This window comes from Agrobacterium vitis (assembly GCF_013337045.2).
Taxonomy (GTDB): Bacteria; Pseudomonadota; Alphaproteobacteria; order Rhizobiales; family Rhizobiaceae; genus Allorhizobium; species Allorhizobium vitis_B.
Map to the genome: position 1 here is coordinate 112,216 of NZ_CP118262.1, position 56,655 is coordinate 168,870.

At 57.4% G+C, this 56,655-nt stretch carries 51 protein-coding genes and 4 pseudogenes (2 of these 55 cut by a window edge); 34 read left to right on the forward strand and 21 right to left on the reverse strand.

Annotation, left to right across the window (positions count from 1 at the left end; all coding sequences use genetic code 11):
• On the forward strand, positions 1–5 hold the 3' end of the coding sequence (locus G6L01_RS26350; RefSeq protein ID WP_345799437.1) for a hypothetical protein. Its footprint begins 1,075 nt before the window's first position; only the last 5 of its 1,080 coding nucleotides appear in the window; its start codon lies off the left edge, out of view; the stop codon is at positions 3–5.
• Positions 6–117: 112 nt separating this feature from the next.
• On the opposite strand, the gene G6L01_RS26355 is transcribed toward G6L01_RS26350, so the two are convergent.
• The 4 genes from G6L01_RS26355 to G6L01_RS26370 all read right to left on the reverse strand — a co-directional run bounded on the left by G6L01_RS26355 (position 118) and on the right by G6L01_RS26370 (position 5,258).
• Positions 118–1,200: a Shedu immune nuclease family protein gene (locus tag G6L01_RS26355; RefSeq protein WP_174096422.1), complete on the reverse strand. Its 1,083-nt coding sequence runs from the start codon at positions 1,198–1,200 to the stop codon at positions 118–120.
• Between the two features lie 77 nt (positions 1,201–1,277).
• A complete protein-coding gene (locus tag G6L01_RS26360) occupies positions 1,278–1,514 on the reverse strand; it encodes a hypothetical protein (protein ID WP_174000592.1) in 237 nt (78 codons plus the stop codon).
• A gap of 47 nt (positions 1,515–1,561) precedes the next feature.
• A complete protein-coding gene (locus tag G6L01_RS26365) occupies positions 1,562–4,063 on the reverse strand; it encodes a S8 family peptidase (RefSeq protein WP_174096423.1) in 2,502 nt (833 codons plus the stop codon).
• Positions 4,056–5,258, reverse strand: coding sequence for an AAA family ATPase (locus G6L01_RS26370; RefSeq protein ID WP_174096424.1), 1,203 nt, complete (start codon positions 5,256–5,258; stop codon positions 4,056–4,058). Before G6L01_RS26370 ends, G6L01_RS26365 begins: the two co-directional genes overlap by 8 nt.
• 175 nt (positions 5,259–5,433) lie before the next feature.
• Here G6L01_RS26370 and G6L01_RS26375 point away from each other — a divergent pair, with 175 nt between their 5' ends.
• The 4 genes from G6L01_RS26375 to G6L01_RS26390 all read left to right on the forward strand — a co-directional run bounded on the left by G6L01_RS26375 (position 5,434) and on the right by G6L01_RS26390 (position 12,526).
• Positions 5,434–7,419 (forward strand): ATP-dependent nuclease, encoded by a 1,986-nt coding sequence (locus tag G6L01_RS26375; RefSeq protein WP_174096425.1) that lies wholly within the window; start codon positions 5,434–5,436, stop codon positions 7,417–7,419.
• A gap of 2 nt (positions 7,420–7,421) precedes the next feature.
• The gene (locus G6L01_RS26380) at positions 7,422–9,341 is read left to right on the forward strand and encodes a UvrD-helicase domain-containing protein (protein ID WP_174096426.1); all 1,920 of its coding nucleotides are present in this window, start codon (positions 7,422–7,424) and stop codon (positions 9,339–9,341) included.
• A gap of 155 nt (positions 9,342–9,496) precedes the next feature.
• The gene (locus G6L01_RS26385; protein WP_174096427.1) at positions 9,497–10,852 is read left to right on the forward strand and encodes an anti-phage deoxyguanosine triphosphatase; all 1,356 of its coding nucleotides are present in this window, start codon (positions 9,497–9,499) and stop codon (positions 10,850–10,852) included.
• Positions 10,853–10,915: 63 nt separating this feature from the next.
• Positions 10,916–12,526 carry a GIY-YIG nuclease family protein gene (locus G6L01_RS26390; protein WP_174000604.1) on the forward strand — a complete coding sequence of 537 codons (1,611 nt, stop codon included), beginning with the start codon at positions 10,916–10,918 and terminating at the stop codon, positions 12,524–12,526.
• A 123-nt stretch (positions 12,527–12,649) separates the two neighbouring features.
• Here G6L01_RS26390 and G6L01_RS26395 read toward each other — a convergent pair whose 3' ends face one another.
• Positions 12,650–12,793, reverse strand: coding sequence for a hypothetical protein (locus G6L01_RS26395; RefSeq protein ID WP_174096428.1), 144 nt, complete (start codon positions 12,791–12,793; stop codon positions 12,650–12,652).
• Positions 12,794–13,035: 242 nt separating this feature from the next.
• Here G6L01_RS26395 and G6L01_RS26400 point away from each other — a divergent pair, with 242 nt between their 5' ends.
• The 9 genes and pseudogenes from G6L01_RS26400 to G6L01_RS26440 all read left to right on the forward strand — a co-directional run bounded on the left by G6L01_RS26400 (position 13,036) and on the right by G6L01_RS26440 (position 21,709).
• Positions 13,036–14,169 (forward strand): radical SAM family protein, encoded by a 1,134-nt coding sequence (locus tag G6L01_RS26400; protein WP_174096429.1) that lies wholly within the window; start codon positions 13,036–13,038, stop codon positions 14,167–14,169.
• On the forward strand, positions 14,160–14,750 hold the full coding sequence (locus tag G6L01_RS26405) for a 3'-5' exonuclease (RefSeq protein ID WP_234902233.1): 591 nt from the start codon (positions 14,160–14,162) through the stop codon (positions 14,748–14,750). Before G6L01_RS26400 ends, G6L01_RS26405 begins: the two co-directional genes overlap by 10 nt.
• On the forward strand, positions 14,747–15,331 hold the full coding sequence (locus tag G6L01_RS26410) for an AAA family ATPase (protein ID WP_174000608.1): 585 nt from the start codon (positions 14,747–14,749) through the stop codon (positions 15,329–15,331). The genes G6L01_RS26405 and G6L01_RS26410 overlap by 4 nt, the downstream gene beginning before the upstream one ends.
• A gap of 118 nt (positions 15,332–15,449) precedes the next feature.
• Positions 15,450–16,433, forward strand: coding sequence for a helix-turn-helix transcriptional regulator (locus tag G6L01_RS26415; protein ID WP_174096430.1), 984 nt, complete (start codon positions 15,450–15,452; stop codon positions 16,431–16,433).
• A 383-nt stretch (positions 16,434–16,816) separates the two neighbouring features.
• On the forward strand, positions 16,817–17,524 hold the full coding sequence (locus G6L01_RS26420) for a toll/interleukin-1 receptor domain-containing protein (protein ID WP_035252886.1): 708 nt from the start codon (positions 16,817–16,819) through the stop codon (positions 17,522–17,524).
• 20 nt (positions 17,525–17,544) lie between these two features.
• Positions 17,545–17,808 carry a hypothetical protein gene (locus tag G6L01_RS26425; RefSeq protein ID WP_174096431.1) on the forward strand — a complete coding sequence of 88 codons (264 nt, stop codon included), beginning with the start codon at positions 17,545–17,547 and terminating at the stop codon, positions 17,806–17,808.
• 217 nt (positions 17,809–18,025) lie between these two features.
• A pseudogene (locus G6L01_RS26430) lies at positions 18,026–19,515 on the forward strand (phospholipase D-like domain-containing protein).
• A 268-nt stretch (positions 19,516–19,783) separates the two neighbouring features.
• Positions 19,784–20,572, forward strand: coding sequence for an alpha/beta fold hydrolase (locus G6L01_RS26435; protein WP_174096432.1), 789 nt, complete (start codon positions 19,784–19,786; stop codon positions 20,570–20,572).
• A 6-nt stretch (positions 20,573–20,578) separates the two neighbouring features.
• Complete coding sequence (locus G6L01_RS26440) at positions 20,579–21,709, forward strand: PAS domain-containing sensor histidine kinase (RefSeq protein WP_174096433.1); 1,131 nt, start codon at positions 20,579–20,581, stop codon at positions 21,707–21,709.
• A 116-nt stretch (positions 21,710–21,825) separates the two neighbouring features.
• On the opposite strand, the gene G6L01_RS26445 is transcribed toward G6L01_RS26440, so the two are convergent.
• From G6L01_RS26445 to G6L01_RS26455, 3 genes are read right to left on the reverse strand one after another with little or no spacing between them, the layout of a single operon-like run.
• Positions 21,826–23,346, reverse strand: a complete 1,521-nt coding sequence (locus G6L01_RS26445) for a sensor histidine kinase (protein WP_174096434.1) — start codon at positions 23,344–23,346, stop codon at positions 21,826–21,828.
• A gap of 9 nt (positions 23,347–23,355) precedes the next feature.
• Entirely contained in the window at positions 23,356–23,994 is a 639-nt protein-coding gene (locus tag G6L01_RS26450) for a chemotaxis protein CheX (RefSeq protein WP_174096435.1), read from the reverse strand.
• Complete coding sequence (locus G6L01_RS26455; protein WP_174096436.1) at positions 23,991–24,374, reverse strand: response regulator transcription factor; 384 nt, start codon at positions 24,372–24,374, stop codon at positions 23,991–23,993. The genes G6L01_RS26450 and G6L01_RS26455 overlap by 4 nt, the downstream gene beginning before the upstream one ends.
• Before the next feature lie 177 nt (positions 24,375–24,551).
• Here G6L01_RS26455 and G6L01_RS26460 point away from each other — a divergent pair, with 177 nt between their 5' ends.
• A complete protein-coding gene (locus G6L01_RS26460; protein ID WP_174096437.1) occupies positions 24,552–24,788 on the forward strand; it encodes a hypothetical protein in 237 nt (78 codons plus the stop codon).
• 46 nt (positions 24,789–24,834) lie between these two features.
• Here G6L01_RS26460 and G6L01_RS26465 read toward each other — a convergent pair whose 3' ends face one another.
• The 4 genes from G6L01_RS26465 to G6L01_RS26480 all read right to left on the reverse strand — a co-directional run bounded on the left by G6L01_RS26465 (position 24,835) and on the right by G6L01_RS26480 (position 29,928).
• A complete protein-coding gene (locus tag G6L01_RS26465; RefSeq protein WP_174096438.1) occupies positions 24,835–26,781 on the reverse strand; it encodes an AI-2E family transporter in 1,947 nt (648 codons plus the stop codon).
• 67 nt (positions 26,782–26,848) lie between these two features.
• Positions 26,849–27,205, reverse strand: a complete 357-nt coding sequence (locus G6L01_RS26470; protein WP_174096439.1) for a hypothetical protein — start codon at positions 27,203–27,205, stop codon at positions 26,849–26,851.
• A 57-nt stretch (positions 27,206–27,262) separates the two neighbouring features.
• Complete coding sequence (gene glgX / locus G6L01_RS26475; protein ID WP_174096440.1) at positions 27,263–29,344, reverse strand: glycogen debranching protein GlgX; 2,082 nt, start codon at positions 29,342–29,344, stop codon at positions 27,263–27,265.
• A gap of 80 nt (positions 29,345–29,424) precedes the next feature.
• A complete protein-coding gene (locus G6L01_RS26480) occupies positions 29,425–29,928 on the reverse strand; it encodes a YciE/YciF ferroxidase family protein (protein ID WP_174096441.1) in 504 nt (167 codons plus the stop codon).
• 260 nt (positions 29,929–30,188) lie between these two features.
• On the opposite strand from G6L01_RS26480, the gene G6L01_RS26485 reads away from it, so the two are divergent.
• A complete protein-coding gene (locus tag G6L01_RS26485) occupies positions 30,189–30,581 on the forward strand; it encodes a response regulator (RefSeq protein ID WP_174096442.1) in 393 nt (130 codons plus the stop codon).
• An 832-nt stretch (positions 30,582–31,413) separates the two neighbouring features.
• Here the strand turns inward: G6L01_RS26485 and G6L01_RS26490 are convergent.
• Both G6L01_RS26490 and G6L01_RS26495 read right to left on the reverse strand, forming a co-directional pair.
• Entirely contained in the window at positions 31,414–31,707 is a 294-nt protein-coding gene (locus G6L01_RS26490) for a hypothetical protein (RefSeq protein ID WP_174096443.1), read from the reverse strand.
• A 227-nt stretch (positions 31,708–31,934) separates the two neighbouring features.
• A complete protein-coding gene (locus tag G6L01_RS26495; RefSeq protein ID WP_174096444.1) occupies positions 31,935–32,798 on the reverse strand; it encodes an SDR family oxidoreductase in 864 nt (287 codons plus the stop codon).
• 170 nt (positions 32,799–32,968) lie between these two features.
• Between G6L01_RS26495 and G6L01_RS26500 the strand changes: the two genes are divergently transcribed.
• The 3 genes from G6L01_RS26500 (at position 32,969) to G6L01_RS26510 (ending at position 36,342) form a co-directional block, all read left to right on the forward strand.
• A complete protein-coding gene (locus tag G6L01_RS26500; RefSeq protein ID WP_174096625.1) occupies positions 32,969–34,756 on the forward strand; it encodes a glycoside hydrolase family 15 protein in 1,788 nt (595 codons plus the stop codon).
• Positions 34,753–35,598 (forward strand): SMP-30/gluconolactonase/LRE family protein, encoded by an 846-nt coding sequence (locus G6L01_RS26505; RefSeq protein WP_174096445.1) that lies wholly within the window; start codon positions 34,753–34,755, stop codon positions 35,596–35,598. Before G6L01_RS26500 ends, G6L01_RS26505 begins: the two co-directional genes overlap by 4 nt.
• Before the next feature lie 87 nt (positions 35,599–35,685).
• Entirely contained in the window at positions 35,686–36,342 is a 657-nt protein-coding gene (locus tag G6L01_RS26510) for a DUF6766 family protein (protein WP_174096446.1), read from the forward strand.
• Positions 36,343–36,514: 172 nt separating this feature from the next.
• On the opposite strand, the gene katE is transcribed toward G6L01_RS26510, so the two are convergent.
• Both katE and G6L01_RS26520 read right to left on the reverse strand, forming a co-directional pair.
• Positions 36,515–38,662, reverse strand: coding sequence for a catalase (gene katE, locus G6L01_RS26515; RefSeq protein WP_174096447.1), 2,148 nt, complete (start codon positions 38,660–38,662; stop codon positions 36,515–36,517).
• Between the two features lie 90 nt (positions 38,663–38,752).
• The gene (locus tag G6L01_RS26520; protein WP_174096448.1) at positions 38,753–39,259 is read right to left on the reverse strand and encodes a YciE/YciF ferroxidase family protein; all 507 of its coding nucleotides are present in this window, start codon (positions 39,257–39,259) and stop codon (positions 38,753–38,755) included.
• A 455-nt stretch (positions 39,260–39,714) separates the two neighbouring features.
• Here G6L01_RS26520 and G6L01_RS26525 point away from each other — a divergent pair, with 455 nt between their 5' ends.
• The 6 genes from G6L01_RS26525 to G6L01_RS26550 all read left to right on the forward strand — a co-directional run bounded on the left by G6L01_RS26525 (position 39,715) and on the right by G6L01_RS26550 (position 46,004).
• Positions 39,715–40,332, forward strand: a complete 618-nt coding sequence (locus G6L01_RS26525) for a flavodoxin family protein (RefSeq protein ID WP_174096449.1) — start codon at positions 39,715–39,717, stop codon at positions 40,330–40,332.
• A 136-nt stretch (positions 40,333–40,468) separates the two neighbouring features.
• A complete protein-coding gene (locus tag G6L01_RS26530) occupies positions 40,469–42,262 on the forward strand; it encodes a YbhB/YbcL family Raf kinase inhibitor-like protein (protein ID WP_174096450.1) in 1,794 nt (597 codons plus the stop codon).
• 38 nt (positions 42,263–42,300) lie between these two features.
• Positions 42,301–43,350, forward strand: a complete 1,050-nt coding sequence (locus G6L01_RS26535) for an alpha/beta hydrolase (RefSeq protein WP_202032383.1) — start codon at positions 42,301–42,303, stop codon at positions 43,348–43,350.
• A gap of 22 nt (positions 43,351–43,372) precedes the next feature.
• Positions 43,373–43,921, forward strand: a complete 549-nt coding sequence (locus tag G6L01_RS26540; protein ID WP_174096451.1) for a DUF4142 domain-containing protein — start codon at positions 43,373–43,375, stop codon at positions 43,919–43,921.
• 104 nt (positions 43,922–44,025) lie between these two features.
• Positions 44,026–45,195 carry a zinc-dependent alcohol dehydrogenase gene (locus G6L01_RS26545; RefSeq protein WP_174096452.1) on the forward strand — a complete coding sequence of 390 codons (1,170 nt, stop codon included), beginning with the start codon at positions 44,026–44,028 and terminating at the stop codon, positions 45,193–45,195.
• A gap of 14 nt (positions 45,196–45,209) precedes the next feature.
• A complete protein-coding gene (locus G6L01_RS26550) occupies positions 45,210–46,004 on the forward strand; it encodes an SDR family NAD(P)-dependent oxidoreductase (RefSeq protein WP_174096453.1) in 795 nt (264 codons plus the stop codon).
• 50 nt (positions 46,005–46,054) lie between these two features.
• Here the strand turns inward: G6L01_RS26550 and ku (G6L01_RS26555) are convergent, their stop codons facing one another.
• Positions 46,055–46,876, reverse strand: coding sequence for a non-homologous end joining protein Ku (gene ku / locus G6L01_RS26555; protein ID WP_174096454.1), 822 nt, complete (start codon positions 46,874–46,876; stop codon positions 46,055–46,057).
• 3 nt (positions 46,877–46,879) lie between these two features.
• Positions 46,880–47,767, reverse strand: coding sequence for a non-homologous end joining protein Ku (gene ku, locus G6L01_RS26560; RefSeq protein WP_174096455.1), 888 nt, complete (start codon positions 47,765–47,767; stop codon positions 46,880–46,882).
• Between the two features lie 212 nt (positions 47,768–47,979).
• On the opposite strand from ku (G6L01_RS26560), the gene G6L01_RS26565 reads away from it, so the two are divergent.
• The 4 genes and pseudogenes from G6L01_RS26565 to G6L01_RS26580 all read left to right on the forward strand — a co-directional run.
• On the forward strand, positions 47,980–48,288 hold the full coding sequence (locus G6L01_RS26565) for a hypothetical protein (protein WP_174096456.1): 309 nt from the start codon (positions 47,980–47,982) through the stop codon (positions 48,286–48,288).
• 57 nt (positions 48,289–48,345) lie between these two features.
• The gene (ligD, locus tag G6L01_RS26570; protein WP_174096457.1) at positions 48,346–51,009 is read left to right on the forward strand and encodes a DNA ligase D; all 2,664 of its coding nucleotides are present in this window, start codon (positions 48,346–48,348) and stop codon (positions 51,007–51,009) included.
• Entirely contained in the window at positions 50,942–51,745 is an 804-nt protein-coding gene (locus tag G6L01_RS26575; protein ID WP_420360666.1) for a hypothetical protein, read from the forward strand. The genes ligD and G6L01_RS26575 overlap by 68 nt, the downstream gene beginning before the upstream one ends.
• Positions 51,746–51,774: 29 nt before the next feature.
• A pseudogene (locus G6L01_RS26580) lies at positions 51,775–52,263 on the forward strand (DUF4334 domain-containing protein); the annotation flags it as partial.
• Here G6L01_RS26580 and G6L01_RS26585 read toward each other — a convergent pair.
• From G6L01_RS26585 to G6L01_RS26595, 3 genes and pseudogenes are all read right to left on the reverse strand, one after another.
• Positions 52,199–52,537, reverse strand: a complete 339-nt coding sequence (locus G6L01_RS26585; protein ID WP_234902236.1) for a DUF982 domain-containing protein — start codon at positions 52,535–52,537, stop codon at positions 52,199–52,201. The pseudogene G6L01_RS26580 and the gene G6L01_RS26585 overlap by 65 nt on opposite strands.
• 226 nt (positions 52,538–52,763) lie before the next feature.
• Positions 52,764–53,234, reverse strand: a complete 471-nt coding sequence (locus G6L01_RS26590) for an Hsp20 family protein (protein WP_174096459.1) — start codon at positions 53,232–53,234, stop codon at positions 52,764–52,766.
• A gap of 261 nt (positions 53,235–53,495) precedes the next feature.
• Positions 53,496–54,010: pseudogene (locus tag G6L01_RS26595) on the reverse strand (hydrolase).
• Between the two features lie 125 nt (positions 54,011–54,135).
• Here G6L01_RS26595 and G6L01_RS26600 point away from each other — a divergent pair.
• From G6L01_RS26600 to G6L01_RS26615, 5 genes and pseudogenes are all read left to right on the forward strand, one after another.
• On the forward strand, positions 54,136–54,585 hold the full coding sequence (locus tag G6L01_RS26600; protein ID WP_174096460.1) for a DUF2383 domain-containing protein: 450 nt from the start codon (positions 54,136–54,138) through the stop codon (positions 54,583–54,585).
• 204 nt (positions 54,586–54,789) lie between these two features.
• Positions 54,790–55,014 (forward strand): alpha/beta hydrolase, encoded by a 225-nt coding sequence (locus tag G6L01_RS28215; protein WP_420360667.1) that lies wholly within the window; start codon positions 54,790–54,792, stop codon positions 55,012–55,014.
• Between the two features lie 85 nt (positions 55,015–55,099).
• Positions 55,100–55,375 (forward strand): hypothetical protein, encoded by a 276-nt coding sequence (locus G6L01_RS26605; RefSeq protein ID WP_234902237.1) that lies wholly within the window; start codon positions 55,100–55,102, stop codon positions 55,373–55,375.
• 133 nt (positions 55,376–55,508) lie between these two features.
• Entirely contained in the window at positions 55,509–56,312 is an 804-nt protein-coding gene (locus tag G6L01_RS26610; RefSeq protein WP_234902238.1) for an alpha/beta hydrolase, read from the forward strand.
• A gap of 101 nt (positions 56,313–56,413) precedes the next feature.
• Positions 56,414–56,655 (forward strand): annotated as a pseudogene (locus G6L01_RS26615) (ethanolamine utilization protein); it runs 111 nt beyond the window's last position.

Sequence of the window (56,655 nt, forward strand, 5' to 3'; positions counted from 1 at the left end):
CCTAAGGCGATTTGCGACCACCGAGGTACAAGCGCAGATTCTTACGCTGCCCTCATCCCTCACCTTTCTGCCGAGGCGTGATCTCGTGCTAACCTCCCCGGCAGAAACTCCGTAGCGTCACTCTGCGACTGCTGCCCCGTGGCTGATGTTTTGGACGATAAACCGGGCTCGATAAAGAAGCTCGTCAAACGTCAGGATTTCGGGTGCGCGGACGTTGCGGCGGTACAGTTCGAAGCAGGCGATCTTGTCGTCGTTGCCCTGCAGTTCCGCTGAATTCCCGACGATGAGGTAACTTCGAGGTTCGATCGAATAAGCCGTCTCGCCAGTATCCGTACCCTCGCTATCTTTCAGAGCAATGCGGAAGCGCTTCCGGGCGAACTCGAACGTGGTCTTTTGCACCTGCGTGACGGCGTTCGAAACTTCAGCGGAGACGCCCCAACATCCTGGTCGGTAAGGATCCCCACGGCGTAGAAGGTCCGTCGTATCCTTCTTGATTTCCACAAAGACAAACTGGCTGACTTCGGCACGGGTCTTCATGAATGCGTCGGCAGTCTTGCCGCTGCGGTCGAATTCGTTTCCGGTGGTCCGAGCCGTCAAAGTATCCGATGCTCGATCGAGTGAGACGTAGTTAAGGCCATGCCCAAATATCCATTGGTTCGCTTCGAAGAAAGCTTGCCAATCCTTCTCCGGCGCCTCGGTACCCATGCGCTGCTCGAATTCCGCCAACGCCACCCGCTTCGCCGCAACGGCATAAATGTCTTGGTGCAGTTCCGGTGTTTCCGCAAGTTCACGGACCAATTCAGCCCCTTTCGAGCTGCCCAACAGCGCACCCAAGGCGCCGATATTCACGTTGTCGAGCGAGATACGCGCCTTGGTCGCGTCGCTTAAGTTCAGGTTCGATATGATCGACAAGAACTCTTTCATTTGTGCAAGTTGGAAATGGTTGACTTGGATGTGGCCATCCGATCGCCAACCATAGGTTTTGTGAAAGATCAGCTTGGTTATCTTAAACGTACCAAAGTCGCTCTTGTCCTGCACCCAAAACGCAGATACGGCAATTTTACATCGTGCGGTTACGTCAAACTCTCCGATTACTTCTTCGCCTGCACCGGCGATGGTCGCGTAAGTTCCGGCCTTACCTGGGTGGGTGTAGAGCCTGTCAGGGAGGTAATTTGCTAAATATTCAATTTCCTCAGACATGATCGCTAAGCCCCTATAGAGTCAGTGATGTCCCGGTTCCCAATCGGTTGAATAAGGCCAGTGGACACAGTCACGTTTTAATCTCTTTTGGCGCGGACAGCGACGATTAGAATTCGGCGGTCTGCCGCTAATCGCTCGGCCTTCTCGATCGCCTCGGCCATGCGCCAGTCAAATGGCCCCGACCCGCCAAGGTCCTTCTCGGCACTGTCGAAGAAATAACCTTTTTCTACCCCGACATGATCTCGATGGATGACCACCGTGACATGTCGCTCCGTCGGGTTCGGATCATTTGGCCCGAGATAAACAGTCGTCATGCTTTCTCCAGTCGTCAGAATTCAAAACATTCGGCGGAAGCTTTGTCTTACACGCGCGGTGTAATGCGCGCCGCGGTCCGAATATCAGCGATCTGCGTACCGATAGCCTGAAGGCTTTGACGCATGTCATTAAAGACAGGCTTTTCCGCTTCGGGATCGCTGATCGTTAAAATAGCCGTAAAGGGGACGCCGCCTTCTGGCATTACCTCTCCAGCGCGGGTGAGATACTCGACAAACAATCGCCAGTTGGAAGAAGGCCCAACCCCTTGTGGGAACGTCTTGGCGTGAACCTTCACCGGACTCCATTTCAGGTCGTGTTCGATCAGTTCCGCCTCAACCGCTGGAGATTCTCGTGAGGATGGAAGGTAAAGTGGTTCAAGCCGCCCCTTCCATCTGCCCTCTTCCTGTTCCTGCTGCAAAGTGGCATTGACGTTGACGCGGACAAACTCAGAGCCATAGCGCGCATCCAGCGGTGGAGTGGATACGAGCGTGAGCTTTGCCCGTCCTCTGCACTTACCGCCAGGTCCAACCAAAGACGCCGGCCATGGGAACCGGAAATTGATTTGCTGACCGTGCTGGATTCGTGAGGCGAAGACTAAGGTGATGGAATGATCGCCCGTTTCAAGAATGCGTTCGGCAGATGGCGGCATCCCGAATCCCACAAGGTGCCGAGCCAGCGGTGCGAGCATTTTCGCACGCAAGGGTGCCGGGATCTCCGCATGATGAACGAGCAGGCCAATGAGGGTCTCACGAGAAACCTCTCCTTCAATGGCGTGATCTAAGACTGCTGCTGTCTTGGCGACCAAAGGCGAGGCGTAGCTAGTGCCGCAACCGTCTACCACTGTTCCGTCAGGAAGGATGGAGAAAAGGCCGTGTCCCAGCGTCGGGTGTTGTGTGCCTGCGCCTCCGATGTGAGCAAGATCAGGTTTGCCGCCTGACCTGAGCCCAGGTCCTCGGCGGCTAAAACGGGCCGGTGCGAACGGCAGGCAACCGCTATGGCCTGGTGGATTTAGTGCCGCAACGGCAACGTTTCTTGCACTCTCCGCTGGCGTCAGAAGGCCATCGTTCCGTGCGAGGGCCAGGTTAGAAAGGGCTGTGGCCGCATCAGCCGGCCACTCCGAACGAAGGTCTTGCGGCTGGATGTTTCCGGCGGAAATGAACACAACGGCATTGTTCTCTTCAGCAATCTGGTCGAGCCGGATCGCATGAGGGCTGTAGCGATCGGGTGCCGCGGGCTGAAGGATATTAAGACTCATATTGAAAACACGCACACCATGCCGTGCCCGCGCGTCGGCGACTGCCGCATCCATCTCATCGAAGAATTGCGGAAGGCCTCCAGAATAGTATGATGCAAAGGCCCCGGCCTTCTGTTCATTAGGGAAGACGGCCACATCAACCAGCTCAGCCCCATCTGTCTCCGGGCAGGTCTCTGCGCCGTTGATACCGGCCCCTGCGACGGCGAGTCCGCCAATGAATGTGCCATGCGATAGATCCATGTCTTCGTCGGCCAGAACGTCCCATCGATCAATAACCCAGTCAGCCAGAGCCGAGCTTATGCCGCCATCGATGATGCCCATCCTCGGATGGGTCCTTCGACTATCGCGAACGGGCATGATAGCCTGAGTTGGTCGAACACGTCCCGGTACGGTGGGGCGCGCAGAGCGAACCACAATGCCGGGTAATTCGATCCGTCGCACCAAGGGATGCTTGTCAAGAAAAGCCAGCAACCGGCTGTGGTGTCGAGTATTCGGGTCAAACTGTGCAAGTTCACGGCGTTCCTTCGATGACACGCTCGTCAGCCGGAGGACGGCGCCTTCACCGGCCTGGTCTAGGCGCACGGAAAGCATAGGTAGTCGCTGGCGCCAGTTTGGCAGACGTTCAACAGATAAACTCTGTTCGAGGGCATTGAAGCCGGCAACGAAGGACTCGACCAGACGCCTGTGAGCAGAGTCGAGGCGATCCCATTCGGCGCGTGGCGGCAGGACGTCGAACAACTCGACTTGGTACCCGCTTCCGGTCATCGGATTGCTCAGCCATGCAACAGCCTCTTCGACCGAAAAATTGCGCTTGTCGGAAGCGCTATAGAGTTCGATTCGGTCGATTGCCCCCGTCTCGCTTTTCTGAGCAGACGGGTTAGGCACCTCTTTTCGCTTTTTTTCGTCGTAGCGCATCCTCGTTTGCGTTTCGGCTTTGGAGATTTCGGTTTTTACCTGCGCCAAGGCCGATGGGCGACCTTCGACAATCATCACACCGAGATCTCCGCCCCCGACTACGGGTACTCGATCACTGCGAAAGAGTGCCCCGACGGGTCGATGGCTCTTCGCCCAGGCATCTCGTTTAAGAATCACCTTGATGTAGCCGATCGGTCCCTGCGCTTGTGCGGAAAGGATCCCGGAGATAGTGTCAATCTGCTCGATCAGGGCTGCCTTGTGAGCGCTAAATTCCCGATCGCGGTGAGCAAAGAAATCTTTGCGTCCTCCTCCTCCTCCCGCCTCTCTGGCTTCCTCGTAATTGTCCGGATTGAGCACGATTTGGATCGGGCTAGCCATGACTTACACCCTCCGCTTTGCTCGCCTTTCGTCCAAGCTGGCGACTGACGGTCGATTTGTCGCGCCCTGCGATTTCGCCGATGTCGGCCATTGAGAACGCGAGGATGGGATCGTCGCGCATAGCCCGGAACAAGTTTGCCGGATCGTCAAACAATAGCGTTCGGCGTTCACTTTGAATACGGGCCGCGTTGAGCGTCGCAAATTGGCGCAGTGTATCCAACAGCCCGCGTCGTTCTTCCTCACGAACGGTGGTGGCTTTTTTGTAAGTACGCACGAGCGACTCGATCTCAGCTCCTGTGGATCCTTCGGTAAACCAAGCAATAAGGCGCAAATGGCTGTCGGGCGCGATCACCGGCGGCATGAACATTGCGGCGATCGCCTTCCTCACCTCAAAATCGGGTTTGGGGATTTCAAGCTGCACTTCGAAACGGCGCCAAACCGCCGGATCAAGGAGCTTTGAATGATTGGTTATGCCAATCGTCAATCCAATGTTTTGCCGAACGTCGAGATTCTGAAGAAGAGCATTCACCACACGCTTGATCTCGCCGACCTCTTGCGGATCATCACGTACCTTTGCGATTGCGTCGAACTCATCAAGGAGAAGGACACAACGGTAGCGATTGGCGAATGCAAAAAGATTGCCAATGTTACGAGCTGTCGTTCCTAGGAACGAAGAGACCAGACCATCAAGCTTCACGAGAACGACAGGGAGTTCCAATCTGCGGGCAATCCAAAGGGCAAGCCGCGTTTTGCCTGTGCCGGGCGCGCCGTAGATCAAGCATGTCTTTGAGGGCATGATGTCGACAGCGGCAAGCGCCTCAAAATCCGTCCACTCATCGACTATCGTTCCAACCGCCTGAGTCACGGTAGAGTTGAATAGCGGGGCCGCTCTTTCGACTTCTGCCGGGAAGATGATCTCAGCCAGGGCAGCGGAGGTTTCACGGTCAACCGGAACCGGCGTGTTGCGGCCCAACGTCTCCCCGGACAGGCTGGCCCGGGAGCGTTCAATTCGGCTCGGTGCCATTTCCTTGAGGCGCTCTGCAGTTGCAAGAATCCCAGCGAGTGAGGCTGCTTGCTTCTCCTCACCATCCTTGGCGAGAGCATCCTTTAGCCGCTCTATTTGCTTGCGCAGCGCTGGCGTTGGCTCGCTCATCGCTGCTCGACATAGCGCCTGAATGATTGAAAAGTACTCCATGCGATCCACCCATTGCCCGATGCTTCGTCTAAATTCTGAGGTGCATGTAACCAGATTTTTGATGCACGTCAATTATAATATGTTGCACAAAGTCAAGTCTTGGTGCATGTTTAGTCTTCCACGTTGCACGCCCGCGAAGCGCCTCCAATCGGAAGAGCTAATAAATAGGAAGCCAATGCGCATTGAATCCGCTACCTTATCCGGCTTCCGCTGTTTCGGTTCTAATCCGATCACGGTGCCCATTTCCTCGGAGATCACAGCTGTTGTTGGCCCGAACGCGGCGGGCAAAACCGCGCTACTTCATGCGCTTTCGAAACTGTTTGGCGTGTCGCGGGCGCAGCGCATCGTCCAGCGTTCGGATTTCCACCTCGGCGCAAACGACGATCCAGATGACCGTGAAGCCAAGGATCTGTTTATCGACGTGCTGATCGGTTTGCCCGAACTCGCCGATGGTACCGCGACGCCCGAGACGATCGCTCCCTCGTTCCGGCATATGCAGATCGAACGCGAGGGCAAATCGCCGGTGTGTCGCATGCGTCTTGAAGCGCGATGGGAAGATGACGGAACGGCCGAGGGCGAGGTGTCGCAGGAACTGTTCTGGATCGACACGCTCGATGACGATCCGGCTGAGGACAAGCGCCACCCAGTCTCAGCAGCGGATCGGGGCCTGATCCAGCTCTATTACACGCCAGCCAGCCGGGATGCGGCGGCCCAGATCAAGGCGACGACGGGCGCGCTTGCCGCCCGCCTGCTCCGTGCTATCGAATGGTCGTCTGGAACCGAGGAGGCGGTTCAGGAAGCCGCCCAGAACCTAGCCACCGCGTTTGAGGGCGAGTCGGCGATTGCCGCGATCGGCAAAGCCTTACAGGCGCGCTGGTCAGGCCTTCACGACGACGTTGTCGATACGACGCCGAGGCTCAGCCTAGTAAGCCGCCGGTTCGAGGACGTCGTCAACAAGATAGCTGTCATCTTCGAGCAGGGACCGGACGGGCAGGAGCGTGGCCTCGACGCTCTGAGCGACGGGCAGCAATCGCTTTTCTATTTCGCGCTGGCTGCGGCAGTTTTCGATCTGGAGCGCGAGGTTGTCGCTGGCACCGTCGAGGGTTTCCGCGACGACACTCTGCGGATTCCCGCGCTCACGCTCTTTGCGTTGGAAGAGCCTGAAAACCATCTCTCACCTTACTTCCTCGCGCGAATCATCCGGCAGGTCCGCTCGCTAACTGATGTCGGTGGCGCACAGGCCATCGTCACCAGCCATTCGCCGGCGGTGCTCAGCCGCGTCAATCCGCGCGAGGTCCGCTACTGCCGCTGCGACCCGAAGACACGAGTCTCGACGGTGAAGAAGATCAAGATTCCGCCAGGCATTGACGAAGCGTCCAAGTTCGTCCGTGGCGCGATGCTCGCCTATCCCGAGATCTACTTCGCTCGGTTCGTCTTACTCGTCGAGGGCGACTCGGAGCGGATCGTTCTGCCGCCTTTGGCAGATGCGCTCAATCTCCTCATCGATCCCGCGTTTGTCGCCATCGTGCCGTTGGGCGGGCGGCATGTGCAGCATTTCTGGCGGTTGCTAAAACATTTGGGCATTCCGCACGCAACGCTTCTTGATCTCGATCTGGGTCGAGACGGTGGGGGATTCGGGCGCGTAAAGACTGCGATCAACAAGCTTGTCGAATTCGGCGTGCCGAAGGCTGCGGTTTTGAAGATAGACAAGGGCATCTTACCCGATGCTGACCTTGCAGTGATGCACACATGGGAAAGCTCGGGTGAGCACGGCAATCTACTAGCGTGGATCAATGGCAATTTGAAGCCGCACGGCGTCTACTTCTCGGCACCTCTGGATCTTGATCTTGCTATGCTCGAAGCTTTCCCCGACGCCTACAAAGCGATCATCCCCAAGGGCGGCGGCCCGAAGATGGCTCCCGATAAGGCAGCGGAGGTGGTGCTCGGGACAGCGGGACCAGGGCTCACACTATACACTGGGCCATTCAAGGACTATCCAGCGCTTCTACCGGCCTATCGTTACCACTTCCTAACTAACAGTAAGCCTGCAACACATCTCGCGGCCATGGCGCACATCAAGAAAAAGGATCTCGCCGAAAATATGCCTCCGGTTTTGGCCGAGGTCCTCAAGCAAATCTCAAAGTCGTTGCGGAGGAATTAGTCATGGCCGTGCTGTCGCGACGGGTTCGCCCCGATGATTGGAAGCCGGTGGGGGTGGAAGCGCTCGAAGCGAATGCTATGAAGGTTGTCCGCTCATCTAACAATCGATCCGTAATCGCCGGCCCTGGAGCGGGTAAGACAGAATTGCTGGCGCAACGCGCCGCCTATCTCCTCCAGACGGGCGCCGCACCTGCCCCTAGGCGCATTCTCGCGATCAGCTTCAAGAGAGACGCCGCGACAAACCTCGCGGCGCGCGTCCGCCAGCGCTGCCATCGGAATCATGCCGGCCGTTTCGACTCTATGACCTTTGACGCCTTTGCCAAGGGTCTTATCGACCGCTTTGGTCAAGCGCTGCCCGAACGCTGGCGGCCACGACCAAGCTACGAAATCATTAATCCCTATGACCCGATGTATCGTGGACAGTTTTATGCCGACTTTCTGTATCGGCAGGTGGGTGCGCCTCCGCCATCGGTCGGGACGTATGCGGACTTACAGGCGATCGCGACGAAAACATTCGAGCGCCGACATTTGGTTGGATCGCCATTGCCCGAGGAAGGCTGGTTGAATCCAAGTCCCAGTCAATGGGCGGCAGATCGCTTCTGGCAAACATCGCTCCATGAAGGCAAGAAATGTGTCCTGACCTTCCCCATGATCGGGCGGCTTGCCGGACTTCTGTTGAGGGTCAATCCGATGGCGCGAGAGGCACTTAGACTGACCTATTCGCACCTGTTCATGGATGAGTTCCAGGATACGACGCCGATCCAGTATGATCTGGTCCGCACGATTTTCCTCGGTACTGACACGGTGGTTACGGCCGTTGGCGACAACAAACAGCAGATCATGCGCTGGGCGATGGCAATGGACGATCCCTTTGCCGCGTTTGACGCCGACTTCTGCGCGAAACGGACACCACTCTACAACAACTATCGCTCGTCGCCCGAGTTAGTGCGTATCCAGCACGTCCTTGCGCAGGCATTGGACGCCCATGCTGTGGTGCCGGTGTCGAAAACGGTGGGAACGATCGCCGGAGACAGCTGCGCGATCTGGGATTTCTCGACGCCGGAGGTCGAGGCGGATCGCCTGGCGGGGTTCGTCGCAGGCGAGATGAAAACCCACAAGCTAGGCCCGCGCGATTTTGTTCTCCTCGTCCGCCAGAAGGCTGGCGACTACGCGTCGGTCCTCGAACCAGCTTTTAGCGCCGCAGGCATTCCCCTGCGCAACGAGGCTGGGGCCGTCGGTGCGGTCATGCTGCAAGAACTGTTGGCGGAAGAGGCATCGGGGTTGGTTGTTTCCATTCTGCGCCTTGCGATGACCAAACGTGCTGGCCGATACTGGACGCACTGTCAGGAAGCGCTAGCGGCGCTCCACGGCGTTGCCGCTGATGATGAGGCCGCGCAGGCCAAAATCGCCCGCGAACTGGACGCAATTTCGATCAAGCTAGCCGCCGCGCATCCCAGCCCACCAAAGGCGAAGGTGGTTGCACGATCTATCGTTGACGACGTTTTATCGTTCATCGGCCGAGAACGGCTGATTGCCTTTCATCCGGCCTACGGTCAGGGCGGTTGGCTCGACAAGGTGCTTGACGCGGCCGCGGTACATTTGCTGCAGTCCTCGGCCGGTCGAGCCGACTGGCCCTCTGCTCTCGACGCCTATGAAGGCGTTCACGCAATTCCGCTGATGACGATCCATAAGAGCAAAGGGCTTGAGTACCATAGCGTCATCTTCGTCGGTCTTGACGACGGCGCATGGTGGAGTTTCTCCGACGATCAGATCGAAGCTACTGCTGGGTTCTTCGTTGCTTTTACGCGAGCGAAACAGCGCGTTGTTTTTACGTACTGCGCGCGGCGCGGTGCCCGAACAAAGATTGCGACACTTTACAATCTCCTGGGAAAAGCGGGTGTCCCGAGGATACAGGTTGGTTAGCAGGTTAGTTCCGGGCACGAGGCGTTGGTGCGCGCATCCTTTGCGTGTCGAGGGCCGCCATTGGTCCCTTCGGATATCTGTCAGCAAATCTCTCGAACAATCTTGTTGACGTTTCGACTTTCAAACCCCTCAGTATCGATTGAAAGTGAGGGGATATGAAACATTGGGAAGAAAGACGAAGCGCCTGGACACAGCAGCCAGAAGACGCCCGAACGCCGTACGACGTTGACTACGCCCGCATCGTACACTCAGGCTCTTTCCGGAGACTTCAAGGCAAGACGCAAACGTTGAACCTCGGCGACAGCGATTTCTATCGTACCCGATTAACGCACTCGCTTGAAGTCGCTCAGATTGCCAACAGCATCGTCCGCCAGCTAGCCGCGTCCGAACATGCGGCGCACAGCTATTTGCCACCTGCAAGTTTGATTCAGTCAATCGGATTTGCTCACGACTTGGGCCATCCGCCTTTCGGGCACGGCGGGGAGGTTTCGTTAAATTATTGCATGAGAGACAATGGTGGTTTCGAAGGAAATGGTCATACGCTCCGGATTCTATCCCGCCTGGAAAACTTCTCCAAGCAGCATGGTGCTGACCTGACGAGGCGGACCCTGCTCGGTGTATTGAAGTACCCTGTCAGTTACAAAGACGGGATAAATCCTAAGAAAATTCCGAAGATAGATGATATTCCGCAGTCGATCAGGGTCATCGATAGAGAAAGCTCCAAGCCGCCGAAATGTTATTTTGAGTGCGAGCGTGATGTCGTTGACTGGTTGTTGGAGCCTCTTAGTCAAGCTGATCGCGCGTTGTTCGAGGCGTTCGAACCGGCTTCGACTGATGACGATGGGAAACATCGACACGCAAAGCCCCTGCACAAATCTTTTGACTGCAGCATTATGGATGTCGCCGACGACATCGCCTACGGTGTACACGATCTCGAAGATGCGATTGCGATGGGCCTAGTAACGGAACGGGATTTCCGCAATGCCGTGACCGAGACCAAGAGTGCAACTTTCCTAGACGCCCTTAAGAACAAATATCCGCTTGAGAGCCGGAACAACGTATACGAGGCTTTCGTCAGCAGTCTTTTTGGAGATGGAAAAGAACGGAAACACTATATTAGTCGCCTCGTACATCACTTCGTGACAAACATTGAGATAGTCGAACTTGTTGAATTCGATGAGCCCCTAATAAGATTTCGTGCCCTTCTGTCCGGTCCCCAGCGTCAGTTTTTAGACGCTTTCCAGGACCTTATCGTCACTAAGGTTATCAAGAGCGCGGAAGTCCAGCATCTTGAATTTAAGGGGCAGAAGATGGTTGTGTCTGTGTTCGAAGCGTTGGCGTCGGATCCGAAGGCACTATTGCCAGCTGATGCATATTCGGATTTTGCGTCCGCCAAGAAGGACGCCCGGGTGATCTGCGATCATGTAGCAGGCATGACGGACAGCTTCTTGCTCAAAACATATGATCGGCTGTTTAGCCCGCGGATGGGATCGGTGTTTGACAAGGTGTAGTTCGAATATGTGGAGGAGTGGTAATGCTCCTTGAACAGGCCTTGTTACGTGAGCAGAAATCAGATGGCGGATCTCGATAGAAATCAAAAATTTGCGGTCTTCGGAATGGCCACCAGCCAGCGGATTGACAGCTCAAGGATGCACCTTAGCGACAAGCAGATGAAAGCGGCGCGCCGGAATTCCGAGTTCGCCAGTATTATCGACTTGGCCCAGTCCATGACAGGGCCTGGCTTCCCGCTTGATCGAAAGCTTCGAGAATTCGTTAGAGAATTCAACAATCGGGTGATGATGGCCCGAGGTGACGAACAACCACAGTCATTTGATGTGTTGCAGGCGTTTGTGGAACCCCACGAACGAGCTTTGCTACTTAAGATTTTGCCTGAAGCCTTCCATTCGTTGGATGTAAACTACATTCTCGACAAGCTGACAGATCCAAATCGACCTGTGGACTCAAAACAGCTTATGTCGCTCCGCGAGGGCGTGATTTATCACGCGAATATCCCAGGATCATACCAGAACCTACAATTTGTTGGAGACGATCATCTGGCTTTCTACGGAGCCGCCTTCGTTCGCCATGGTGAGGAACTATCGATTATCGGTGTTGCGGCCAAGGATGGTAGGGAGACCGGATTAGAGCCCTATGCCTTTACTGATGGTGAATTCGATCCGGATCGGCAGTTTCTCCGGCTTGATCGAGCCACAATCGACGGGAACCATGCGGAATTTTACGAGAGCGACAAGCTCTATCCTCTGATCTTTTTAACCCGAGTTGATCTGGCGCGCAAAACCACGATGGTTCGCTTTATCCTCGAGGAGATGAAGGATATGTTTTCTGTATACTCCGACAGTCGGGAAATATACACTTACATGTTAAAAGGCAGAAAGCTGCCCCTTGAGGGCGTTTCCGGCACATTTGATAAATCGCATCATCAGTTAACGAAATACGCCCAAGTATTTTCGCTACTCCGCGACATTCCTTTCTCTGTTTTAGATTTAGAAGATGATGACGACCTTACAATAAGCCGATATCCAACTGAGCTGAACATTTCGAAGAACAGTACCAACGTCAGGAAGATACGGAAGACACTTTCTCTTCAGGAAGCCCCAAATTACGTCGATGTGAAATCCATCATCAAAGTTGCTGCCGATACGAAGACCTACGACTGGCAAGCAGAGGCTTTCAAGGTCGAGCAGAGCGGCTATTGGAAGACCCTTGGGCCGGGAAAAAGTGGCGTTGGTAAGAACGGCGACACGGTTCACGGTCGGACCTGGGTAACGGTCAAGGAAAGCTGGATCGAATCTCTAGGTTTTGAGCCTCCGGAGGCCTCAGGTTCCTTGGCAATGAAGGTGACCACCGACTCCACTGACCTTGGTTTTGTCTACGTTATGCGATCCGCGAACCATCCTAAGGACCAGTACAAAATCGGGTTCACTGTAAAAGACGTACACGACCGAGCAAACCAACTGTATTCGACATCCGGTCAACCGGACCAATTTAATGTCGTTCAGCAATGGAATGTGCGCGCGCCTCGCCGTGTCGAGGCTCTAGTTCATGAAAAGCTAGCCGCATACCGCGTGAACCCGAGTCGCGAATTCTTCACTGTCAAGTACGAACATATCAGGAAGGTGATAGAGCAGGCTATCCAGGATCTTGCTGCAGCCGTCTCCGAATGAATGGATCAGCGTTAAGCGGGGCAGCGCCAACGTCAAACTCTCCCGCCCCTTCTACTCCCGCTATTTCTGCTGCAGCGTGACCGGAATGCTGCCGATAGTCCCCGTGAAGATTTCTGGAGCCTTCTACCATTGTTCGTAGGCAGCGGCCCAAGCTTGAATGATGCCGCCGAAGGTCAAGGCAATCGTCAATGCAAGGATACCAGTCTGTATCTTCTTGTTGTCGCCATGCCGCTGCTCCTCCAAGTCGAAGGCAGTGATGGTGTTCAATGCTTTCGCTTGCTAGAGTCATCCTGACATCGAATTTTGGCGACGTTTGCGAACACCTTTTTGCAATCGATGGTTTGCACGCCGATTAAATGAGCTCCACTTAGCTCTCCGCCCCACACGTGACGCTCTGACCGTAGTCGCCGTATCAGGCCTGTCGCTTCAGGGTGAAATACTCCAAACTGGGCTTGTCCAAATCGGCAAGGTGAGCCAATGTGGGGTTGTAGCGCAGGTGGGAGGAACAGATGGCTTCAATCATTACCGTGCGCGGCAAAACAGTGCATCGCGATCCGCCGAACCTTCCAGACAGCCTCAGAAATTTCATCGATTATCGAAAGTCAGGTCTAAGCCTCAACCATATCGTTGGTTGTCCGCTGGATTGCGGCTATTGTGTTCGTCACCTGTTCGACAATTTTGAGATGAAGCGTCCCCATTTGGTCGTTGACGATTATGTGGCTGTGGAAGTTCTCCTCGATCATTGGGCATTCCGAGCGCATCGAACCCCCATTCAGATATTCAATCGCGCCACCGACCCGTTTCTTCCGGGCGTAAAGGATCATCTCTTCCGGACGCTAGAGGCGTTAGACAGCCGTGGCCTTTCGAACCCGGTGCTCGTCATCACACGATGGAAGGTGAAGCCGGCCGACGTCGAACGACTTGAGGCGCTGTCGAACATAAAGCTGACAATCCTCGTTACTTGGTCGGGGATTGACGATGACAGGGTTGAGCCGGTGTCTTCAGCCATCGCCGAACGTAGCCTCGAAGTGCTTGCTTGCAATGCTGTGCGCACCAAAAAGATCTTGTACTGGCGGCCGATCATCTCGGGCCTGAACGACTCGGACGCCCATATGGCTAGGGCTCGCAAACTTGCGGATCTGGCCGACGCCACGGTATTTACGGGCCTCTTTTATCGTGAGGAAATCCGCGAATATTTTCGTTTGGCGGGTGTCCCTGACCTTTACGAGGACGTAGCGCGGCGCAAAATTTTGCCAAGCGAAACCGAAAATCGCGTCCTCGCTAGTTTCAGCGGTTCCCCCCTGTTCAGGAAGACGTCTTGCGGGGTAGCCTTTGCGCATGGAGTGGCCGACTACAACGGTCACTACGGCATCAGTGAGATCTGCGGTATTTGTCCCGAAACACAGCATAATATTTGCAGGGCGTGCCACAGACGGCCAAGCTTGGAGGAGACTCAAAAACTTGCGGAAATCGTATCGCTTGCGACGGATACAATTGCGATCTCGGACCGATGTGTTGAAGTCGATGGAAGTAGCGAACACCAACGCTACTTCATGCAGCACGCCCTGAATTATCAGGTCCATGATCGTGCCCAGCCTCACCTGCGTGACCGGCATGGGCGAGCGGAGATTGGATGGAAATGAACTGGGAAAAAGTTTGGGTCATTGATGTCGAAGGTAACGGTGCCACCCCGGCTGAAATCGTCGAACTCGCTTTGCTGGAGCTGGTTGACCTTGAGCCGAGCGGGCGTGCCTTCCACTGGTTACTTAAACCACAGGAACCCATCAGCCCGATGGTGACGCGTATCCACGGCATAACTGACGCAGATGTAGCAGAAGCACCAATTATCGACGACATTGCGGACGACATTCTCAGATGGACCGATCAGGCCGTGATTGTCGGGCACAACGTCCGCGTCGAACTCGACATTATCAAACGGTCGATCACCGACTGGAAGCCATCCGCGGCAATAGATACGTTGAAGCTTGCCCGCGCATTACGGCCGGGGTTGGAATCTTACAGCCTTGAGAAGCTGGGTGTAGCTCTAAACTTGACTTCGACCGCAGAGCGTCAGACGGGTCTGAAGCATCACTCGGCGCAATTCGATGTCGCGTTGACTGCGCTCGTTTTCAACAAGCTCCTCACGCCCCTTGATCCTGGCGCACGCGCGTCGCGGGTAAGGGAGGCCGACATTCTTTTCATTGCTCAGGAGAGCTTTTTATGACGGTAAAGGTTGGATTGGCCGGCACGCATTCGACAGGGAAGTCGACATTTCTTGATGCGTTGAATGTGCGCCTGACAAACGACGGTGTACGCGTGGGTCGGATCGGAGACCTTGCAACTGCCGCCAGGGCTCGTGGTTTTCCAATTTTGACCCAACACAATTTCGAAAGCACGCTTTGGATTATGGCAGAGGGTATGAGACAGGAAGCGGAAGCTACTTTGACGAGCGACGTTATACTAGTAGATCGGCCGGTTTTCGACGCGCTCGGGTATCTTTACGCAGCATTGCAGATATCCGGTAGGGCTTTGCCAGAGCCTAAAATTGATGAGTTGCGCAGGATCGCGGAAGCCTGTGCAATTGATTACGATATCGTTATTTTGACTGAACTTGATGATAGCGTTGGTCTGGGCGAGGGACGTGATGAAAATCACGCATTTCGGGTCGCCGCTGGGGAGCAAATTGCCGCTATCGCACAGGCTAGCGGACTCACTCCGCTCGCCCTCACGTCTTCTAATTCAGGGAAAATGCTGGAAGTAGTTCATAAGAAGATATTGTCGAGCCTTGGGTGTGCGCTTCAATAGTTCGCACAGCCTCTCTCTGACGCAATCCGCGAAAGAATTGCATCTCGACAGATTGAAAATTCATCCATAGCGTATGTGGGTGTCAATATCTGACATAGTCAGCGGCCCAGGATTTTTCATGTCGTTCTCCAAGTCTCAAGACCTGATCAGGTTGGCGCGGCTGGCAGCCACGCGGCCTACTGGGATCAGCCTTGATGAAATCTGCGAGCAGTTCACCGTCTCTCATCGAACAGCGCAACGTATGACTGATGCGCTGGAGTCGTTATTCACCAATGTCGAGGCGATCGATGGCCCGGACCGTCGACGGCGTTGGCGTGTCGCTGACCCGATGCTCAACCGTCTCCAAATCCGTCAAGAAACGGCAATTGAGGCTTTGGAGATCGCGAACCGGGCGGCGAGGGTCGATGGCCGGTTGCGCCACGCTGCTGCACTTGAAGATTTGCGCGACGGATTGTTGGCGCGGCTGACACCCAAAGACGCTTTGCGCACAGAAGCCGATGTCGAAGCGGTTCTGTTGGCTATGGGATCGGTCACACGCCCAGGACCGCGTGTTAACATGGTGCCCACTGTCTTAGATGCGGTGATAGAGGGGCTGCGCGGTCCGTTCAGGCTACGGCTACGCTATGGAACCGCGGACGCGCCAGAACGGATCGTCGAGCCCCACGGTCTATTGCTAGGGCATCGAACTTATCTCGTGGCGCGTCAGCCCGCTCGCGGCGACGATATGCGGAATTTCCGTTTGGACCGGATACTAAGCGCGCATACCTTAGATGAGAGCTTCAGCCTCTTGCCCGGCTTTTCGCTGGAGGAGTACGCGGCCCAGTCGTTTGGCGTCTATCAGAACCCCAAGCAATATGACGACGTCATCTGGCGTTTCGCTCCGCAGGCCGCAGCGAGGGCGGCTGAGTTCTGCTTTCATCCGAAACAGACCGTTGAAGAGGAGGAGGACGGTAGCCTTATTGTCCGATTTCGTGCGGCGGGCTGGCTGGAAATGGTGTGGCATCTTTATTCATGGGGAGATGCGGTCGAGGTAATTGCTCCGGCGGGGCTGCGCAGAATGGTTGAACATCACCGCAGAAGCGACTTCGAGGCCTTTCCATAACGGATTTCTAACGCAAAACGTAAGCGCCGACCGATCTTATTTATTCTGGGTCGGAGTATGTCAGCTTTTGACACCCTCATCGATGTATTGTCGGAACAGCCCGATTCCCAGGGGTGTTCGATGAGGAGAAAATAATGTCGAAAGGTAAGGCAAGCGGAAGCAATTTTCGCAGTGCAATCAGTGGGCGGTTTTTGACTGCCAAACATGGACACGCAACCCCGCGAACGACGGTTCGAGAAGCCAAGGGCGGGGGGAGCACCGGGGGTACATATAGAAGTGCCATTTCTGGTCGGTTCGTGACGACCAAATACGGCAAGTCACACCCGCGCACAACGATCAAGGACAGCTGAACGCAGCATCCCTTTTAAGAGAAAGTAATTCTGATGGTTCAATGTACAGCACCTAGAGAGGGGCATCGCTCGGCAAGTGCGGCAGCAAATTGCCCGGCATGTCGTGGCCGCAGCCGTTATAGTGGCTACAGTAGTTATAGCAGCTACAATAGCGGTTATGGGGCATCCTCTATTTCACCGTCTTATCGCTCCCCGTCAGGAACCACTGGCGGTGGGTCTAGTAGGGTACGGGCAAAATGGTCCAAAGCCGGTTCATCCGTATTATACACACCTACTGAAGTGCGTGCGCTCACGCCAATCCGCCAGACTGTCGAAAAACGAGCGGAACTACCGGATCTCCGGGATGTATTCCTGTGTCATGCTTGGGATGACCGGCAGGGGGATGCAAAGGTGCTGCACGATCTGCTCGAAGCGCGTGGCGTAACGGTGTGGTTCAGCGAAAAGGACGTTGCCCTCGGTACGTCGTTACTTCGCGAAATCGACAAGGGATTGGCAAAGTCCCGTGTCGGGATTGTGCTTGTCACGCCCGCATTGCTGCGCCGTCTTCCAGCAGCAGGTGTTGCCGACAAAGAGCTCTCTGCACTATTGGCGACCGAACAGCTCGTACCGATCGTCCATGACACAACGTACGAAGCTCTCCGCAACGTCAGCCCCCTGCTGGCCTCGCGAAGCGGCTTGAGCACCGAAGACGATACTTTGACCGTTGTGGCAGACAAGCTCGCTGAGCTTGTTGCGAGCTAGATTTATTTGAGGATGCGCCGATGTTGAAAACCGATACCCGCCAGGCTAATTGGCGCCGAGCCAATCCGGCCAAATATAATGCTCACCTTGCCGTGCAGCGGGCGGTTAATGCAGGTGATCTGGAAAGGCAAACATGTGAGGTCTGTGGGATTGAAGCGGTCGATGCTCATCACGATCGATACGACGAACCCCTAAAAGTACGTTGGCTGTGCCGGTTGCATCATACTCGCCTTCATCACCGTGGCGAAGATATGTTCCCACTTAGACGCCAGGATAATTGCTGACGAAGATAATCAATCATCCCAAGCGGTTGGGTTTTTAATGAGCGGGTCGTGGGTTCACATCCGTTCAAGGCGCAGAATGCTCCTCTGGTGCCGTCGCGACCTTCTCCCCCGGCAATCGGCAGATCGAACTGAACGGTCGAGAAAAGAAGAAATCTGATTCCCGAGTAGCCCGGTCCGGTGGCCTGCTTTAAGGAATGTTGCCGCCTGGGAGAAGTAAATGACTGAAGAGCCGCTTTTGAAGCCGTTAGAAAATTGTTGGCGGGTCGAGCGCGCGGATGAGTTCGCTATCTTGATCGACGCAGATATCTACTACGCGGCCGCAAGGTCGGCGATGAAAGCGGCGAAACGCTCGATCTTTCTTGTTGGCTGGGATTTCAACGCACTGGTGACCCTCGGGAACCCTGATCTCAAGGACGACGGACCTCAAGGGGTTGGCGACTTCCTTCTTTGGCTCGCTAAGCGTAATCCTGATCTCGAAATCCGCCTGCTTCTGTGGAATCCCGGGTTCCTTTCGAGCTGGGCGAAGGCCGCGAACGTCCTCTATCTTCTGCGGTGGAAATTGAACCGTCAGATCACGGCGAAGCTGGACGGCAACCATCCGGTCGGCAGCTCCCATCATCAGAAAATCCTCGTCATCGATGACAGTTTGGCATTCTGCGGCGGGATCGACGTGACGACCGAGCGTTGGGACACCCGCGACCATCTCGACGACGCCCCGAAACGCAAACGTCCGGATGGCACTTCATATGGCCCTTGGCATGATGCCTCGAGCTATTGCGTCGGTCCAGCTGCGCGCGCGCTCGGCGATCTTTGCCGCGAGCGCTGGCACCTTGCGGGCGGTGAAAAACTCGACCCCGTCGAGCATAATGGCGAGTTTCCAACTGTCGAGGGAGCGATCGCGTTTGGCGAAGTTGACCTTGCGATCTCGCGGACCAGCCCGGCGCACGGTGGTCGCGAGCGGATCACAGAGATCGAGAAGCTCTACATCGACATGATCATGTCAGCGCATAAGGTCGTCTACGCCGAGAGCCAATATTTCGCGTCCCGTGCGGTGGCCCAGGCGATCGCCAACAGGCTGGGGGAGCCGGATGGACCGGAATTCGTGCTCATCAATCCGGTCAAAGCCGATAATTGGCTGGGCGCGCTCGCAATGGATTCGGCGCGCGCGAATTGCGGGAATCCCTGCGTCATCACGACCTTTATGACAGATTACGGATTTACCATCCGGTGACGGCGAAAGGTCAAGCGATCTACGTCCATTCCAAATTGATGATCGTGGACGATAGAATGATGCGGGTCGGGTCCTCGAACTTCAACAATCGTTCGATGCGCTTCGACAACGAATGCGACGTCGCCTTCGAGGCGGGTGGCGCGGACGCGTTGAAGGCCAAGCTCGCGAATTTGAGAAACGACCTGCTCGGCGAGCACCTTGGCGTCGACGTTGAAACCATTCGAGATGTCGTGGATAGGCAGGGCTCAGTCATTGCTGCGATAGAAGCACTTAGGCTGCCGCGAGGTTTAGGAGAAGCAGGGTCGAAGCGGACGCTAATCCCCTATGAGACGCCTGAGTTGGAAGACCTTGCGCAGTGGATGGCCGACAACGAAATCCTTGACCCCGAAGGTCCGGAAGAGGTTTTTGAGCCAATCGAGAAGCGCGGCCTCTTTCGCGGCCGGCTCAAAATGCCCTTCCAGCAATCCAGGACCTGACCTCTTTGCCGATCCCAGGCTAAAGCGTCGTAAGACTGCGTTCGCACCGCTTTCGACAAATCATCTGATGGGTTCGATATCGAGACAGTCGCTCAATGATATCGGAAATCGTTCTCATGGTAGGCCCTCCGTGGAGCGGCGAGCCAGAGAGCCAACCGATTTCAATGCAATAATGCTGCGCTGCAGAATTACAATGTTCCGCAGCTATGTTCCCGACGGTGGAATTTTGGCCGGGCTGTGATAGTGTGCCGAAATTCAGAGGGTTAGTATGTCTGTCATTCAGCGCAACAATGTCGTATCGCGCGGCAACGGAAAACGGGCGATGGTTTTTTCGCATGGATTTGGTTGCGACCAAAACATGTGGCGCCTGGTCGCACCCGCGTTCGAAGGCGATTTTCAGACCGTGCTTTTCGACCATGTCGGCGCGGGAAAATCGGATCTTGCGGCCTACGATTCTGAGAAATACGGATCACTCGACGGCTATGCAGCGGACGTTGTAGAGATCGCAGAGGCGCTTGGATTGAGCGACGCGACCTTTGTTGGCCATAGCGTCAGCGCGATGATCGGCGTGCTGGCCTCCATCAGATCACCCGGATTGTTCAGCGAACTGATCCTGGTGGGGCCGTCTGCACGCTATATCAACGATGACGGCTATTACGGCGGATTCGGCGCACAGGATATCGATGAGCTTCTTTCATCACTCGCCGACAACCACATGGGCTGGTCGATGGCCATGGCTCCCGCGATCATGGGCAACGCCGACCGCCCGGAACTGGGCGAGGAACTGACCGACAGTTTCTGCCGGACCGATCCGGATATAGCCCGTCGGTTCGCGAAGGTGACCTTCACCTCCGACAACCGTGAAGACCTTCCTCTGGTGAGCGCCCGAACCTTGGTTCTTCAGTGCAGGGACGACATCATCGCTTCCGAGAAGGTCGGAGAATACGTTCGGGATCACATTCCGGGAGCCACCATGGTTGTTCTCGATGCTTCGGGCCACTGCCCGAACCTATCTGCGCCGAATGAGGTAATCTCGGCCATGCGCTCGTTCGTTTAGGTAGCCATGCAGGACGACTTCCAGGACCTCTTCGACAACGCACCCTGCGGCTATGTCGTGACCGACGACCGGTCCCATATTACCCTCGTCAACGGGACCATGCTTGAGTGGCTCGGTTTCGAGCGCGCCGATGTCGTTGGCAGGAAGCTGCCAGAGCTGATGCCCGTAGCCGGGCGCATGTTTTATGAGACCCATTTTTCTCCGCTGCTGAGGATGCAGGGCTTCTTCCACGAAGTGGCGCTCGATCTCGTGTGCAAGGACGGCAAGCGGCTGCCCGTTCTGGCAAATGCCACCCAGACCATGGATGCTGACGGTGCGGTCACCGGCACAAGGGTGGCGCTCTTCCAGGCGACTAGCCGCCGGAAATACGAGCGGGAGCTGGCCGACGCCAACCGAGTAGGGAACGAGACCCGAAAGGAAATCGAAGGTCTGGTCGCCGCGCTGACGGAAACTGGCCTTCATCGCGACGAGTTCATCGCGATTCTTGGTCACGATCTTCGCAATCCGCTGGCGTCGATCGGCAGCGGCATGCGCATCCTTTCGAAAGAGGACCTCCGTCCAAGGGCGAAGCAGGTCGTCACGCTTATCGAGGGCAGCGTATCGCGGATGAGTGGCCTCATCGACGATGTTCTCGATTTGACCCGGGGGCGCCTCGGAGGCGGTATTTCACTGACGCGCCGGGCAGAGGACGGCCTGGCCGCTCACCTCGAGCAGGTTGTGGCGGAGCTCACCAGCGCTAGCGGGAGAGACATCGAAGTCGACATCTCGCTTGAGATGCCGGCATTCGTGGATGCTGCGCGCGTGGCCCAGCTTGTATCCAATCTGCTTGGGAACGCCATAACCCACGGCGCGGCTGACGAGGCGATCGGAATGACTGCCCTGATCGACGGTGGATCACTGGCAATCTCTGTCTGGAACGGCGGAGACCCGATCCCCGAAGAAGCCATGGAGCGCCTTTTTCAGCCCTTCTTCCGCGGCGGCAGTTCCGAGAGCAGAAACGAACAAGGTCTCGGCCTTGGCTTGCACATCGCTTCGGAAATCGCGAAGGCACATGGCGGGACTGTCACCGTCTCTTCGACCGCGGAGCGAACCGTTTTCGAGTTTCGGATGCCGAATGAAATTCCATCGGACAGTTGACGATGTGCCCGGAGAACGCTCACGGCATTGCCACGGTCGATTTACAGCCCGCGGCTGAAGGTCTTGTATTTTCGTGATAGCCGTAGGCCCCGCGACCCACTGCATGGGCCAGGAATTTACCGATTTTGCGCAGTTTCTACCGGCATTCGGAAAGTGAAGCTCGTCTTGTTAGCATCGGACACGGCATCAAGTGTACCTCTGTGAGCCTTTGCGATTTCGCTCGCGATGTAGAGGCCTAGCCCCAAGCCTTGCTTGGTCGAATTGTCCTCTCCTCGATAGAACGGTTGGAACAAGCGTTTCATGGTGGCTTCCGGTATCGGTCTTCCCCCATTCGATATCGTGAGTTCGAGATTGCCGTCCGTTACCCTCGCGGACACCGATATCGGCCGGTCTGCTGCGCCGTGGGTGATGGCGTTGCCTAGCAGGTTGGAAGCCATCTGCTCAAGGCGTGCTTGATCGACATCGATCGTCCGATGGATGTCGAATTCAGTCTCAATGGTTCGGTCAGGGTTCGCCGACTGGATCTCGTTGACGATCCTGGCAAGAAGGGGCTCGATGCGTCCGCCCTTCGTCAGTTCAAGCCCTATCCCATTGCCCAATCGGCCACGCGCGAGATCGAGCAGGTCGTCGATCAGACCACTCATGCGTTGAACGCTTTCGCCCATCAGGCGCAGGACACGAACCGAGCGCTGATCCGTTACGTCCTTGCCGATGATCCGCAGCCCTGATGACATGGAAGCCAAGGGATTTCGCAGGTCGTGGCCAAGCACGGCAATGAACTGCTCCCGTTCGTGCGCGACGCCTTCGAGTTCCTTGTTTGCTTGTTGAAGCTCCAGTTGCGCTTGCCTCGCTTCGGTCACGTCGAAGACGACGCCGACGAAGCGTCGACCGCTCGAATCGATATCGTCCAGGTATTCACCACGGCGAGCGAGCCATCGCTCCCGACCGTCGTCGGCACGACGTATGCGGAACTCGATGTTGCCTTCGCTCTGCAGTCCGTCCGGATCCGTAAGGTCGATGATTTTTCCGTCATCCGGATGGACGAGGTCGTTCAGGACGCCAACATGAACAAATGACGCAACATGAAGGCCGAACAAACGACAGAACTGATCCGAGACACCAACCGTCGCCCAGCCCACCTTGTGCTCAAAGGTGCCGACCCCACCGGCGGATTGTGCGATCCGAAGTTGCTCGGCAGTACGTTTCTGCTCGGTGACGTCGATGAGGACGCCGACGAAGATGATCGGCTCGTCATCTTCGTCGAGGATCGTCTTGCCGCTGGCGTGGACCCATCGATATCCGCCGTCGTCCTTCAGCAGTCGATACTCTTTGGACAATGTCTCGGAGCCAGCGACCATACCGGCCACGGCTAGCTTCACCCGCTTGAGGTCGTCTGGATGAATGGAGGTAAAAAAACGGTCGGTAGGAACTCCTTCAGCCAGTGCGACCGGATCCTGACGCGTGATCGAAGCGAAACGGGCGTCGGCAACGAGGCGTTTCTGAGAGATGTCCCATTCCCAAGTACAAGGAGCGCCAGAAACATCAAGCGTCAGCTCCAACTTCCTGCGGGTCTTCGCGAGCTCAAGACGCATCCGGTCGAGTTCCGATTGCGAGGTTTCAGCATTTCCGCCATCCATCAGCCGCGCCTATTCCGTACCTGCCATCACCCGGTCGATGAAGCCGGCGATGAGTTGCTTGAGATTCTCTAGCGAAGGCAGGTCCATCAGCATCGCGATGTAGCCATTGATCTTCCGGTCCCGTACGGAAAAGTTGATGTAGAGGAATAGGACGAAGCTTTGCTCCCCGGCCTCGTCAAGCACGTCGAACAGCATGCGGCTGTCACCGCGGAGAATATCGGGAAGGGACATCTTGAGGCTGTGTTGCAGCATGTTGGCCATCGAGCCAAGGCAACTGTTCAGGATGACGTTGCCCGTCTCGGCGAGAGCTTCGTCCTCCATTTCCACAAGATCCTCCTCCGCCGTCTCTTCCCCGAGAATACCTCGCACAAGTGACAATCCGTTGCTTTGAGGAAAAATCAGCAAAGCTCTTCCAGAGAAAGGCCCTTCAAAATTCTGCTGGACGGCGACAAGAGTTTCGCTCTCGCGCTGCCCGATCAACGAGGCTGCCGATTTTCGAGTTACGACCTCAACGGATGGTACAGAGAGGATGACTTCCTTGTTGACCATCTTGCGCAGGCTCGCCGCGGCACGGCTGACCCCGATGTTTACCAGTTCGGTGAGCGCGTCACGCTCCAATTCATCGAGATCAGTCCGCCTGTCGCTCATTCGCCAACCCTCCGCAGACGAAGGGCCGCTCCGGAGATGAAGCCGCCCAGCGCATCCTGTGTGACGGGCTTTGCCACGAATGCGGCATTAAGTGCACGCACCCTGGCGATGATCTCATCCTGTACATTGGCGGTGATCACGGCGATCGGCATGTCCGGGTAAGCGGCACGCAGCTCCGAAGCTACCTCCAGACCATCCTTTCCGGGCATGTTGAAGTCCAGAATTGCAATATCGACGGGCGTTCTATCGACGGCAGCCAGCGCTTCGTCGGCATTGGATGCTTCGAGACGTATCCAGTCAGGCTTGAGGGCGGCGAGCGTCTTTCCCAATACTATCCGGGCCAGTTTGCTGTCGTCCACGATCAGGACGGTGACCGCCATAGAACTCTCCAATATCTCGCCTCGCGCCGCATAGCGGTTTTGGAACTGTTATTGGCATGCGGCGGCACTCGCAATGGAAATTATTGCTCGCCCTTTTGATCCCTACCTGGCGATCCTTAGGGGGCGCAGATGCAATTGTCGCTTGCCGCCGCAGCCTGGAATGCTATTTCAGGATAGATGGATGAAGAAACAATAGTACCGAAGCTCACCGGCACCGCCAAGCTGGACGCCACGACCGACGCAGCCTATGCGATCATCGATCAGCGTGATCTGGCCAGGGAGACCAAGACGTTGCGGCTTCGGGGGCTTCGTCTTGAGAGGGAAGCTGCGGAGCGAGCTGCCAGGGCTGGCGAAACCCCTAAGCCAAAGAGGAAGGCGAAGACGGCCGCCCCGACCCGTGAATTCGAGGTATGACAAGGTGTCTTACAATCCCGTTCGTTTGCTTTCACTATTGAAAACCTCACACCTCGGATAGCGCGGAGGCAGGGGATCCTCGTTTGGCGATCTTCCGCGGAACGGTCTTCAGGGCCACTGGCGATGACAGCGTCAAACCCAACCGGGTTGCCTCGACTATCGAGGTCACGACAAAATCGGCGTCGATTTCAGCCGGGTCGATCTGCGCATAGTCCTGACCATTCGCCGTCGGCATCAAAAGCCCTACGCGCAAGTCGGGCTTCAGTCGCTTCAGTCGGCGAACAATCTGGCGGGCTCGGGATTTCGAATTGCCGTTGAGATATGTAACGATTGCCGTGTCGATACCGTCGACGGGGAAAGCCGCCGAGCCGCGGACGGCATGCTCGGAGTACAACGACGTCGTCGACGTCGCTCCTTGCACTTCCAGCACCTGCGAAAGCATCGCTGCCGCGGCGTCGTCCAGACCGCCACGGCCCCCAATGCACAACAGGGACCGGCCGCGACCGTCGGGGAGATCGAGTTCAACTGCGTTGGCACGGGGATCCGATGCTGTTTCTTCCTCGTTTTCCTCCTCATCCGCGACGTCAGACAGGTTTTCCACCAGCGAGAGCGAGCTCGACGCCACTAGCATGATCTGGTGTTCCGACATCACGCCGCGCTGGCGGTCGGTCTCGCCGAGCAGGAGAGCAGGAAGGCCCACCTTGTCGTAGTAGTCGACGAGATATTCCTCTTCCAGAAACTCCTCCGCGTTGTCGGAGGCTTCGTTCGGATCTCCCGAAAGGAGACGCTGGTAGAGCTTCTCATGCGGCTCCAGAACGGGCTCGTTGCCGAGCAGGACGTCGAGTACGCCGAACTGGGGAACGTGTCTGCCGAGCACCACCAGACAGACCGTCAACGGCGTTGAAAGCATGAGGCCGAGCGGCCCCCAAAGCCACGACCAGAAGATCGCCGAAATGATGATCGCCAAGGGTGACAGACCGGTGTTCGCGCCATAGAGCCATGGCTCGAGCACGTTGTTGCTGACGAGCTCCGTCGTCAGATAGAGAGCGCCGACCCAAACGACGAGCGACCAGCCCGGCGCGATGGCGAGCGCCAGAAACAGCGGCAGGATCATGCCAATGATCGCGCCGATGTAGGGCACGAACCGTAGGACGAGCGTCAGCAGTCCCCAGAGGACGGCGTTCGGAATGCCGAGCGCCCAGAGGCCGATCGAGATCGGCACGGCATAGAGCGTATTGACCACCAACTGCATCAGCAGGTATCGCCCGACCCGCTTGCCGGCGTCCTGGAGAGCGGCCGTCGTCCTATGAAGGTCGCCAAGGCCGACCAGCCGGATGAAGCGGTCGCGCAGGTCCTCGCGCTCGAGCAGCATGAAGATCACCAGCACGATCACGAGACCGGCCGTCGCAAAGGGGCTGATGAGCGGTAGAAGAAGGTTGCCCAGCGTCTGGATCGGATCTGAGCGCGTCACGATCTCGACGGGCATGGGTTCGCGGCCAGTCGGCGTCTGGGCGGGTGTCGTCTGACTCTCGACCGCTCGCGTCTGAATTTCTGCGCCGACCCGCTCGACGGCCTTGCTGAGATGATCGAGGATTCCGTTGCCGGCCCCCGCTTGGGCCAGCGAATGCACCTTGTCTACGAGATTGCGCTGATAGGTCGGGATGTTTTCAGCAAGGTTCGTCACCTGTGTGGCCACGACGATGCTGAACAGGGCGATCGCACAGAACGCCGACACCACCGCGAGGAGGACCGCCACTATCTTCGGAACGGAGCGCTTGCGAAGGAAGGAGACTATCGGGGCGAGCGTGAACGCAAGAAGCAGAGACAGCGCCAACGGTACAAAGATCTCCTGGCCCAGCCGGAGGATTACGGCCACTCCGATAAGGATTAGTATCGTGCGACCCGACAGCTTGCTGCGAAGCTCACTGTCTTGAGTTTGGTATGGTTGCGATGACGACGGTCTGCCCGTCTTGGAAAGTTCTGCGCCGCTCACCGCTCCACCCCTATTTTCAAACTATGCGCTCGACATTGGTGCAGGCGCACATCCCCCTCGGAAGGGATCAGTCATAGCGCAGGCTGGCCTTCAAGTCTCTGAGCTCGCCATCCTGCCTGAGCGCGGCTTGTTCGGCGACGAGGCGATACGCGTCGTTGGTGGCAGCGATGACCTCGTTCAATTGGTCGATCTGGCCTTGAAGCTCGTATGCCATGCAGGAGGATGTGAGCGTGCTGCCATTGACGACCGCCTGCCGCCTCATCGCGAGCGCAGGCTGCTTCCACGCCTCTATGAACGACTCCCGCCAGTCGGCGGGCGTGTCAGCCGAGAGCTTGAGAACCATGTTCATCAATGGGCCACTTTCGGCCGGGCCAGAGGCGTCGGCGTCCAGTTCGGTTATCCTGATGTCCTGAAACTCGGTCACGGTCTTCTCCTTCTGGAGGTGAGGGCCGTCGGCGGACGGGTCGCCCGCCGAACCAGCTCAACTGCCTGCGCTCAACAGCACGAGGCTGCGTGATTTCATGCCATAAGTTTCGGCGTCGCCGATGTCCTCGCTCTGCGTCTCGGGATCAGCCGTGGTCAGCTCGACGACCCAGCCCTTGCCGGAGCTCCCCGGCAGCTTGAATTCGACGTCGCCGTCATGAGGATTGAAGAGGACGAGGACGTCCTTCATCCCTTCGCCATCATCATTCATGTTCAAGCGGAGACCAATCGTCGTACTGCCTTCGTCGTCCCAATGTTCAGGAGTCTGCTCGCCGCCGCCAGGATTAAGCCAAGTCACCGCCATGCCGTCGCGCCAGCTTTCCCGGCGAAGAATGGGATTGTCCTGGCGCAGAGCAATCAAGCGCGTGGCGAACTGGCGGAGTTCGTCGGCCGAATCCGGCAGGTTCTCCCAGTGCACCCAGCTCAGTTCGCTGTCCTGGCAGTATCCATTGTTGTTGCCCATCTGGCTACGGCCGAACTCGTCGCCCGCCAGCAACATCGGCGTGCCGTGCGACAGGAACAGCGTCGCCAGAAAGTTGCGCTTCTGGCGATCCCGGACGGCGTTGACCCCTTCATCGTCGGTCGGGCCCTCGACGCCGTAGTTGTCGCTTCTGTTGTCGTCGGAACCGTCCTTGTTGTCCTCGCCGTTGGCGTCGTTGTGCTTCTCATTGTAAGAGACGACGTCGTTGAGCGTGAAGCCGTCATGGGCGGTGATGAAGTTGACGCCCGCCCACGGTCTGCGGCCCCTAAGGTCATAGACGTCCCCCGACCCGAGCACGCGCGCTGCGAAGTCGCCGGTCGTGCCGTCGGTGTCTTTCCAATAGTCGCGCACGGTGTCGCGATACTTGTCGTTCCACTCGGCCCAGCCCGGCGGAAAGCCGCCGACCTGGTAGCCGCCAGGACCGATGTCCCATGGTTCGCCGACAAGCTTGACCTTCGACAGAACGGGATCCTGACCGACCGCGTCGAAGAAACCGCCGCGTTGGTCGAAGCCTTCCGGCTCGCGCCCGAGGATGGTGCCAAGATCGAACCGGAAGCCGTCGACATGCATGTCCTCGGCCCAGTAACGCAGACTGTCTGTGACCATCTGCAGGACGCGCGGATGCGAGGTATTGACCGTGTTCCCGGTTCCAGTGTCGTTGATGTAGTAGCGGGGATCGTCCGGCATGGTCCGGTAATAGGAGAAGTTGTCGATGCCCTTGAACGACAGCGTCGGTCCGAGCTCGTTGCCTTCCGCGGTATGATTGTAGACGACGTCAAGAATGACTTCGATGCCGCCGTCGTGGAACGCGCGGACCATGTCCCGGAAGCCGGCAATGCCGTTGGGCCCGTAATAGCGGGAAGCCGGGGCGAAGAAGGCGAGCGAGTTGTATCCCCAGTAATTGTGGAGACCCTTGTCGATAAGATGGCTGTCGTCCGGAAAGAAGTGGATCGGCAGCAGCTCGATGGACGTGATACCGAGGCTTTTGACGTAGTCGATGATCGCCTTGTCGCCGAGGCCCTCGAACGTGCCGCGAAGCTTCTCCGGGACGGCGGGATGAAGCTTGGTGAAGCCTTTGACGTGGGTTTCGTAGAAGATGGTCTTTGACCAGGGAAGGTTAGGCTTCGCGTCCTTCTTCCAGTCGTGGTCCGTCGGATCGATCACGCGGCACTTCGGCATGACAGAGGCGCTGTCGCTGTCGTCGAATGCCATGTCCTTGTCGTCGCTGTCCATGTCGTAGGAGAAATGCGCCTTCGACCATTCGACATCGCCAGCCAGCTCGCGGGCGTACGGATCGATCAGGAGCTTGTTCGGATTGAAGCGATGGCCGTTCTCCGGATCGTACGGGCCATGAACGCGGTAGCCGTAAAGCGCTCCGGGCTTTAATCCCGGCACGTAACCATGCCAGATCTCGTTGGTGAACTCCGGCAGCGTGATGCGCGCCGTCTCGTTCTTACCACTGTCGTCGAACAGACACAGTTCGATCCGCTCGGCATGCGCGCTGAAGATCGCGAAGTTGACGCCGTCGCCATCATAGTTCGCGCCAAGCCTGGTCCAGTCGCCTGGCCGGATGTCGCGGTCGTCGTGCTTGTTCGTCATGGAAATCCTTGTTCGTTGAATCGGAGCGAGAAATATGGAAGGCAGAATGTCCGGCCAGCCGAAACCGGCCGGACGATTGGTCAGGCGGCTTTTTCGGCGTTCTGGTTGACAACCGAGGTCGCGATCGACGTCAGGGCGAGGTCGGTCGCCTGCTCTTCGTCAAGCGTCGTCTGCAGGAGCTTGGCGGCGTCCTTCATGCCCAGTTCAAGCGCCCAGGTGCGCAGCGTGCCATAGCGCGACATCTCATAGTGCTCGACGGCCTGGGCCGCGGCGAGAAGGCCGGCGTCGAGGGCAGGCGTGCCGGCATATTCTTCCATGATTTCGGAGCCTTCCTTGACGATGCCCATCATGGCGTCGCAGGTCTTCTGCTCCGGTTTCTTGCCGATGATCTTGAAGACTTCTTCGAGACGCTCAACATGAACCTTGGTCTCGGCGAGGTGTTTGGTGAAGGCATCCTTGAGCTGCTTGCTCTTGGCGGCATCGTGCATCTTCGGCAGCGTCGAGACGATCTTGTGCTCCGCGAAGTAGACGTCTTTCAGTGTATCATGAAACAGTACGTCGAGGGTCTTGGATTCTTTGGCCATGTTGGCTCCTGGGTTTTAAGGTTGTGGGAAGATATGGGCACGTTTTCGTCTGAACCGGCCATCTGGCAGATGCTCTCATCGCTTGTCAGCGATCCGGCAGAGTCATGCATTTGTCGGGAATGCCTTTGAGGTCGAGCGCGATCACACGACCGTGAGCGACTAACGACACGGCAGGATTTTTGTTCCGCTTCAACGGTTGCCTCGTTGGGTCCTCGACTTCATGCTTCCGGAACTAAGTAGGGAAGCACGGGTTACAGGGCATGGAAAACAGCTCTTTTAACGCCCTCTCTGAACCGATCGCACTTGTTGTCGACGACGAGCCACTTATTCTGATGGACACGTCAGACATCATCCGGGATGCAGGATACGCGGTCATTGAGGCGCGGTCCGCCGACGAGGCGTTCGCGTTTCTCGAAAGACATAGTTCGCTCCAGCTTCTGTTCACCGATGATCAAACCGGTGGAAGTCTTGACGGATTGGATCTCGCCCGCAAAGTTGTCGAACGCTGGCCGCACATAGAGGTCATCGTTGCGTCCGGCGCCCGGGTACCCAAGGAAGGCGAGCTTCCCGATAGCGCGAGCTTCATACGAAAGCCGTTCACTGCCCAAACAGTCCTGGAGATCCTGCGCGAGCATTTTCCTACCGAAGCATGATCCTCGGTTGTACTGGCTGTTTAGAACAACGCGGGAGCCGTAGCTCTCCGCTCCGGCAATTTTGCTGGCGAACGCCGTCGCTACGACGAGGATCGTGGTTCATGAATCAACCAGCCGACTGATCTTGGGGCTGCTGTTCGAGAAACCAACGCACCGCATAGTGGTTCTCTTATTTGGCCTCCCTAGCCCGCCGGGCCTCGTACGTTTTACACGGTGCGCAAGAATGGTGTCTGCACGCTATCAGGAGCGCGTGCGATCAGCATCAACGATATGGCCTGCTTCGATCCGATTTCGCGAAGCATCCCTTCCTGGTCATCTTGCAAGGGTTCTCTGCTTGGCTCCCGGGCGGGAGCATGTTGGCCGCGGCGATCGCACTCCCTAATGGCTTTGCCCCTGCGGAAATCAGCAACCTTGATAAATTCCTCGTCGCCGTTTTACGCGCAACGGAAAGCGCGGTTTCATCATCGGAGCTCGTCGCATTGGGATTTGCACCATGGGCAAGAAGGGCGGCGACCACATCAGGTCAGTTGTCCTCATTGTTTGCCTGTTCCAACAGTGGAGTCCACTCGCGGATGTCCCTGGCTTCGAGATCAGCACCCCTTTGAAAGAGGAGGTCGATCGCATCGGGGTCTGTCACGATATGAAGAAGGGTCCCTTATATCGCGCTGCAGATCTCTGCCCGTCATGGCGGGAGGATCCATGCTACTTCCGACGACGCTGAGACCTGCGTCACATTCGGTATGCTGTTCGCGGATCAACCCGCGTACCGACAGTCTGAGTGGCTTTCGCGGCGCTCTTATCCGGTCAATGCCGACAATGGTCGCCGGTCTAGCTACCAGAGCTTCTTGGACTTTGTGTTCCGCGTCGCCACATGGACGAGCACTGCGGTTGACAACAAAATGGATGAGACCAATGCCGCTACAGACAGCAGGCCTCCGTTGGTGATCTCAATTTCGGCACTGAGCCCCGCGTCATTTGTCACCATGATCAAGGCATTGGCGTGCTGACGCTGTGAAAGGAACGGTTGAGCCGATCCGGAAAGACCGTCGGGCGACCCAATCAAACGCTCTTGAGGGCGCAGCTCGCTGACCTCGTCCTGTAGCTCGTTTGTCGGCAATTGGTTCATTTCTCTGTTCTCCTATGGCGTCTTTCCTGGCGCAACGCTCTGATGCCTCCCCGTAACGTGTGGCATCTTGAGTGAGCATGCACAACGCGTGCAGCAGACCGGCTGGGACGGCAACGTAATGTTGCCCTTCCCCGGCATATCGAGACCGTAGGGAATAGTAACGGGTTTTCGAACAGAAGGTGTTGAAGCCGGCCGCTCGACTTATTGGGTCGGCGGCCAGGCGCATATCAGATCATGATCTCGCCGCCGGTCACGGGAATGACGGCCCCCGTCATGTAGCTTCCGAGATCAGAGGCAAGGAGGACATATGCCCCCGCCAGCTCCATTGGCTGCCCGGCTCGGCCGATGAGAGTGTTTTCTCCAAATTTTGCAGCTTTCTCGGCCGGCATGGTCGAAGGAATAAGAGGCGTCCAAATCGGCCCCGGTGCGACCGCATTCACGCGGATGCCCTTTTTCGCGAGCATCTCGGCGAGACCGGCGGTAAAGTTTGAAATCGCACCCTTTGTGGACGCATATGCCAAGAGCTGGGGCGACGGTTGCCGAGACTGGATCGAGGTCGTGTTAATGATCGAGCTGCCCGGCTTCATGTGCACAACGGCCGCCTTCGACAGGAAAAAAGGTGCGTAGATGTTCGTGCGGAAAGTTTCGTCCCACTCCTCGGCAGTGATGTCGGCGATGTCGTCATAGGTCCGCTGGAACGCAGCATTATTTACGAGGATATCAATACCCCCAAGCTCGTCGACGGCGCGCTGTACCAGATTCTGGCAATGCGCTTCGTTCTTGATGTCACCTGGAACGACAAGAGCCTTACGACCGGCTTCCTCGATCCACTTGGCGGTGTCGCGGGCGTCGTCGTCCTCGTTGAGGTAGGAAATGACGACGTCGGCCCCTTCTCTAGCAAACGCGATAGCGACCGCCTTGCCGATCCCGGAGTCGGCTCCGGTGATGAGGGCGACTTTACCGGTCAGCTTGCCGTCACCTTTGTAGGACTTCTCGCCATGATCGGGGACAGGTTTCATGTCCGCCGTCTTGCCCGGTGGCTCCTGCTGCTGTTGCGGATATGGCGGAGTGGGGTGTCGAGTGTCTTCCATTATATCTCTCCTTTTAGAGGTCAGGCGATAAACCGTGAAGGGCGCTTCGGGTTCCACTCGGATGATTTCGAGCTTGCTTGGAACAACAGTGGGCCGCCGCGGCTTTTCTCCGCGAAATCCACATCACCTTGGCCGCTCGTTTTTGCCAGGACAGTTCGAATTGGCCGTCAATGCTGCATCACCTCGTCCCCGAACGCACCCATGGTTTTCTTCCCCTCGAACATTATGCGGCTATCGGAGATGGGCGCTCCGTCGCTCTCATCGGAGCGGACGGTTCCATCGACTGGTGGTGTGCGCCGGAGATGGATTCGCCACCGCTCTTCAATCGGATGCACGACAGCGATGGCGGACGTTTCTCGATTACGCCGGCGGAGCCATTCGAGATCGAGCGCCGGTACCGGCAGAACAGTAATGTTCTCGAGACGATCTTCATCACGCAAAATGGGCGCGCCCGGGTCACGGAGTCGCTGAACAGCGGTGTTTCCGGGCGGCTTCCATGGTGCGAACTGGCACGCCGGATCGAAGGTCTATCTGGATCGGTCGAGTTTCAGATCAGGCTCAATCCAATCTGTGCCCAAGGGGAGGTCAACCGGGCAGATCACCCGAACGCAAAAATCCGCTATATCGGCGATCTGACAACGACCTTCTGCCACGACGACCGAGTGCAGGTCACGCTCGACAGCGACGAACTTACCGAAGTGACCTATGTCGCAAGAGAAGGGATCCGGACATGCGTCGCACTGCTCGTTGCTGATCGGGCACCGCTTGCGATACCTCGCCTTTCCGACATAGATGCCCGCATCGATCTGAGCGACGAAGAATGGCGACGGTGGGCGGCACAGCTCACCTACGATGGACCCTTCGCCACCGATCTGATCAGATGCGCACTCTCGCTGAAATTTCTGTTGTTTTCGGAAACCGGTGCTATCGCTGCTGCTGCAACCGCAGGCCTGCCCGAGCGGATCGGTGGTGACAAGAACTATGACTACCGCTTCGCCTGGGTGAGGGACGCGGCATACACGATCAAGGCGCTGCTGCGCGCCGGTGCCCTGTCCGAGCCGATCGCTGCATTCGGATGGCTCGTCCGCACGATTGAGGCCGATGGCCCGGAGCCGCACGTCGTCTATACCTTGCGCGGAAACGAGGTGCCGGATGAGACGGTGATCGCAGTGCCCGGCTATCTCGGTTCCTCGCCGGTGAGACGAGGCAATCGCGCAAAGCAACAGATCCAACTGAGTTGTTACGGCGATTTCCTGGAGACGGCGTCGCTGTTCGCAGATATGGGTCACGTCCTCGATCCGGCGGCATCGAAGCTCTTAGCCCGGTTGGCGGATCAGGTGGTCGAACGGTGGAAACTGAAGGACTCCGGCATCTGGGAACTGGAGGATGAGCAGCATTACACCTTTTCCAAGATCGGTTGCTGGCTGGCGCTGGACCGGGCCGTGATGCTGGCGGATGACGGTCATATAGAAAAACACCAGAGGGAAATCTGGTCGAAGGAGCGGGAGATCATCCGCGATTGGATAGACGAGAACTGCTGGTCGGACTCCAAGCAGGCATACACGTTTTATGCTGGCACAGACAGACTGGACGCTTCTCTGTTGCTTGCCACACGATTCGGTTTCGGCCGCAACGACCGCCTGCGGATGACCCGCCAAGCAATCGAGTACGAACTTGCGGTCGGGCCGCTGGTCTATCGCTACTCCGGCGCTGCGCAGGAGGAGGGGGCGTTCGTGGCCTGCTCTTGCTGGCTGGTCGAAGCCTATGCTTTCCTCGGCGAGGTGGACCGCGCTGAGGAAATGCTCGGCGAGCTCCTAAAGCCGCTCGGAAACAATTTCGGCATCCTCAACGAACAGATTGATCCAAGCACAGGCGCAGGCCTCGGCAACATGCCGCAGGGACTGAGCCATCTGGCACTGCTTCACGCCATATTCTCGATACAGGAGAACCGCACATGACCGCCGAACTTCTCGACGCGGACCTGCCACTCAATCAGCTCGGCGAGGGGGCCTTCTGGAGCAGCCAAAACTCGGCGCTCTATTGGGTCGATATCGCCGGGAAGACAGTTCACGCCTATCGCTTACCCGACAAGGTCCATTCGTCATGGAGACTTTCGAAGGAAGTCAGTTTCGCCTTCCCTCGCGAGGATGGTAAGCTGCTCGTCGGTCTCAGTGACGGGGTCTACGAGTACGGCCCCGAGAGCGGCGAGGAGGTGCCGATCGCCCTTCTCGATCTTCCGAGTGGCCACCGTTTGAACGATGGGAAGCTGGATCCGGCCGGGCGACTATGGGTCGGGACCATCAACACCGCCGACGAGCCGAGCGAGACTGCTGCACTTTACGTGCTGCGGGAAGATCAACTGGTGGAAGTCGAGGGTGGCTACGAAAATGCCAATGGGAAGGCCTGGAGCCCAGACGGTACCGTTATGTATCACGCCGATACCAGCCGCGGAACGATATGGGCGTATGACTACGATGTCGAAACCGGAACGCCGTCGAACAAGCGGGTCCTCGTCAGGCATGAAGACTGGAACCCGGACGGCCTGTGCATTGATCCAGAGGGAAATCTCCTGGTCGCAGTCTTCGGCGGCGCCCGCGTCGAGGCCTATTCGCACCGCGCCGAGCATTTGCGTGACATCGAATTGCCCGTACCGAATGTGACCAGTTGCGATCTTGCAGAAGACGGGACGCTGTTCGTCACCACGGCCTTCGACGGGATGTCATCGGAGGCTCGAGCGAGGGCGCCGTTGTCTGGTGCAACCTTCAAATGCCAATATCACCAGGGACATGAGCATGTTTAATTCTCCTTGATGCGAATGGGGCCGTCCTGGAACCTGCTTCCGGTCATGACGTTTTTACGACGTCAAGCGTAGTGGGAGGGACAAAGAATGCGGGTGCTGAAAGACAATGGGCTGACGATCGTTCTTCTGGTGCTGACCTTGGCGACCATCGCGGGAATGCTCTTGACGGGGTGGCAGGTCAACAACGAGGAAATCATCCAGCATGGCGGAGCGCCACTGCCGCTCGCAAGCTATGCCGTGTCTGGACACTTCATCTCCGCCATCTTCGAGAACTGGGAAAGCGAGTTTCTGCAAATGTCGGCATATGTAATGCTGACGGCGATTCTCTTTCAACGCGGCTCGGCGGAATCGAAAGATCCAGATGAGACCGCATCGCAGGATGAGGATCCAGAAAGCCGCGCCGGACAGCCGGATTCCTGGGCCGTGCGGACGGGGGGATGGTTGCGTACTCTCTATTCCTACTCACTTGGCATAGCGCTGGCGTTGCTGTTCGCTGTCAGTTTCATTCTTCACCTGCGCTACAGCGCTATGGCCGAGAACGCAGAAGCTGCCATGCATGGCCAACCGGCGCAGTCGATCATGCAACATCTCGCCAGCGCGCAGTTCTGGTTCGAATCTTTTCAGAACTGGCAATCCGAATTTTTGTCGACGGCGGTGATCGTGGTGCTGTCAATCTTCCTACGCTTCCGGGGATCGCCTGAATCCAAACCCGTTGCGGCGCCGCATTCCGAAACAGGCAGCTAATGGATTTTGCGCGCCGATCAAGTGTCGCCGCAATGTTGAACCCCTAATTCACATTTGCAGGCGACCTGGCTGGGAATGCAACGGCGCGCGCAAGGTGACGAGAAGCTTGGGTAGTGCGTTACCCGCACCAGGTCTAAAGGGGGAACGGCGAATGACGCCGTTCCCTTTAGATTTACTTGACCGATGGTGACGCTTTACCCAACTTGACAGAAGGCTCTCTTCCCCAGACACGGAGTTTGCCAAGTTCCGCGACGAAGGCGGTGAGCCCCTCCTCTCCCGGAAGCGCACGAACGCCTTCGTCCAGCGCATCGGCGATCCCGGCCTTTTCCAGAAGCGGCATTGCCGATGGATCGTAACCGATGAACTTGCAATGCTGGAAGGCATCGGCCACGAAGTCGCGTGCCGCCGCTTCGTTGATGAGGTCGTCAATCGCTGCAGTCGAGGTTAGAAGAGCCACTGCGTCGAACAGGACTGATGGCCCGCCATCGATCATATGATGCGCTTCGATCAATGTGCCATCCGAAGCGGTGACACCGCCGACCTTTGGTGCGATCAGCTCGAAAACTGCTTTCTCCTTGGTAACGGCGTCTGTCAGCCCCGTCAGCAGCTTGGCGTCCACACCATCTGTGATCAGGATGCCGAGCTTACGGCCTTCGAAGCGCTTGGGACCGCGTTCAACGATGCTAAGCGCCGGCGACGGGTCCAGATCCTGACGGGTCGGCATCGCCGCATCGGCAGGCTTCGGCATTTTCTGGAAGCCGAGCTTCTGGGCAACGGTGGTTGCCAACGTCTCGTCGATGTTGAGCAGATGCGCAACCATCCGCTCGCGAATGACCGGCATTTCGACCTTACTGAGTTCGAACGTCAAAGCCGACGCGATGTGGCGCTGTTCGGCACCTGTCTGACTAATGTAGAACTGCCGGGCCTGGCTGTAATGGTCGGCAAAGCTTTCCGGACGCAGCCGGGCCTTGGTGCCCTGTTCCTCGGACGGGAAGTGGCGATAGCCGCGTGTCGGCGACTCCCGTGGCCCCTCACCATGTGAGTTCGGCTGATAGTTGGTCCGTCCGACCGGATTGCGCATCGCCATATGACCATCCTGCTGGAAATGCGCGAAAGGACATTTCGGCGCATTGATCGGCAGATGGGTAAAGTTCGGGCCACCCAGTCGCTTCAGCTGCGTATCGAGGTAGGAAAAGTTGCGGCCTTGCAGCAGCGGATCGTTGGAAAAATCGATACCCGGAGGCACGTTCTGGGTCATGAACGCGACCTGCTCGGTTTCCGCAAAGAAATTGTCGGGCATGCGATCGAGCACCAGTCGACCGATCGGCTGGGGTTTGAGGATTTCTTCCGGGATGATCTTGGTTGGATCGAGTACATCGAAATCGAAACTGTCGGCAAATTCCTGGTCGAACAGCTGGACCTGCAATTCCCATTCGGGGAAATTGCCGGACTGGATCGACTGCCAGAGATCGCGACGATGGAAATCCGGATCGGCGCCGTTGATCTTGACCGCCTCGTTCCAGGCGACCGATTGAAGGCCAAGCTTCGGCTTCCAGTGGAACTTGACAAAGGTGGATTCATCCTTGGCGTTGAGGAAGCGGAAGGTGTGGACGCCAAAGCCCTCCATGAAACGGAAGGAACGAGGTATCGTGCGGTCCGACATGATCCACATGATCATGTTCATGCTCTCGGGTGTCAGGCTGATAAAATCCCAGAAGTTGTCATGAGCGGTCTGCGCCTGCGGAAATGCCCGGTCCGGCTCCTGCTTGGCGGCATGGATCAGGTCTGGAAACTTGATGGCGTCCTGGATGAAAAAGACCGGGATGTTGTTGCCGACCAGGTCCCAGTTGCCTTCCTGCGTATAGATCTTGACGGCAAAGCCACGGACGTCGCGCGCCAGATCGGCCGAACCCTTGTTGCCGGCAACGGTGGAAAATCTGACAAATGCCGGCGTCTTCTCGCCGGGCCGCTGGAAGAGGTCCGCCTTTGTGTAGGCCGCCAGCGATTCGTAAGTCTCGAAATAGCCGTGGGCGCCGTAGCCTCGGGCATGTACGACCCGCTCGGGAATCCGCTCGTGGTCGAAATGGAACATCTTCTCGCGGAAATGGAAGTCATCGACAACCAGTGGACCACGGGGACCAACCCGTAGCGAATTCTGGTCGTCGGCGATCGGACCACCCTGAGCGGTGGTTAGGATCGGTGTATCGCCTTCTGCAAATTGGTGAAGCTCGCCGCCGGCGCCACGCTGAAGCTTTTGGTCGTGGATGGTGGCGGTCTGACCGGTCAGCTTGGGCGACGAATTTGCTGATTTCTTGACCATGTAAAAATCCTTCGATCGGCGTTGGTAAAAGATGAACTTTGAAACGCAAAAGGCCGCCTCGAGAGGCGGCCTGATAACGCACGTTTCAGCTTAGCTGGCTTTTTTCTGCGATCCCTTCGGGTTCGCAGAAGCTTCGCCCAGCGCGGTGAGTTTCTGGTCCGTTGCGATCTCTTCCTGAAGATTGGCGTCGAGCAGTGGGATCGCATCGTTCAGGCCCAGCTGCTTGGCCCATGATTTCAGTGTGCCGTAGCGGGCAATCTCGTAATGTTCGACGGCTTGTGCGGAGGAAATGAGGCCCGCGTCAAGCGCTGCAGTTCCTTTGTATTCTTCCATGATTTCTTCGCCTTCCGCGATAATCCCCTGGATGGCTTCGCAGGTCTTGCCACGTGCCGGCTTGCCAAGAAGCTCGAAGACCTGTTCGAGCCGCTCGATCTGCCCCTGGGTTTCGTCGCGGTGCTGCAGGAAACCGGCCTTGCCTTCTTCGGACTGCGCGGCGCGCGCCATCTTCGGAAGGGCTTTCAGGATCTGCTTCTCAGCAAAGTAAATGTCCTTGAGAGTGTCCAAAAACAGGTCGTTGAGGGTCTTTTCGGTTGCCATGACGGTTCCTTCCGGCTGTGGGTGAGACCCTATAAACACGCAAACGTGATCTGGGTTCCACAACACGAATTTCCGATAATAGCGACCTGTTTGCCTTTGATCGAAGAGAGGCTCTCCTCCTATCTGCGGCAGGGGAAAGAGAAGGTCCAGTATCCAGCTGGGAATGGACGTTTGTTGATGGCAATGGTGTTTGGGGCGATTGATCGCGGCCTTCGTATCGTCCTCCTGAGCGATCAGGTCTGTAGTGGCGCGCCGAAACTCAAATGCCGCATTGATGGTTTGGCGATAGGATTCGGTCCAACTCGAACTCGTGAACCAGGGAAAAGTTCTTGTCGCCGGTGCGCGACAGGAACTCGACGCTCCACCAGAGCTTTAATGACCAAGCAACGTCCGATCTTGCGCCCCCGCCAGATCGACATGTGTTTCTCAAAATCGAGTAAAGGAAAGGACACATTATGGCTCTCAGGGCATTGGCATTTAACAGCACCTTGAAATCATCCGCAGCGGCGGAAAGCTCCTCGACAGACAAACTGCTTGGGTTGATCGCGGAAGAGTTCAAGAAACACGGGGTCGAGACGGAAACGGTCCGCTTGGCCGACCATGACATCAAGCCAGGCGTAACCTCAGATGAAGGCGAGGGCGATGCCTGGCCGAAAATCCGCGAGCAGGTCCTTGCCGCCGATATCCTGCTTGTTGGCACACCGATCTGGCTTGGGCAGCCATCGAGTGTCTGTAAGCGGGCGTTGGAGCGCATGGATGCGTTCCTAGACGAGACCGACGATCAGGGTCGGATGGTATCTTACGGCAAGGTTGCGGCGGTTGCCGTGGTCGGTAACGAAGATGGCGCTCACCATGTTTCTGCTGAGGTATTCCAGGCGCTCAATGACGTTGGCTTCACAATTCCCGCCAACGCGGTCGCCTATTGGGTGGGCGAGGCGATGGGCTCCACGAATTTCGTCGATCTCGACGAGACGCCGGAAGAAGTTGAGACGATGGTCTCCATGCTTGCGCGCAACACCGCCCACCTTGCTGGCTTGCTGAAGAACTCTCAGTACCCGGGCGACGAAGAATAAGCGCATCGAGATGGCCAGAGAGCCAAGGATCACGTGTGCGGTCGTAATCCAGAAAATTGCCGCCCGTTGAGTGCTGAACTGGAACAAATGATGTTCGGGAAGGTTTCGCGCCTGTAGTTAAACGGAGGCAATTTTTATGAAAACTGGACTTCTCGGCTCTGCTGCCATCGCGGTTATATTATCAATGTCCCACCAAGCTTCGGCTCAACAGGGCGACGGTACGGAAGTCCAGATCACCACCAACGTCTTCAAACCGAATAAGCTGCCGGCGACGAGCGACCGGATCGGCCAATTGAAGGTGCCAGACGGGTTTACGGTTCAACCATTCGCACAGGGCCTCGGCAACAGCCGCATCATTGCCGTCTCCGATCAGGGTTTCGTCTATGTCAGCCGCCGCGAGGAAGGCGACGTCCTGTTGCTGAAGGATGAGGACGGCGACGGTAAGGCCGACAAGGCACCAATGCAGGTCGTCTCCCGTGCCCAGGCTCATGGTCTGGCGATCAAGGACAACAAGCTGTATCTCGTCACCGTCAAAGAAGTGTTTGTCGCTGACATCAAGCAGGACGGTACACTCGGTCCGCTCGAGATGATCATCGGCGACCTTCCGGACTCTGGACAGCATCCGAACCGCGTCATGGCGTTTGGTCCCGACGGCATGCTCTATATCAGCGTCGGTTCGACCTGCAATGCCTGCAACGAAAGCAACCCCGAGAACGCCACGGTCCTGCGCGCGACGCCCGACGGTAAAAGCCGGACGATCTTCGCATCAGGCTTGCGCAACACGATCGGGTTCGACTGGAACCGCCAGACTGGGGAGCTGTGGGGTCTCGATCATGGCATCGATCTTCTCGGCGATGAAGTGCAGCCGGAAGAGCTCAACAAACTCGAACAGGGCAAGCAGTACGGCTGGCCACATGTCTATGGCAAGGGAGACATATACCCGCAGTCAACGCCTGTTGGGGGACTGACGAAAGAGCAGTGGCGCGACCAGAGTGTGCCGATGGTGCTGGGCTACACCGCGCACGCCGCCCCCATGCAGATGAAATTCTACAGCGGTACGTCATTCCCTTCCGAATATGCAGGCGACGCCTTTGCCACGATGCGCGGCTCCTGGAACCGCAATCCGGCATCCGGCTACGAAATCGTTCGCATCCGTTTCGAAAACGGTCAGCCAAAGTCTTTTGAGCCATTTCTCACTGGTTTTCTGACCGATGGCGGCAAGACGCATTTTGCCCGTCCGGTGGGCCTTGCTGTCGCCAAGGACGGATCGCTGCTGATGGCGGATGATACAAATGGCGTGATCTATCGCGTCGCTTATACAGGGACTGCCCAGAAGGTGACGGAGCAGAAGGTGGCGCCTGCAAGCGTCATGGAAGCGCAGGCTGCGAAGGGTGTTGGTGTCCCGCTTGCCAAGGACCGGCCTGAGACGGATGCCAAGAGTGCCCTCAAGGTGACGTCGAGCGAATTTGGTGCGAACGGCGCCATTCCTATGAAGCAAAGCGAATATGCTGACGGCGTGTCCCCATCATTGCGCTGGGACGCAGTCCCGGGCGCTGTATCCTACGCGATCGTCATGGAAGACCCGGACTCCAAGCCGATCAAGCCATTCGTGCACTGGGTCGCGTGGAATATCCCTGGCACCTTGACCAGCCTTCCAGAGGGTCTCCAGGAGCAGTTGCGTCTCGTCGAGCCAGAAGGTGTCCTGCAGGGCCGCAACAGCTCCGGGACCCATGGATATTTCGGACCGAAGCCTCCGGTGGGGGATCCTACGCACCATTATCATTTCCAGGTTCTCGCGCTAGACCAAATGCTGGACATCCCACCAACGTCCGACCGTGATGCGTTTCTCGCTGCCGCTTCCGGGCATGTGATTGCCAAGGGCGAGCTGGTTGGCCTCTATCAGCAAAAGATCGAGCCGCCGAAGCAGTGACCGGCTCCTCCCAATCATGCCTTTGCAAGGAAAAACCCATGTTCAAGATCATGATGAAACTTCAGGCCACCGGCCTCGCCTTTGCTCTGCTTTCCTCCGCCGCAGGTGCCCGAGCCCAACAAGCTCAGCCCGATCCGCAGATGCAGGTCGTGCTCGATGCCATGAAGGCCCTCGACGCCAAGCCGCTGCACACTCTGAGTGTCCCGGACGCCCGCACGCAAGCGAGTGCCGCTGATGCTGCGCGCACCGTGCAGCGTGACAAGAAGATCTCACCTTTACCAGAGGCGAAGGTGGCGACCAAGGATATCGCCATTCCTAGCGCCGGCGGAGCGCTGCCGGCACGGGTCTATATCCCTGAAGGTAAGGGACCTTTCCCGGTCGTGCTCTATTTCCATGGCGGCGGCTGGGTGGTCGCAGACGTCAATACCTATGATGCGACGCCACGTGCTCTGGCGCTTGGCGCCAAGGCAATCGTCGTATCGGCCGACTATCATCATGCGCCGGAAAGCAAGTTCCCGGCGCAGCACGACGATGCATGGGCGGCCTACACCTGGACCGTGGAAAACATCCACACGCTGAACGGTGACGCGAGCCGGATCGCGGTTGCGGGTGAGAGCGCCGGCGCCAATCTCGCGGCCAACGTCGCACTGATGGCGAAGGAAAAGAAAACCACGCTGCCGGTTCACCAGCTTCTGGTTTATCCGATCGCCGGCAACGACATGAATACGCCGTCCTATCAGGAAAACGCCAACGCCGCGCCCCTGGGCAAAGCCGACATGGAATGGTTCGTGGCGAATGTTTTCAAATCCAAGGAGCAGACATCGGACCCAAGGATCAACCTCGTTGGAAGAAATGATCTGAGTGGGCTTCCGGGTGCAACAGTGGTCACAGCGCAGATCGATCCCTTGCGATCCGAGGGTCAGACCTATGCCGACAAGATGAAAGCAGCGGGCGTGGCGGTGAACCTCATCAACCTCGATGGCGTAACCCATGAATTCTTCGGCATGGCCAAGGTACTCGACAAGGCGAAAACGGCTGTCGACGCCGCCAATGCCGATCTCGCCAAAGCCTTCACGAAGAGCAAGTGATCACCCGCCAAGGAGCGCATCCATGAAATTCTCAAACCTCTCCGTTGTAGCGTTTTCCGTGGCGCTTACCGTTCAGCCTCTAATGGCGCAGGAGATGAAACCGAAGCCCGCCGGAGACGCTGCTCCGATGATGGCTATGGACAAGCCGACCTTCGTCAAAATGGTCACGAGCGCCAACGAGTTCGAAATCCGCTCCAGCGAGCTTGCCAAACAGAACGCCGATCAAGCCGGAATCAAATCGGCGGCCGACATGATTATTGCCGATCACCGGAAAGCCGGCGACAAGCTGAAGGCGACGCTCGACGCCAAGGGTGGCGCGACCGCCGAGCCCGTCAAGCTCGCGCCTAAGCACCAGAAGATGCTCGATCAGCTTCAGGCGGCGAAGGGCAAGGATTTCGACATGCTCTATCTCGACATGCAGGCGCAGGCCCATATGGAGGCGGTCGGTCTGTTCAGGACCTATGCCGGTTCAGGGGACGACCAGTCCTTGGTCGGCTTTGCCAAGGAAACACTTCCCAGCCTGGAGACCCACCTCGGGCACGTGAAGATGCTGATTGCCGAGCAGCCGTAGTCTACATTCGGTCCCTCGCGTGATCGAGCCGAATAGGAAGTCCGCAACGCCGAGTGCCAGCGGTTCCACCAGTCTTTTACATTTTTGAGTTTGAGGAGCACCGGATGAAAGCACTGACCTGGCACGGCAAGCACGACATCCGCTGCGACAGCGTTCCTGACCCGGTGATTGAGGACGGACGCGATGCCATCATCAAGGTGACGGCCTGCGCCATCTGTGGTTCGGACCTGCACCTCTACAACGGCGTGATGCCAGAAATGCACAGTGGCGACATCATGGGTCACGAGACCATGGGGGAGGTCGTCGAGGTCGGCAGGGACAACAAGAAGCTGAAGGTCGGCGACCGGGTGGTCGTTCCATTTACGATCGCCTGCGGTGAATGCTTCTTCTGCAAACGCGGCTATTTCTCAGGTTGCGAACGGTCCAATCCCAAGCCTGAAAAGGTCACGAAGATGTGGGGCAATTCGCCTGCGGGCCTGTTTGGCTATACACATCTGCTTGGTGGCTACAGCGGCGGCCAGGCCGAGTACCTCCGTGTCCCTTATGCTGATTTCGGCCCGATCAAGGTACCGGACGGCCTGTCCGACGAGCAGGTATTGTTTCTTTCAGACATTTTTCCGACAGGCTACATGGCTGCCGATTTCTGCAACATTCAGCCTGGTGACACCATCGCCATCTGGGGATGCGGTCCCGTAGGGCAGATGGCGATCAAGTCAGCGTTCATCCTTGGCGCAGAACGCGTGATCGCCATCGATACGGTCCCTGAACGCCTCGCGCTTGCCGAGAAATCCGGCGCAATCACACTCGATTACATGGACAAGGATATCTACGACAGGATCATGGAACTGACCAACGGTCGCGGGGCCGATGCCTGCATCGACGCAGTCGGAACGGAATCCGATCCTTCGGCAAGCTGGGATGCGCGGCTCGACCGCATCAAGGTCGCGACATTCATGGGTACCGACCGACCGCACGTTCTCAGACAGGCGATACATTGCTGCCGGAACTTCGGCACGGTCTCAATCGTCGGCGTGTACGGCGGTTTTCTGGACAAAATCCCGATGGGTTCCGCCATCAATCGTGGCCTGACCTTCAAGATGGCCCAGACCCCGGTCCAGCACTACCTGCCGTTGTTGATGGAGCGTATCCAGAATGGCGAGATCGACCCTTCCTTCATCATCACCCATACGGGAAGCCTGGAAGACGGCCCGGAACTCTACAAGACTTTCCTCGAGAAGAAGGACGGCTGCGTGAAAGTCGTCCTCAAACCATAAATAGGAGCGACCCCATGCCAGAAGCCTCCAACAAACTCGCGGTTGTCACCGGTGCGTCGTCAGGAATCGGTCTCGAACTCGCCAAGATCGCGGCCGGGGAAGGTTATGACCTCATCATCGCCGCGGACGAAGACCAGATCGACGTGGCTGCCGATATCCTGCGTTCGATCGGCGTGACCGTTGACGCGATGCGGGTCGATCTTTCCACCAAGGAGGGAGCAAGCGACTTTGCCCGGTTCGTCGCCGATAATGGCCAACCCGTCGATCTCTTGCTTGCCAACGCGGGACGGGGGCTCGGAAAGGGGTTCCTCGATCAGGATCTCGATGAAGCCCTACATGTCGTCAACACCAACGTGATCGGCACGGTATCGCTGATCCATACGATCGCAAATCAGATGCGGGCTCGGGGCCATGGAAAGATCCTGATCACCGGATCGATCGCCGGGTTTATTCCCGGGACCTACCAGGCCGTCTACAACGGTACGAAGGCGTTTCTGAATTCGTTTTCCTTCGCCCTCCGTCACGAACTCAAGGACACTGGCGTCACGGTCACATGCCTCATGCCTGGTCCGACACAGACCAAGTTTTTCGAGCGCGCCGACATGCTGGATACAGAGGTCGGCCAAGCGGAGAAGGACGATCCGGCTGACGTCGCGAAGGCCGGGTTCAAAGCTCTTATGAACGACGAGGGTGACGTCGTAGCAGGCTGGAAGAACAAGCTCCAATCGGTGATGGCGAACGTGACACCAGCCAATATTCTTGCCGAGCAGCATGCCAAGATGGCAGCCCCTGGTACCGGTAAGGACTAAGTGACAAGCAGGCGGGTCCGCAGCTCACAGCGCTCTCAAGGTCGTGCCGATCAACTTGCTTTGCGGGATTCGAGCTCCTTGGCCACAGACTTCTTTAGTGCGTCCATGATGTTGACGACATTGCTCTTCTCGTCACCATCGTCCTTTTTGGACTTAGAAGTCTTGGCCTTGCCGGGTTTCCTGGTTTTCTTCTTATCGGCAATGAGTTTCAGCAGGCTTTCCTGGATCGGATCAGATACCATCTCTGGTGACCAATCCTTCAGCCGTTTTTTGATAACTGTCTCAAGTGCTGAAACGCCCTTAGCATCCGACTTTTTATCTATGCCGGTAAAATACTCGCTCTCCGGCCGCACTTCATCTCCGAAGCGAAGGGTCCACACCACGATGCCCTCGCCCCTCGGTTCGAGCACGACCGCTCGTTCGCGGCGCCCCAGCACGACACGAGAGATGCCAACGACGTCCTCCGCCTCCATGGCTTGGCGGATGACCGCGAAAGCTTCGTCGCCGATTTTGTCGTTTGTGGTGAGGTAGTACGGGGTTTCGAGATAGATCCACTCGATGCTGCCACGCGGCACGAATTTTTCGATGTCGATCGTACGGACGGTCTCAAGCTCAACGGATTCGAGATCCTCGTCGGTCAGAAGCACGTAATCATTCTCGCCGCGCTCGTAGCCCTTCGCTTCATGCTCATCCTTCACGGGCTTGCCGGTAACGCTATCCACGTACTGGGACACCACCCGGTTTCCGGTATCCTTATTGAGGGTATGGAAGCGTACTTTTTCAGATTCAGAAGTAGCGGGTGTCATTGCTACAGGGCAGGTGACAAGTGAGAGCTTGAGGTACCCTCTCCAATATGGGCGACGTGGTGCCATCGATCAGCTCGCTTTCTTAGCCGCGGGTTTTGCCCGGCTCTTGGTAGACTTGGAAGCCGTCGCCTTCTTGCCTGAGTTGGCATTGGCAGCCTTCGGCTTACTTGCCGACGGCTTATCCATGCCAGCACTGTCACGCAGCGCCTTAAGCAGGTCGTTCGGCTTGGAAACCTTGATGGGCTTGGGCTTCGGAAGGATCTTACCCTCCGCCTTCGCCTTCACGAGCGCAGCAAGCGCATCCTCGTAGCGATCGTCGAATTTCGCGGGGTCGAACTCGCCCTTCTTCGTGGTGATGATGTGCCTTGCCAGATCGAGCATCTCGGCTTCGACCTTGACCTTGGCTACGTCTTTGAAGACCTCCTCTGAGGACCGGACTTCGTAATCATAGTTGAGGGTCGTCGCGATGATACCCTTGCCATGCGCCCGGATCAGGACAGTTCGCATCCGCCGGAAGAGCACGGTTCGAGCAATTGCCGTGGAACTGGTATTGCTGAGGGCATCGCGGATCCTGGTGAAAGCGTCATGATCGCCTTCGTCGACCGGGACCAGATAGTAGGGCTTATCGAAATAGACGTCATCGATCTCCCCACAAGCGATGAAGGCTTCTGCCTCCAGCATCTTGTCGGAATCGGGAACGACCGCCGCGACCTCATCAGGGTCGATCATGATGTAGTCGCCGTTGCCAGTCTCGAAGCCCTTGACCTGTTGGTCGCGTTCCACGACCTCCTCGGTCTCACTGTCGATGAACTCGCGCTTCAGGCGGTTTCCGGTGCTCTCGTTGATCATGTGGAAGCTGATCCGCTCGGAAGTTGAGGCGGCCGTGTAGAGGCCTACGGCACAACTGACTTCACCAATCTTCAGGTGACCTTTCCATTGAGCGCGATGTGCTGCCATTTCCGTCCCTCCAAGTCCGTTCCGAAGGAAACTAAACGCCGCCTGCTTGGTTCCGGCGCTTTCGTTGGAGTGATCATCGTTATTCAGGGCGAAGGGGCAATGTGGTGGTTTTAAACGCGATGTCCGAAATATGTGCGCCGAACAGAATGGTCGTGAAACCACTGGGGCGCCAGCAGCGTTCGAGGAGGTGATAGAGCAAAAGGACAAGTGAAATGGCAGATAACAGCACTACGACAATACGGGCAACGTTCGAAACACGAGCGGCGGCTGACCTCGCCGTCGAACACCTCGTTCAGCAACACGGGATTTCCAGGCCCGACATTTTCGTTCAGTCCGCGAGTGGCGAAAATACCGCCGGCTCCAGGTCGTCCGGTGGCGATGCCTCGCACGAAGGCGGCTCTCGCCAAGATGGGGCATTGGAAGGCGAGATTGAAGTCTCTGCGGATATCGCTGCCGATCAGGTAGCCTCCGTCCAACGAAGCTTCGGAGATGCCGGAGCGATCCGCGTTTCGGGCAAATAGCAGTTTACGGGGCCGCTTGAGATCGACCCCGTTTCTCTTGCGTTAGGATTACAAGCCATGGCCGACAATCTCTCGACGTACCGCGGCAAGCGCGATTTTAAAAAGACCGCCGAGCCAAGCGGAGAGGTGAAGATCAGTGCGTCCAACCGTCGCCGGTTCGTGATTCAGAAACACGACGCAACGCGTTTGCATTACGATCTCCGGCTGGAGCTCGACGGGGTGTTTAAGTCTTGGGCGGTGACAAGAGGGCCGTCTCTCGATCCCGGCGACAAGCGGTTGGCGGTCGAAGTCGAGGATCATCCACTCGATTACGGTGACTTTGAAGGCACTATCCCCAAAGGCCAGTATGGTGGCGGGACGGTCATGCTGTGGGATCGCGGCTACTGGGAACCAGAGGGCAACCGAACGCCGGAAGAGGCGCTCGCCAAGGGTGATTTCAAGTTCACGCTCGAGGGTGATCGCCTGCATGGCAGCTTTGTCCTCGTTCGAATGAAACATGATCGCGATGGCGGCAAACGCATCAATTGGCTGCTGATCAAACATCATGACGACTATTCCGTCGAGGAGAACGGCGCAGCCGTGCTTGAGGAGAACGATACATCAGTGGCGTCCCGTCGGACGATGGAGGCTATCGCATCCGGCAAAGGAAAGAAGCCAAAACCGTTCATGCTGCAAGGTGGCGCGGTCAAAGCCGATGCTGTCTGGGATAGCAATCATGGTTTGGCCGCTGAAGAGCGCAAGGCCGGGTCAAAGACAGCCACTAAGTCAGCGAAGAAGTCAACGGGGGCGAAAACCGCGAAATCCTTAATGCCTGCCTTTATCGCCCCGCAGCTTTGCGAGACGCTCGCGCGTCCGCCATCTGCAGGTGGCTGGATCCATGAGATCAAATTCGATGGTTACCGTATTCAGATGCGGGTTGAAAACGGCGACGTCACCCTGAAGACCCGCAAGGGCCTGGACTGGACGGCAAAATGGTCCGCCATTGCTGCGTCGGCGTCTAAGCTTCCCGACTGCATCATCGATGGTGAGATCTGCGCACTCGATGAAAACGGCGCACCCGATTTTGCCGCCCTGCAGGCGGCGTTATCGGAAGGCAAGACGGACGATCTGGTCTTTTTCGCCTTTGATCTCTTAGTTGTCGGCGACGAGGATCTACGCGAATTGCCTCTCACCGAGCGAAAGGACAGGCTCGCTGCATTCTTGTCCGACGCTGGCGACGATCCCAGGCTCCGCTTCGTTGAGCATTTCGAGACGGGCGGCGATGCGGTGCTGAAGTCTGCTTGCCGCCTGTCTCTGGAAGGCATCGTCTCGAAACAGGCTGATGCACCCTATCGGTCCGGGCGCAACGAGACCTGGGCTAAATCGAAATGCCGTGCTGGTCATGAAGTGGTCATCGGCGCCTATGCCACGACGAACGGTAAATTTCGCTCGCTGCTGGTCGGGGTCAATCGCGGCAACCATTTCGTCTATGTTGGCCGCGTCGGTACCGGATATGGCGCAAAAGTCGTCAAGACGCTTCTTCCGAAGCTAAAGGAGATGGAGACGTCAAAGTCACCGTTCACAGGCATCGGTGCGCCGAAGAAATCTTCCGACATCGTCTGGCTCAAACCCGAACTCGTCGCCGAGATCGAGTTTGCTGGCTGGACGGGTGATGGCCAGATTCGGCAGGCTGCATTCAAGGGCCTTCGAGAGGACAAGCCGGCTGAGGAGGTGGAGGCCGAGACGCCAGCGTCCCCGGTGGAAAACGAAGTGCCCGATCCAGAAACCGACAAGCCGCCTCCCAAGCGTTTCCGCAAGGGCGCGAAGGCCGAAGTCATGGGCGTGATGATCTCCAGTCCGGAAAAGCCACTCTGGCCGGATGCCGGTGATGGCGAACCGGTTACCAAGGTCGATCTTGCGCGCTATCATGAAGCGGTTGGGCCTTGGCTGATCGATCATATCAAGGGGCGGCCGTGCTCGATCATTCGCACGCCTGATGGTATTGGCGGCGAGCAGTTCTTCCAGCGCCATGCCATGCCCGGGACGTCCAACTTGCTTGAGCTCGTCACCGTCTTCGGCGACAAGAAGCCCTATCTACAAATTGATCGGGTCGAGGGACTGGCTGCGATTGCTCAAATCGGCGGAGTCGAGCTTCATCCCTGGAACTGCGAGCCCAACCAGCCGGAAGTGCCGGGCCGGTTGGTCTTCGACCTAGATCCAGGTCCAGATGTTGAATTCTCGACCGTCGTCGGGGCCGCACGAGAAATCCGTGACCGCCTCGAAGACCTGGGGCTTGTCAGCTTCTGCAAGACGACCGGCGGAAAGGGCCTGCATGTCGTCACGCCCTTGGCTGTGCCGAAGGGCAAGAAACTAAGCTGGGATGAGGCGAAAGGCTTCGCCCACGATGTTTGCCAGGATATGGCGCGCGAGGATCCGGAGCTCTACCTGATCAAGATGGCAAAGAACCAACGCGGGGGGCGCATCTTCCTCGACTACTTGCGCAACGACCGGATGGCGACGGCGGTTGCGCCATTGTCACCCCGCGCACGTCCCGGAGCAACCGTATCGATGCCGCTCAATTGGAGCCAGGTGAAAGCTGATCTGGATCCCAAACGGTTCACGATCCGCACTGTGCCCGAGCTGTTGAAGAAGAGCACGGCATGGCAAGATTACTGTGACGGGCAAAGACCCTTGGAACAGGCCATCAAGCGGCTGGCAAAATCGCGAAAGGCGGCTGCATGAGGATGCGCCACAGGCAATTGAGCGATGGATAGTGAAACCGAACCACCCGTCGGAGCGACAACGGACCTTCGAAAAGGGCAGGGATGCGTTCGCCTTTGAACCGATCGAAAGCCGCTATCTCGAAGCTGCCCCATCCGGTTTGCAAATCCGGACGCCCTATTCGCGCACGGTCGTCAACAAAATTCGGGAAATTGCATTGGCGCGCTGGGATGCGGATCGCCGCCTTTCGGCTGTCCCTTACCGGTCACTGGAGGCCTTACGCCGGCGATGGCCTGCGATCGAGGCGGCTGCCACGCGGAGCGAGCCCGATGTGCGAAAGGCGCGGCGTGAGGCGCTGAAAGGCACCGAGGAGGAGGAAGGCGCCAAGGCGAGAACGAGTGAGCGGCGCCGAAAACGCTATCCCGTGCCGGTTCATGACGTGCCCCCATTCGATCGTGCGATCGGTACGCATGCAGGCGTCGTTATCTTCACCGATACACATGGCGAGCTGGCAGACCCAGACATTGTGACCGCGTTCTATTTTCAGCCGCCCCCGGTCGAGGAATATGTATGGGCGGCCTTGCGGGCAGGGTCCCTTGAGGAATTGGTCACGATCTGGCCAGCCCGAACGCCGCCGGGCGAGCGGGAAGTGGCTCGCGGCTGGTGGTTGCCGGATCTGGACGAGCTGGGGGTTGCACGGCAGAAGGCTAGGCCGAAACGGCGCGCGGCGCAACGACGGCAGGAAGATCAGGTTTGACCAGCAACATTGTCGAGCGGGAACAGGCGATGAATCAAATGGAAAGGTTTCAAAAGCTCCCGCCGGTGGATCCGCACGAGATGATCGGACTCTGGACGGGCCGGGGTATCCCGTCCGGCCACCCTCTCGATGGCGTGCTCGAAAACCTCGGCTGGTTTGGTAAACGGTTCTCGGCTCAGATGCGTGCCGATGCGCTGTTGTTCCGCGGAGGGGAGAAACGCCTCGTCGCTATCGATCCGGCCTGGATTCCGCTCCGTCTTGCACTCCGTTTCCACAAGCTCGGAAGGACCCGAGCCGCACGCAACCTGTTTTCCTATTTGCTGCGCCGTCTGAGAGCCAAAGGTCCTGTAGCGTCATTGAAAGCCGTGCCGTTCCAGGGGGTGACAAGTGCTGCGATGGTCTACGACACGCAGCCTATCGTCGATCATTTCCGTAAGATTGACGATAATCGCGTCATGGGAGCCATGGTGATCGAAGGCAGTGACCGCGTCTATTTCTTCGAGCTCGATCGCGTTGATTGCGCTTATTGCGTTGGGCTACCAAATTACCGATTTCCGACGCGAGCAGATCGTGCCGCTCAGCGAACGCGACAAAAACGGCGCGCGCCGTCTGCGCCTCGATTTCTCCGTTGATCGCGGCCTTGCACGCCTTGAGCGCAAGCTCGCGCGAAGGATCTGCGGCGTTTCGCCAATCCATCAGTATCTGGTAGGCTTGCATGACCGATTTCACCTTGGTCGGGATACCGAGACCCAAGAGGATCATGACGGGCTTCTCGAACGTATCGGGTTTCATGGGCTGCTCCTTTCCGTCTCCCCGATCATATGTTTGGATGAAGCGGGGAGCGCTGGAAACGCTCCCCGCTTATGATCATGACTTGGCAGCCAGGGCCGGCTGTGAATGCAATCTGTCGAAAGCTCGCGCGATTAGGCTACCTTTAGCACCCTTTGGTTTCCGGCCGCGGCGCTTCCTGATTTCCACGACGAAGTTTTTCGCTTGACGCTTTTTCATCGTGCATGCCTTACGCGACCACACGTTCTGCTTCGATCTGTAGCGGGGCGGCCTGTTCGCCACCCGTGCCGATCGCGATCTTGCGCGGCTTCATGGCTTCCGGGATTTCGCGTTTCAATGCGATGGTCAGGAGACCGTTGACCAGGGAGGCATCTTCGACCTTCACATGGTCGGCCAGTTCGAAGCGGCGCTCGAACGAACGTCCGGCAATACCGCGATGGAGATATTCGCCATCCTTGGCGTCGACCTTCTGGCCTTTGATCACCAGCACGTTGCGTTCCTGGATGATGTCCAGGTCGGAATCGCCAAAGCCTGCAACCGCCATTTCTATGCGGTAGTCGTCGTCGCCGGTCTTGACAATGTCGTAAGGCGGCCAAGTGTCGATTGCCTGCAGGCGCTGCGTGTTGTTCAGTAGATTGAAAACGCGGTCGAAGCCGACGCTGGAGCGATAGAGCGGTGCAAAATCAAGATCGTTTCTCATAACCAACTCCGTAAAGCGACATGGAAAGAAGACGGGGAAACTCGCGTCTCCGGTTCTGGCAGCCCCGGTCGGCGGCTGACGAAAATGATCTAATTTTAGCGAAAAATGGTTTCAAGATTTCCGCCGAATTTTTTTCGAGGTCCTTTCGCGGCGCCCGGAGGTCAGCCATAAACCGAGGCGGGAGCGGTTGGATGCTCGTAATTTTGAGAAGGATCGATCCATTAAGTCCAATGACGACAAATCCACCTTGACGTCCCAAGGTTAGTGCGGCACGGACGCCTGAGCCCGGCCCTGCTTGCTGATGATTTGCGCCAACGTGACGGGCCTTAGCCTTTGCGCATCGACCCCGACATCGAACTGGCGTGGAAGCGGCTTGAGCTTGCCGTGCGAATGGCCATGCAAATTGATGGATTCTTACCCATCTTATTCCACGTTCGAAACGCGTAATGGCAGAGAACGAGATGCAAGCCGTCAACTTCGAGCTCGCGATAATGGTGAACCGATATCCAGTGGCTGGCTGACGTCGTGGTCTCCGGATCGTTATTCCCGACGATCAGATGTTTACGACCATGGAGCCTGCCCAAAAGCTCGTCGCAGTCGCCGCCCTTGACTGACATGAAGTCGCCGAGGTGCCAGACATCGTCGTCGTCACCGACCACGGCATTCCAGGTTTCGATGAGAGCGGCATCGTGCTCCGCCATATTAGGGAACGGACGTCGGTCGATCCTCAGGACCCTGGGATCGGCGAAATGGGTGTCACTCGTGAAGAAGATCATGCGGCCAAAATAGGTTCAGCTAGTCATGATGCAAGGCGACAGAAATTTTGCATGCTGCACCCGTTCGGGGAACAACGTGTGCCTGCTGACGTTTTCGAGGTCCCGCAACAATTGGAGTAGTCGAAATGGTCACCATGGTTGGCAACGAAGGCAATATCGAAAAACTCGTTAAAGACCTCATCTATCTCGAGCACGATGCAATCGCCGCTTACGACTCCTGCATCGAGAGGCTTGACGACAAGACCCTCAGTGCGAAACTTGCCGAGTTCAAGCAGGACCATCTACAGCATGTCATCGTGCTCAACGAGATGGCCCGCGAGCTTGGCATCGAAGCGCCGACCGAAGGCGACATGAAACAGATGTTGACCACTGGCAAGATCGCGCTGGCAGACCTCATGGGCGACTCGGCCATTCTGAAAGCTATGAAGACGAACGAAGATGATACCGTCACTGCTTACGAGCGGGCATCGCGCCACGAAGATGCCATCCCCCAGTCAAAGGCATTCTTCATGAAGGCCCATGAAGATGAGCTTCGGCATCGTGCCTGGATGGAAACGACGGCCAAGGCGATGTGATCTGGAAGTTCCCGGCGAGGATCCTCATTTAAGGATCATTCCCGAACCTACCACAGCTTGCAGCGATCGATAGTCGCGTTGCTGTTGGACGGATAACGAGGGCGCTCCCGCACGCGGGTTGAGCGCCCTTGCTTTGTCAGGCATTGGATCGAAAGCACTCACCTCATCATTTGTCTTCACGGTATCGGTGCCTCGGGCGCACAAATGAGACCAATCGCCGATTCATGGCACCGGCATCTCCCCAATGCGACATTCGTGACACCAGATGCACCGATTAAGGACAGCTACGGTGGCCATCAATGGTTTAAATTGGATGGTATGCAACTCGACCAGTGCGTATTCAGGAGGCGCGTGACGCGTTCGACAGAACGATTGGCGACGTTATTCGGCACCACGACTTTGCGGAGCAGATCGAGCGCCTTCTTATGATGGTCCTTTTGGTGTGCCTTGAATCGATTGCCGTCAGCGGCCAACTTCTTGCGGAATTGACTGGCGGGTGGTCGTCGTTGCCGTCTTGGCGATCACTCTAGTCCCTCCGTTGACCAGCTGGATATCCCTGCTCGGCTCCGGACATCCTCCCGGCGAAGCTATTATCATCGCGGTGTTCGGTATACAGGGACTGGGATCGATCTATTATCTCGCCTACGCAACCGGACAGGCGGAATTTCAGGGCGTGGAGACGGTCTGGGCGACCGTGCTGCTGATTGTGCTCGCCTCGATCGTGGTTCACGGGATCGCCGTCACGCCGACGATGCGTTGGGTCGACCATGGAAGGAGTGCCAGGGGGTAAGACGGCGGAAAAAGTGTCGGTCCACTAAGTTGACCAGATATAGCTTTTGAAGTTCTGCGCTCCTGGTTTTTCCACGCCGGCGGAACGATTTGTTTTAGACGAGGTTTCCGAGTGTACGAAATCGGGACCGCTCATGACCAGCTTGAACCTCACCATCTTTACACTCTTCACCATAACCATGCTGGCTTCCCTGCCCGCCAGGGCAGCGCTCCCGACATCGGCTGATCCAGCGGATGCCCGTGCGCCGATCTATCGGACGGACAATGGACCCGGACCGGAATATTCCGATGTTGCCGTCGAGCAGTCGGATGGGATCGATCCTATTGTCACGGGTTCTTTGAAGCCCCGGCGACTGGTGATCTTCCTTCATGGTATCAGGGGTTCCGGCTCCGTCATGGAAGCCATCGGGAGTTCGTGGAAGTCGATCCTGACCGACACGACATTCGTGTCGCCGGACGCGCCGTTCGCCCATCGTGCAGGTGGCCGCCAATGGTTCGGTGTCGATGATCAGGTGCTGCGGCCCGATCGCATACAGGCCGCCCGGCGTGCTTTCGACGATCTCATTTCAGGCATAGTCAAGCGCGAAGGGTTCGAAAACGATCTCGACAAGGTCGCTTTTGTCGGCGTTTCGCAGGGAGCGATCATGGGCCTTGATGCCGTTTCGACAGGACGATGGAAGATTGGCGCTCTTGTGAGTTTCGCCGGATTGCTGCCATTGCCGCCGCAATCGCAGTCTGGGAGCGGTACCCCTGTTCTGCTGATGCATGGGTCAGCGGATCAAACCATTCCGTCGGCTGCCTCTACCGCGGCGAGCGGCCAGTTGAAATCGGCAGGGTACGACGTCACCTTGAAGGTCTATCCCGGCGTTGGCCACACAATTTCGACCGAGGAAGCGCGAGAAGCCGGCATTTTCCTGCGAGACCGTCTTATCCCGTAGGGGGCCGCATATGAGGCGCGGTCTGCACGGGCGGAATGCGTGCGGCACTTGGTGCCCTTTGCTGGCGCGCTAGCTTCATTTGGGAAAACGAGAGGAAAGTCATGAAGGTCCGAAAATTCAACGTCGCTGACGCAAAGCTTGTTCGGTCTCCGGGACAGGATGGCGACATTTTCGTAGGAAATCTGGTCGACGAGAAGAACGATGGGCCAATCACCATTGGATACGGCCGTTACGGTCCGGGGCAGAGCCTGACGGAGACGATGGCTGTCGACGATGTCATGATCGTGCTGGACGGCATGCTTGCCGTTCCACCAGCGCCGGAACCGTGACGGCCGGGCCGGGC

Coding starts and splice junctions, on each gene's coding strand:
- G6L01_RS26355 (WP_174096422.1), bottom strand. CDS start 1,200: ATGTCTGAGGAAATTGAATATTTAGCAAATTACCTCCCTGACAGGCTC.
- G6L01_RS26360 (WP_174000592.1), bottom strand. CDS start 1,514: ATGACGACTGTTTATCTCGGGCCAAATGATCCGAACCCGACGGAGCGA.
- G6L01_RS26365 (WP_174096423.1), bottom strand. CDS start 4,063: ATGGCTAGCCCGATCCAAATCGTGCTCAATCCGGACAATTACGAGGAA.
- G6L01_RS26370 (WP_174096424.1), bottom strand. CDS start 5,258: ATGGAGTACTTTTCAATCATTCAGGCGCTATGTCGAGCAGCGATGAGC.
- G6L01_RS26375 (WP_174096425.1), top strand. CDS start 5,434: ATGCGCATTGAATCCGCTACCTTATCCGGCTTCCGCTGTTTCGGTTCT.
- G6L01_RS26380 (WP_174096426.1), top strand. CDS start 7,422: ATGGCCGTGCTGTCGCGACGGGTTCGCCCCGATGATTGGAAGCCGGTG.
- G6L01_RS26385 (WP_174096427.1), top strand. CDS start 9,497: ATGAAACATTGGGAAGAAAGACGAAGCGCCTGGACACAGCAGCCAGAA.
- G6L01_RS26390 (WP_174000604.1), top strand. CDS start 10,916: ATGGCGGATCTCGATAGAAATCAAAAATTTGCGGTCTTCGGAATGGCC.
- G6L01_RS26400 (WP_174096429.1), top strand. CDS start 13,036: ATGGCTTCAATCATTACCGTGCGCGGCAAAACAGTGCATCGCGATCCG.
- G6L01_RS26405 (WP_234902233.1), top strand. CDS start 14,160: ATGGAAATGAACTGGGAAAAAGTTTGGGTCATTGATGTCGAAGGTAAC.
- G6L01_RS26410 (WP_174000608.1), top strand. CDS start 14,747: ATGACGGTAAAGGTTGGATTGGCCGGCACGCATTCGACAGGGAAGTCG.
- G6L01_RS26415 (WP_174096430.1), top strand. CDS start 15,450: ATGTCGTTCTCCAAGTCTCAAGACCTGATCAGGTTGGCGCGGCTGGCA.
- G6L01_RS26420 (WP_035252886.1), top strand. CDS start 16,817: ATGGTTCAATGTACAGCACCTAGAGAGGGGCATCGCTCGGCAAGTGCG.
- G6L01_RS26425 (WP_174096431.1), top strand. CDS start 17,545: ATGTTGAAAACCGATACCCGCCAGGCTAATTGGCGCCGAGCCAATCCG.
- G6L01_RS26435 (WP_174096432.1), top strand. CDS start 19,784: ATGTCTGTCATTCAGCGCAACAATGTCGTATCGCGCGGCAACGGAAAA.
- G6L01_RS26440 (WP_174096433.1), top strand. CDS start 20,579: ATGCAGGACGACTTCCAGGACCTCTTCGACAACGCACCCTGCGGCTAT.
- G6L01_RS26445 (WP_174096434.1), bottom strand. CDS start 23,346: ATGGATGGCGGAAATGCTGAAACCTCGCAATCGGAACTCGACCGGATG.
- G6L01_RS26450 (WP_174096435.1), bottom strand. CDS start 23,994: ATGAGCGACAGGCGGACTGATCTCGATGAATTGGAGCGTGACGCGCTC.
- G6L01_RS26455 (WP_174096436.1), bottom strand. CDS start 24,374: ATGGCGGTCACCGTCCTGATCGTGGACGACAGCAAACTGGCCCGGATA.
- G6L01_RS26460 (WP_174096437.1), top strand. CDS start 24,552: ATGGATGAAGAAACAATAGTACCGAAGCTCACCGGCACCGCCAAGCTG.
- glgX (WP_174096440.1), bottom strand. CDS start 29,344: ATGACGAACAAGCACGACGACCGCGACATCCGGCCAGGCGACTGGACC.
- G6L01_RS26480 (WP_174096441.1), bottom strand. CDS start 29,928: ATGGCCAAAGAATCCAAGACCCTCGACGTACTGTTTCATGATACACTG.
- G6L01_RS26485 (WP_174096442.1), top strand. CDS start 30,189: ATGGAAAACAGCTCTTTTAACGCCCTCTCTGAACCGATCGCACTTGTT.
- G6L01_RS26490 (WP_174096443.1), bottom strand. CDS start 31,707: ATGAACCAATTGCCGACAAACGAGCTACAGGACGAGGTCAGCGAGCTG.
- G6L01_RS26495 (WP_174096444.1), bottom strand. CDS start 32,798: ATGGAAGACACTCGACACCCCACTCCGCCATATCCGCAACAGCAGCAG.
- G6L01_RS26500 (WP_174096625.1), top strand. CDS start 32,969: ATGCTGCATCACCTCGTCCCCGAACGCACCCATGGTTTTCTTCCCCTC.
- G6L01_RS26505 (WP_174096445.1), top strand. CDS start 34,753: ATGACCGCCGAACTTCTCGACGCGGACCTGCCACTCAATCAGCTCGGC.
- G6L01_RS26510 (WP_174096446.1), top strand. CDS start 35,686: ATGCGGGTGCTGAAAGACAATGGGCTGACGATCGTTCTTCTGGTGCTG.
- katE (WP_174096447.1), bottom strand. CDS start 38,662: ATGGTCAAGAAATCAGCAAATTCGTCGCCCAAGCTGACCGGTCAGACC.
- G6L01_RS26520 (WP_174096448.1), bottom strand. CDS start 39,259: ATGGCAACCGAAAAGACCCTCAACGACCTGTTTTTGGACACTCTCAAG.
- G6L01_RS26525 (WP_174096449.1), top strand. CDS start 39,715: ATGGCTCTCAGGGCATTGGCATTTAACAGCACCTTGAAATCATCCGCA.
- G6L01_RS26530 (WP_174096450.1), top strand. CDS start 40,469: ATGAAAACTGGACTTCTCGGCTCTGCTGCCATCGCGGTTATATTATCA.
- G6L01_RS26535 (WP_202032383.1), top strand. CDS start 42,301: ATGTTCAAGATCATGATGAAACTTCAGGCCACCGGCCTCGCCTTTGCT.
- G6L01_RS26540 (WP_174096451.1), top strand. CDS start 43,373: ATGAAATTCTCAAACCTCTCCGTTGTAGCGTTTTCCGTGGCGCTTACC.
- G6L01_RS26545 (WP_174096452.1), top strand. CDS start 44,026: ATGAAAGCACTGACCTGGCACGGCAAGCACGACATCCGCTGCGACAGC.
- G6L01_RS26550 (WP_174096453.1), top strand. CDS start 45,210: ATGCCAGAAGCCTCCAACAAACTCGCGGTTGTCACCGGTGCGTCGTCA.
- ku (WP_174096454.1), bottom strand. CDS start 46,876: ATGGCACCACGTCGCCCATATTGGAGAGGGTACCTCAAGCTCTCACTT.
- ku (WP_174096455.1), bottom strand. CDS start 47,767: ATGGCAGCACATCGCGCTCAATGGAAAGGTCACCTGAAGATTGGTGAA.
- G6L01_RS26565 (WP_174096456.1), top strand. CDS start 47,980: ATGGCAGATAACAGCACTACGACAATACGGGCAACGTTCGAAACACGA.
- ligD (WP_174096457.1), top strand. CDS start 48,346: ATGGCCGACAATCTCTCGACGTACCGCGGCAAGCGCGATTTTAAAAAG.
- G6L01_RS26585 (WP_234902236.1), bottom strand. CDS start 52,537: ATGAAACCCGATACGTTCGAGAAGCCCGTCATGATCCTCTTGGGTCTC.
- G6L01_RS26590 (WP_174096459.1), bottom strand. CDS start 53,234: ATGAGAAACGATCTTGATTTTGCACCGCTCTATCGCTCCAGCGTCGGC.
- G6L01_RS26600 (WP_174096460.1), top strand. CDS start 54,136: ATGGTCACCATGGTTGGCAACGAAGGCAATATCGAAAAACTCGTTAAA.
- G6L01_RS28215 (WP_420360667.1), top strand. CDS start 54,790: ATGAGACCAATCGCCGATTCATGGCACCGGCATCTCCCCAATGCGACA.
- G6L01_RS26610 (WP_234902238.1), top strand. CDS start 55,509: ATGACCAGCTTGAACCTCACCATCTTTACACTCTTCACCATAACCATG.